Consider the following 47,963-nt stretch of genomic DNA (forward strand, 5'->3'; position numbering starts at 1 on the left):
CACATCGATACCCTGGCCCACACCGTGGCCGAGGGGGCAAAGGGAGTCGATGGCGTCGAGGTCACCGTCAAGCGGGTGCCCGAGACCATGGACGCCGAGGCCTTCGCCAAGGCCGGCGGCCAGTCCTTCGATACCCCCGAGGCGAGCCCCGCGGAACTGGCCGACTTCGATGCCGTGATCTTCGGCAGTCCGACCCGCTTCGGCAACATGTCCGCCCAGATGCGCACCTTCCTCGACCAGACCGGCGGCCTCTGGGCAGGCGGCAAGCTGCGCGGCAAGGTAGCGAGCGTCTTTACCTCCACCGGCACCGGCGGCGGCCAGGAGACTACCATCACCTCCTTCTGGCACACCCTGGCGCACCACGGCATGGTGATCGTGCCGCTGGGCTACGGCATCGGCGAGCAGTACGTCTTCGACCAGGCCGGTGGTGGCAACCCCTACGGCGCCTCAACCATCGCCGGTGGCGACGGCTCTCGCCAGCCCGACGAGCGTGAGCTCAAGATCGCCCGCTTCCAGGGCGAGCACGTCGCGCGCATCGCCGCGAAGCTGGCCGGCTGACGCCGACCCGCAGTGCAGCCAAGACGCCAGGCCCCGACCCGCCTTCTCTGGCAGAGAAGGCGGGTCGGGGCTTTTTCATGAGTTGCTTTCTGGGTGAGTCGCCGACCTGAGGATGTCACGCTCTCCGGGACCTTCTGAGTCTTTTGCCTGCCTGACCCTGGAAACACGGGATCGACTCGTCTAGCCTGAAGTCTCGTTTGTTGCACTGCAGTAATGGTCGCGAAAGCTGCGCGTTGCTCTTTCCGGTTGATTCCACGTCAGGAGTGCCTTCGCTCCCTCTGCGGATATCGATGAAATACGACGCTAATATGAGGCGTGTGTCGAGCGGCTCACCGGGTTATGGAGTTGATTGATGCAACAGGACATTCTCCATATATCCGACACTGTTCCCCTCACCCTGATTCTTGGGGCGATGCTTCTGGTCGGCTGGTTCTCCCATATCGCGGGAGAAAAGACGGGAATCCCGCGTGTCACGGTGCTGCTGGTCATCGGCGTGCTGGCCGGGCCCGACCTCCTTGACCTGGTCCCCGAGAAAGTCTCCAGCTGGTTTGATCAGGTGACGCACCTCGCTCTGGCGATGGTCGGTTTTCTGCTGGGCGAGCGTTTCATCGGCCGTGAGCTGAAGCGTTCAGGACGCAAGGTATTGATCATATCGCTGGGCGAGGTGGTGGCCGCTGCTGCGGCCGTTTTTCTGGCCACTCAGCTCATCGGGCTCGACCCTGCCACGGGCCTGTTGCTGGCGGCCATGGCCCCTGCCTCGGCACCGGCCTCCACCCTCGACGTGATACAGGAAAAGGGGGCCAGTGGCCCGCTGAGCCGCACCGTGCTCGGCGTGGTCGCCATCGATGATGCCTGGGGCGTGATTCTTTTCAGCCTTCTGCTGGTGCTGGCTCAGGCTCTCGACAGTGACATGGCACCAGTCAGCTGGATGCTCTCCTCCCTCTGGGAGGTGCTCGGTGGTATCGCACTGGGGGTCATCCTCGGCGTGCCGATGTCCTGGATGACCGGGCGTCTGAGGGAAGGCGAACCTACCCTGCTGGAGGCATCGGGCTTTGTGCTGCTTTGCGGGGGAATCGCCCTGTGGCTGAATCTTTCCTACCTGCTGGCCTGCATGGCCCTTGGCGCGACCGTGGCAAACCGGGCCAAGCACTACAAGCGCCCCTTCAGCGACATAAAGGGTGCCGTCGAGCCGTTCATGGTGATGTTCTTTCTGCTGGCGGGCTTCAAGATGGATATCGACATGCTGCCATCACTGGGCGTCATCGGACTCGTGTACATTGCGTCGCGGACCGTTGGACTCGTCGGCGGCGGGGCATTGGCATCCTCGATGGCGGGCGCCGACCCCGTCGTGCGTCGCAATGTCGGCTGGTGTCTTCTCTCCCAGGCCGGCGTAGCCCTGGGGCTGGCCCTGTTGGTGGAAGAGAGGTTTCCGGAAATTGGCAGCAAGATCCTGCCCCTGGTCATCGGCTCCACGATCATCTTTGAACTGCTGGGGCCGGTATTCGTGCGCTGGCGCCTGAAAAAGGCGGGAGAGCTTCCTTCGTGACAGGCAGCAGCGGTTTTCGCTGCTCTCTCGCCGATGTACAGGCTTCCCGCCATGCCGGCTATCCCATGGCAGAGCGCCCTTTGAAACCTCGCTGCGCTGCCCTCAAGGCCGGCGCGGTCCGCGGACCAGGTAGCTCAGTGGGTGCAGCACCAGCCAGGTGAGCAGGGCGACACCGAGCGCCGCCGCCACCAGCGCCGCCCAGTCGGTGGCCGTGGCCACGAAGGCAAGCTGCGAACCGGTCAACCGCGGCAGCCACCACAGGGTCGAGACCCCTGCCAGCAGGGCGATGATGGCCGCCGGGCGGCAGTGATAGTCGGTGAATCGATAGCCGCGCAGACGGCCGACCAGCTGGGCAACCACCAGCAGCGCCAGGATCGCCAGAATTAGCGGCAGGAAGGGCGGAACGGCGTGAGACAGCACCGCCAGGATGCCGGCAAGCGAGAATTGCATGACGTGTCTCCTTAGACGCGACCTTCGAGCATGGCGTAGTAGGCGGGCTGCAGCAGGTAGTCTTTCAGCACCCAGGCCGCCCAGGACTCCTCCTTGGGATCGATGAAGGAGAAGGAGGGCAGGAAGGCCATGTCGTTGTCGTAACCGAACTCCACCAGCATGGCCTTGCCGATATCGGTGATCAGCGGGCAGGAGGTGTAGCCGTTGTGGCGGGCGGGTAGCGCCTGGCCTTGGAGCTGGGCCACCAGATTGGCCTCTACCACGGGTGCCTGAGCCTTGACGCTGGCGGCGGTCTTGTTGATCGGCGCCCCGATCACGTCGCCGATCCCGAACACCTCGGGGTAGTGGTTGTGCTGAAGGGTGTGAATGTCGGTATCCAGCCACTCGCCACGGAACGGCCCCAGCCGTGCGATGAGATCACTCTCGCGGATGAAGTCCGGCGCGCTCATGGGGGGCACCACATGGATGAAGTCGTAGTCCATCACTTCGGTCATTTCGCCCTCGCGACCGAACTCTTCCTGGCGAAGTTCGTGGTGGGACGTGAACTCGCTGGCCGGTCCAATGAAGGTGAACTCTGCCTGCTTTGCGCCGGGGTCAATGGCCGACAGCCGGTAATAGTGTCGACGCCGGATCCCCTCATCGTCGAAGCGTTGCTTGAGGAAGTCGTTGATCCAGGGCTGGCTGAACAAGGCCGTCCCGGGCGTCAGGTAGTCGAGATTGAAGGCGTCGCGTCGACCCGTGTCCTTGATGCGTGAGAGGGTGGTGAAGGCCATCTTGAGCGGCGCACCGGCGCACTTCACCGGGGTGGGCGCCGCGGTGAACAAGCCTTGACCGCCGCCTTGGCCGAGCCATGTATCGATGGCATCGCGGGTCCGGGTGGCGGCCTCGAGGCTGGTGTAGACGCTGCCGATGCCATGACGGCCGATCAGCTCGGGTGACATGCCGTCGATCAGGTGATAGTTGAGTTGCAGGCCGGTGGCGACCACCAGGAAGTCGTACTCGGCAACACTGCCGTCCGCCAGCGAGACTCGGCGCAGCTCGGCGTCGACGCCCACGGCGGGCTGGCGTATCCAGTCGATGCCGCGGGGCATGAAGTCGGCGTTGGCGCGCAGGGTTCTGTCGGGTTGCCACACCCCGGCGGCGACCAGGGTCCAACCGGGTTGGTAGTGGTGAAGCTCGCGGGGTTCCACCACCGTGATGCGGGCGCCGGAGAGGCGCATGGCCAGGCGATTCGCCATGGCCATGCCAGCCGCGCCGCCGCCGAGGATGACGATGCGTGCCTGCGTCGTGACGGTGTTGGCCGCGAGGCCGGTCAGTGGCACAAGACCGGCGGCGCCGGCACCGATGCCCAGCTTGAGTAGCTGGCGACGGCCTAACCGGGGGGATTCGAGGTGGCGTGTCATGGCAGGACTCCTGCGCAATGTCGGGGCAGTTAATGCGTTATATGCTTATAATCCTAATTTTTATCTTAGCCTCGCCCTGCCGGTACTTCCTCCTTTGACATGCGTCCTCTTGACGCAGATCACGACGCGGGATGAAACGACGACGGCCACCGCCGAAGCGGTGGCCGTCGTGTATCGGGACGTTGACGTCGCTCAGCCGGCGAGGCGCTCGGCGATAGCGCGGCCCAGCGTCTCGGTGGTGCCATTGCCGCCGATATCCGGCGTCAGTGTCGCCTTGTCGCCCTCGCCAAGCACTGCCTCGAAGGCGTCAACGATAGCCTGGCTGGCTGCTGGGTGACCCAGGTGCTCGAGCATCATGGCGGCGGACCAGATCTGACCGATGGGGTTGGCGATGCCCTTGCCGGCGATGTCCGGGGCGCTGCCGTGCACCGGTTCGAAGAGGCTCGGGAAGGTGCCGTCCGGGTTGATGTTGGCCGAGGGCGCCACGCCGATGGTACCGGTGCAGGCCGGCCCGAGGTCGGAGAGGATGTCGCCGAACAGGTTGCTGGCCACCACCACGTCGAACCAGTCGGGGTGCATGACGAAGTTGGCGGCCAGGATATCGATATGGAACTGGTCCACCGACACTTGGGGGTAGTTCACGCCCACCGCCTTCACGCGCTCGTCCCACCAGGGCATGGTGATGGCAATGCCGTTGGACTTGGTGGCCGAGGTAAGCTTCTTGCGCGGGCGTGACTGGGCCAGTTCATAGGCGTACTTCAGCACCCGGTCGACCCCGGTGCGGGTCATCACGGTCTCCTGGATCACCACCTCGCGCTCGGTGCCCTCGAACATCCTGCCGCCGACGCTGGAATACTCGCCCTCGGTGTTCTCGCGCACCACGTAGAAGTCGATATCGCCGGGTTTACGGTCCGCCAGTGGGCTCTTCACGCCGGGCAGCAGCTTGCAGGGGCGCAGGTTGACGTACTGGTCGAAGCGGCGACGGAACTGCAGCAGCGAGCCCCACAGCGAGACGTGGTCGGGCACCGTCTCCGGCCAGCCCACGGCGCCATAGAAGATGGCGTCGACGTCCTTGAGCTGCTCGAACCAGTCATCGGGCAGCATCTGGCCATGCGCGGCGTAGTAGTCGCAGCTGGCGAAGTCGAAGTGCTCGAGCGTCACGTCGATGCCGAAGCGCGTGGCGGCGGCCTCGAGGGCGCGCAGCCCCTCGGGCATCACCTCCTTGCCGATGCCGTCGCCGGGAATGACGGCGATGCGATGGGTCATGGAACTCCTCCTAGGGTGCATGGGTTTTCCGCCAGTCTAGTCCTGCACGAAAGAAAGATAATCGGGGTATCATTCAACTTATTGTTGAGTAAAAGTAGAGAATGGTATGGCGCCTCTCGATGACCTGGCCTTCTTCCGCCGCCTGGCCCATGCCGGCAGCCTCACCGCCACCGCCCGCGAGCTGGGCCTGTCGCTGTCGGCGGTGAGCAAGCGCCTCAAGCAGCTCGAGGCCCGGCTGGGCGTCGAGCTGGCCAGCCGCACCACCCGGCGCCTGACGCTGACAGCTGAGGGCGAGCGCTACCTGGCACGGGGCGGGATGATCCTCGAGGAGCTCAGCGAGCTCGAGGAATCCCTCGGTGAGCGTCGTGCCGAGCTCTCCGGCCCGCTCAGGGTCAACGCCACCTTCGGCTTCGGCCGCCGCCACGTGGCCCCGCTGCTCTCGACTTTCTGCCGCGACCATCCCGGCATCGAGGCGAGCCTGGAGCTCTCCGGTTTCCCGCTGAGCCTGGGCGACCAGGCCTTCGACATCGGCATCCGCGTCGGCGAGCCCCCGGACTCCCGGCTGGTGGCCCGCCGGATCCTGGCCAACCGTCGCGTGCTCTGCGCCGCCCCCGCCCGGGTGGCGACCCTGCCGCCGCTGCGCTCGCCGGCCGACCTCTCGGGGCAGGCGTGCCTGCTGCTGCGCGAGAACGACAGCGACTTCGCCGTGTGGCGCTTCCAGCGCCGCGATGACCCCGGGGTGGAGCAGGCGGTGAAGGTGGCCGGGCCGCTTACCAGTAACGACGGCGAGGTGATCATGCGGCTGGCGCTGGAGGGGCACGGCATCGCGCTGCGCTCCTGGTGGGACGTGCACGACCACCTGGCCCGCGGTCGCCTGGTCGAGCTGCTGCCCGACTGGCAGGGAGTGCGCGCCGACTTCCATGCCGTTTATCGCCAGCACCGGCACGTGCCGGCACGTATCCGCGCCTACGTCACCTATCTTGAAGAGGAGATGGTCAGCCGCGTGCCACCCCGGCAGAATGACGCCACTGCGATCCGTGGAGAGACGTCCCCGTGAATGTGCTGATGTTCACCAACACCTACCTGCCCATCGTCGGCGGGGTCAGCGAGTCAGTCCAGCGGCTCAAGCGCCAGCTGCAGGCCGCCGGCCACCGGGTGCTGGTGGTGGCGCCCCGTATGTCGGGGCAGCCCGAACACGAGACGGACGTGGTCAGGGTCGTCGCCATGCAGTACTTCAACGGCAGCGACTTCTCGCTGCCGGTGCCGATTCCCGGGCAGCTGCACGAGGCGATCGAGGCCTTCGATCCCGACATCGTCCATGCCCACCACCCCTTCCTGCTCGGCGATACCGCGGCCCGGGCAGCCGAGACCTACGGCCTGCCCCTGATCTTTACCCATCACACCCTCTACGAGCACTACACCCATTACGTGCCCGGCGACTCGCCGCGCATGCAGCGCTTCGCGGTGGCGCTCGCCACCCAGTACACCTGGCTGTGCGACGAGGTGATCGCGCCCAGCGAGAGCATTCGTGACCTGCTATTGGGGCGCGAGGCCAATCCCCGCATCAGCGTGGTGCCGAGCGGTGTGGATACTGCACGCTTTGCCAGCGGTGAGGGACAGCGCTGGCGCGACCGTCTCGGCATTCCGGCGTCCGCTTATGTGATTGGCCATCTGGGGCGCCTGGCGCTGGAGAAGAACCTGGCGTTCCTGGCCGAGGCGGTGGCCGAGACGCTGGTGTCCAAGCCCGATGCCCACTTCCTGGTGGTGGGCGAGGGCGAGGCCCGCGATGATATCCAGGCGTTGGCCAAGGCCCGGGGCGTGGCGGAGCGTTTGCACATCACCGGCCGCCTGCAGGGCCAGGCGCTGATCGATGCCTACCATGCCATGGACGTCTTCGCCTTCGCCTCCCATAGCGAGACCCAGGGCATGGTGGTGGCCGAGGCCATGGCCACGGGCCTGCCGGTGGTGGCGGTCGATGCCCCCGGCGTGCGTGAGGTGGTGGTCGATGGCCGCAACGGGCGGCTGCTCGCCGAGGACGACGTGGCCGCCATGGCTGAAGCGCTTGGGGCCCTGGCGGACCCCGAGATTCGCCGGCCGCTGGCCGAGGCTGCCCTCGAGACCGCGGCTGGTTATGACGAGGCGCGCTGTGCCGAGCGTTGCCTGGCGGTCTACCGCCGTGCCATCGCCCGCGGTGGTCCCTTTACCCATGCCGACGAGGGGGGCTGGGAGCGGATGCGCTACCGGCTGGGGGCCGAGTGGCAGATGCTCTGCTATCGTGGCCGGCTGCTGCGCCACCTGGTGCAGGAGGAGTGGGAGCAGGAGCGTCCGGCCTGGTGGCCGGGCCATCGGGCGGAGGGCAAGCGCAAGAGTGAAGTCCCCCGGGAGTGACGCCCGCTCAGCGGCGGCGGCGCCGGTCCGACCAGCGCTTGAGCCCGGCCAGCAGGGCGACCCCTGCCAGCAGGCCAGCGACGGCCCAGAGCAGTTCGCCGCGGCTCTCGGCAGTCGCCAGCTCGCCGAGTTGGCTGCCCAGCAGGGTGACCCCGGCAAGCCCCGGGACGATGCCCAGCAGCGAGCCGATCATGTAGTCGCGAAAGCGCAGGCGGAAGGCGCCGGCCATCATGTTGGTCAGGGTGAAGGGGGCCAGCGGCAGCAGGTTGATCAGGGTCATGGTGCGGATGCCACGTCCTGACAGGTAGCGCGAGAGACCGCGCAGGTGCCGGCCGCCATGGCGCATCAGCGCCTCGCGACCCAGCCGGCGGCCAACCCACCAGGTCAGCATCGAGGCCGCTAGGGTACCGGCCAGCGCGTAGGCAAAGCCCCACCAGGGCCCGAACAGCAGCCCGGTCAGGGCCACTAGCAGGCTGAGCGGGAACATCACCAGCGACGCCCCGGCATAGACCGCCATCACCACCAGCACGGCCCAGGGCGCATCGCGCCAGGCCAGGGATCCCTGCACCAGGCGCTGCAGGGTGGCGACGGTGAGCAGGTCCTCGCTGGCCAGCCACTGCCAACCCACAGCCAGGCCGGCGAGCACGATGAGGGCGAGCAGCGGAAGCAGGAGCGGACGGGGCATGCTGGCGGGCGCCTTGGCGACTGATAAAGCGACAGCATAAGGGCTCGTCACCGTGTCGCCAATGGCGGCATGTTGGCGGGTTCCTTGGTCCGAGCTCCTCCATGAGATGTCCTGGTCACCCCGCAGCAGAGCTTCCCTTGGGGCAGATTCCATATAATGGCTAGCGGCCGCCAGCGGCCAGAGGATCCTGGCGAAAGTAGCGGCAGAGCAGTGCGTAGAGCTCGGAATAGGCGTCGTGGAGCACCCTGGGGGCGGTAAAGAAATATTCGCAGCAGACGGCGAAGCACTCGCCGGGGTGGGTGGCCGCGTAGTCGTCGATGGGCGTCGGCTGGCCAAGTGCCAGGCGCGACTGCAGGTCCTCCCAGACGCCCATGAAGACCCGGTACCACTCCCGGGGGTCGATCTCCCGGGGTAGCGGCGGAAAGCCGTCGACGTCCAGGGAGTTGCCCAGGTCGAGCTTGTGGGCCAGCTCGTGGATCAGCACGTTGAAGCCGGTGAAGTCGCCGCTCGCCATCAGGTCGGGAAAGGAGACCACCACCGGCCCCTGGGAGGACGTCTCGCCGGCGCGCTCGTCGACATACTCATGGACCACGCCAGCCTCGTCCATCTCCTCCACCTGGCGCTGGAAGGCCGATGGCAGGATCAGGATTTCGTGGACATTGGCGAAGGCCTCGCGATGTTCGTCCTCCTCCCAGCCCAGGGTCAGCAGGCAGGCCTGGGCCGCCATGGCCAGCTGGGCGGGCGGGTCAAAGTCGGTGGCCTCGGCGAGTTCAGGGTGCAGGCTCAGGCGCTTGGCATGCACGAACTGCCAGGCGCGATGACCGAGGCGCTCGGCCTGGTCGTCGGGCAGGGTGGCGAGCAGCGGCACGCGCTGCCGGGCCTCATGCCAGAGCGCCTCGGGGAAGGGGTGGCGCTCCTCGAAGCGCCGGCCCCCCAGGCGCAGCAGCCGCCCGAGCATGGCGTCAGCTCTCCTCCGGGTTGGCCCCGGATGGCCGGCCCCCGGACTTCCAGGACCAGTCTCGCCAGCGCAGGTCGAAGAGGTCCTTGCGGCGGTCCTTGAGGTTGGTCACCGAGCCCTCGGCGCGCACCACGGTCAGGCGGGTCAGGTCGAGGTCCGAGAACATGATCATCTCGGTGTTGGGCGTGGTCTCGGAGAGCACGGCATCGTGAGGGAAGGCGAAGTCCGAGGGCGAGAAGACCGACGACTGGGCGTACTGGATCTCCATGTTCTCGATGGAGGGCACGTTGCCGACGCTGCCGCACAGCACCACATAGCATTCGTTCTCGATGGCCCGGGCCTGGGCGCAGTGGCGTACCCGCAGATAGCCGTTCTTGGTGTCGGTCCAGAACGGCACGAAGAGGATGTCCATGTCCTGGTCGGCGAGCAGCCGCGAGAGCTCGGGAAATTCCACGTCGTAGCAGATCTGGATACCCACTCGGCCGGCATCGGTCTGGAACACCAGCAGTTCGTCGCCGCCCTCGATCACCCAGTCGCGGCGCTCCTGGGGCGTGATATGCAGCTTGGCCTGGCGTTCGATGCTGCCATCGCGATGACAGAGGTAGGCGATGTTGTAGAGGCGATCGTCCTCGCCGGCCTCGATCATCGAGCCGGCAATGATGTTGATGTTGTAGGAGACCGCCATGCGTGACAGCTCGGTCTTGAACTGGTCGGTAAAGCCCGCCAGGAAGCGGATGGCGGCCATCTGGTCCTGCTGGGCGGCGCGGTCCTGCAGTCCCATCAGCGGGGCGTTGAACAGCTCCGGGAAGATCGCGAAATCGCTCTGGTAGTCGGCCAGGGCGTCGACGAAGTACTCCACCTGCTGCAGCACCGACTCCACCGAGTCGAACTCGCGCATCTGCCATTGCACCGCGCCGACGCGAACCTGCGTAGGGCGGTTCTCCAGCACCCGTTCCGCCGGCTCGAAAAGGATGTTGTTCCACTCCAGCAGGGTGGCATAGCCCTGGGACTTCTCGTCCTCCGGCAGGTACTTGTGCAGCAGGCGCTTGACCTGGAAGTCGTTGGCCAGCTGGAAGGAGAGGATCGGGTCGTGGATCTCCTTGCGCGCCACCTTGTCGAGGTATTCGGCCGGAGAGAGCTCATGGGCATGCTCGTGGTACTGGGGGATACGCCCGCCGGCCAGTATGGCCCTCAGGTTCATGGAGCGGCACAGCTCCTTGCGCGCCTCGTAGAGGCGCCGGCCCAGCCGGTAGCCGCGATAGTCCGGATGGATCAGCACGTCGAGGCCGTACATGGCGTCGCCTTCCGGCTCGTTGAGGATCATCTCGCGCTTGCCGATCAGGTCGTCATATTGATGGGGGTTGGAGAAGGTGTCGTAGTCCACCAGCGCAGTCAGCGCGACGCCGACGATGGTCTCGTCATCCTCGATGACGATCTGCCCATCGGGAAACTCCTTGATCAGCTTGTCGATGGTGGGCTTGGGCCAGGCGCCGCCGATGTCGTGATAGACCCGATCCATCAGCGACTGGAGCTGGGGGTAATCGCCCGGTTCCAGATTGCGCAGGTTGAGGTGAAGGTCGTCAGGGGCCATGGCGCGTCCTTTCTTCGGGTCAGGGGAATGCGTCGAGTCTACCATGCTCAGCGCGGGCCACGGTCGAGGCGCGTCGCCCTCGCCGGGCGCGCTCCCAGCGGGCGAGTGAGGGTCTGCGCCATGATGACCCCCGCCAGCACCAGGGCACCGCCGGTGAGGTGGTAGAACGCGACCTGCTCACCGAGCCAGGCCATGGCGATCAGCGCGCTGAACACCGGCATCAGGTTGATGAAGATGCTTGCCTGGCTGGCGCCGATCTGGCGGATGGCGCGCATCCACAGAAAGGTGGTGATGATCGAGGCCGGAATGCCGGCGTAGAGGATCAGGCCGATATTGCTGCCGTCGACCGGGGTCATGGGGCCCATCAGCCAGGGAGGCAGCAGGAAGAGCACGGCGAAGATCACCTGGGCGTAGAGGAGTATCCAGGGCGGCAATTCCAGCGGCCAGCGCTTGAGCATCACCCCGTAGAGGGCGTAACAGGTGGCGGCCACCACCATCAGCACATCGCCCCGGGCCACGCTCAGCTCGAGCAGCGAGAGGGGGTCGCCGTGCCCCAGCAGCACCGCGACACCGATCAGGGCCAGCACCCCGCCCAGGGTGCCGCCCAGGCTCGGCGCCTCTCGCAGGATCAGTGCGCTGAGCAGCACGGTCAGCAGCGGCACCATGGCGGCAAGAATGCCCATGTTGGTGGCCGAGGTGGTCTCGGCGGCGACGTAGGCGAGCCCCTGCCACAGGCCCATGCCCAGCAGGCCCAGCACAGCGAGTTTCGGCCACTCCCGACGAATCGTGGCGCGATGCTTCCACGCCGCCGGGGCCAGAAAGGGCGTCAGCACGGCGAGCGCCAGCAGCCAGCGCAGGAAGGCGATGCTGCTCGGGGCGATGCTGCCCACGGTGAGCTGGTTGATGGTCATGTTGCCCGACCAGATCAGCACGGCGCCTAGCGGGGGCAGGAAGGTGAGCAGCGGCATGGTGTCCTCGGTACCTTGAGTCGGGGCCTCATGCGGTCATGGGCCGAAAAGAACCGCATGGTAAGCGGACGACCCTCGATATCCCACCCTGGCTGACGGTTGCGAAATGGCCTCGAGCCGTTAAGGTCAATAGAAGGCGCTGGTCTGCGCTGCTCACCATCAACCAGGAGAGGCAACATGGTCACCTTGACGATCAACGGCAGGGAACATGAGCTCGATGTTCCGGACAACATGCCGCTCCTCTGGGCCCTGCGTGACATTGTGGGCCTGAGAGGCACCAAGTTCGGCTGCGGTATCGCCGAGTGCGGAGCATGTACCGTTCATCTGGATGGCGCAGCGACGCGCGCTTGCATCACGCCGGTCTCCGCTGTCCAGGGCAGGGAGGTGACCACCATCGAGGCCATGGCCGACGATGCCGTGGGCCAGCGCGTACAGGCGGCCTGGCTGGACCTCGGCGTCGCCCAGTGCGGTTACTGTCAGGGTGGACAGATCATGAACGCTACCGCCTTGCTCAAGACAACCCCCGAGCCTGACACCCAGGACATCGTTGACGCCATGGCCGGCAACCTGTGTCGGTGCGGTACCTACAATCGCATTCTGGCCGCCATCGAGCGGGCTTCGGGCAAGGAGGCCAGCTCATGAGTTACGCAAACGACAGGCTGCTGCTTGCCAACGTCAGTCGCCGTGGTCTTCTGAAAGGGCTGGTCGGCGGCTCGGCCCTGCTGCTGGCCGCGCGATGGGATCTGGGGCTGGCCAGTGAAACGGCCCAGTTCGGTGCCGGCGCCATGCCCGGTGGCTGGGTGGATGACCCGAATGTGTTTATCCACATCGACAGCGATGGTGGGGTGACCATCATCAACAATCGTGCCGAGATGGGGCAGGGCATCCGCACGAGTCTGGTCATGGTCGCCGCCGATGAACTCGGCGCCGACTGGGACCGCGTTCGGGCGCAGCAGGCGAATGCCGATCAGGACAAGTACGGCAACCAGAACACCGACGGCTCGCGCAGCATGCGCCACTGGTATGACCCCATGCGTCGTGCCGCGGCCGCCGCCCGCATCATGCTCGAGCAGGCCGCGGCCCAGCAATGGGAGGTGCCGGTACACGAGGTGCGCGCCGAGATCCATAAAGTGGTTCACTCGCCCACCGGCCGTGAGCTTGGCTTCGGCGCCCTGGCGCAAGCGGCGCGAGACCTGGATGTGCCGGGTCGAGATGCCCTGGTGCTGAAGTCCGACAGCGAGCTGCGCTTCATCGGCAAGGAGTCCGGCCTGATCAACGGGGAACTGGTATCCGCCCATCCCAAGGCCATCGACGGTGAGGATATCGTCTCCGGCCAGGCGGTGTTTGGCGCCGATGTCGACCTGGAGGATACCCTATACGCGGTGGTGGCCCGCCCGCCCGTGTATGGCGCCAGAGTGAAGCGCGTCGATGACGGCGAGGCGCTGAAGGTGCCAGGGGTCAGGAAAACGCTCCGTATTGAGGGCACCGGCCAGCCAGCGGCGTTCAATCCGCTCGGCGGGGTCGCGGTGGTGGCCTCCAATACCTGGGCCGCCATGGAGGGCCGCAGGGCGCTGGAGATCGAGTGGGACATGGCGCCGGCGGGTGATAATGCCGACTACACCTCCGACCCTTACCGGGAATCCCTGGAAGCGGCGGCGCAGTCACCTGGCAAGGTCATCCGGCAGACCGGTGATGTCGAGGCCGCCCTGGAAGATGCCGACACGCGTGTGTCGGCGACCTACTACATGCCGCATATGGCACAGTCCCCCATGGAGCCGCCAGTGGCGATCGTGAGGATCAGGGATGGCAAGGCCGAGGCCTGGGCGCCGGTCCAGAATCCGCGGGCGACGCGTGAGGGCATCGCGCAGCGGCTGGGGATCGACAAGGAGAGCGTGACCGTTCATCAGACCCTGCTGGGCGGCGGTTTCGGGCGCAAGTCCAAGCCGGATTTCGTGACCGAGGCGGCGGCAGTGGCGAGAGAGTTCGAGGGGCAGCCCGTCAAGCTGCAGTGGTCTCGGGAAGACGATATCCAGCACGCCTACTTCCACGCCGTCTCCGTCGATCACCTGGAAGCCGGCCTCGACGCGGACGGCAAGGCGATCGCTTGGCGCCACCGGACCCTCTCGCCCAGTATCGCCTCGTTGTTCGCGCCAGACCCCAAGCACAAGGGCGAATTCGAGCTGGGCATGGGCTTCAATACCATGCCGTTCAGCATTCCGGCCATCCGACTGGAAAATCCGCCGGCACCGGCCCACGTTCGCATCGGCTGGTTCCGTTCGGTCTACAACCTGCCCCATGCCTGGGCGATTCAGAGCTTTGCCCATGAAATGGCCATGGCCGCCGGCAGGGATCACCGCGACTATGTCCTGGAGCTGCTGGGGCCGGACCGTGAGGTGCACAACCTGACGGTGGGAGACGGCTGGAATTATGGCGAGGATCCGGACCTCTATCCGATCGATACGGCGCGCATGCGCCGGGTGATCGAGCGCGCCACCGAAGAAGCCGGCTGGGGTCGCGAAACGGGCAAAGGGCGCGGTCTGGGGCTGGCATTCCACCACAGCTTCGTGTCCTACACCGCCATCGTTTTTGAGGTGGAAGTGAGTGACGAGGGCGAACTGACCATCCATCGGGCGGATATCGCCTTCGACTGCGGGCCCCAGGCCAACCCGGAACGCATCCGTTCGCAGCTGGAAGGGGCCTGCGTCATGGGCATCGGGATTGCCCTGCAGAGCGAAGTGACCTTCAAGGACGGGGTGGCCCAGCAGGACAATTTCGACAGCTATCTGATTCCCCGAATGCCGGACGCACCCCGGGTCGTTCGTGTCCACCTGATCGACAACCCGGATGATGCCATGGGCGGGGTGGGGGAACCCGGCCTGCCGCCGGTCGCGCCAGCCCTGTGCAATGCCATCTTCGCGGCTACCGGCAAGCGCATTCGACGCCTGCCGGTCGGCGACCAGCTGACCGGCTGAGCATGCGCCGGGTTGACCGGCAGGGCTCGGGATGCTCAGCCGATGGCAGCGACACCGGCCTTGGCGATCTGGACGTCCTGGTCGGGCTTGACGCCGGAGATGCCGACGCTGCCGGCCACCTGGCCGTCGACGAGCACCGGCACGCCACCGGCCAGCAGGGCCTGCATCGGGGCCGTCACGAAGGCGGTGCGGCCGTTGTTGATCATGTCCTCGAAGACCTGGGTTTCCTTGCGCCCGATGGCGGCGTTGCGCGCCTTCTCGGTGGCAACATCGGCGCTGAAGGGCGGGGCGCCGTCGAGGCGGCGCAGGCCGAGCAGATGGCCGCCGTCGTCGGCCACGGCCACGGTCACGGCCCACTCGTTGGCCTGGGCTTCCCGCTGGGCGGCATCGAGGATGGCGTTGACGTCATCCAGGGTCAGTACGGGCTTGGTCTGCATGGTGTTCTCCTTAGGGGGTTAATGCCTCGTCGACGATCTCGATCCAGTGCCTCACCGGGGTACGGTTGGCCCCGGCCAGGTGGGTCTGGCAGCTGAATGATTGAGCGCCGTGACGATCGTTCATGCCAGTGCCTCGTCGACGATCTCGATCCAGTGCCGGACCGGGGTGCGGTTGGCCCCGGCCAGGTGGATCTGGCAGCTGAATGATTGAGCGCCGTGACGATCGTTCATGCCAGTGCCTCGTCGACGATCTCGATCCAGTGCCTCACCGGGGTACGGTTGGCTCCGGCCAGGTGGGTCCGGCAGCTGAATGATTGAGCGCCGTGACGATCGTTCATGCCAGTGCCTCGTCGACGATCTCGATCCAGTGGCGAACTGGCGTTCTGTTGGCCCCGGCCAGGTGGGTCTGGCAGCCGATATTGGCCGTGACGATCACTTCCGGGTTGCCGGCTTCGAGGTTGTCGAGCTTGTTGTTGCGCAGTTCGGTGGCGAGCTCCGGCTGGGTGACGGAGTAGGTGCCTGCCGAGCCGCAGCAGAGGTGGGCGTCCTGCACCGGGGTAAGGGCGAAGCCCAGCCGGCCAAGCACCTGCTCGACGGCGCCGCCGAGCTTCTGGGCGTGTTGCAGGGTGCAGGGGCAATGAAAGGCGAGCCGGCGGCGCTCTTGTATGTCGAGGGCATCGAGGTCCTCGTCGCGCAGCACCTCCACCAGGTCCTTGGCGAGGTCGCTGATGCGTTCGGCCTTGTGGGCATAGTCGGGGTCGTCGGCGAGCATCTCGCCATATTCCTTGACGAAGGCACCGCAGCCGCTGGCGGTTTGTACGATGGTCTCGCAGCCGGCCTCCACGTGGGGCCACCAGGCGTCGATGTTGGCGCGCATGCGCTCGCGGCCGGCTTGCTGGGCATTGAGGTGGAAGTCGATGGCCCCGCAGCATCCGGCTTCGGGGGCCGGGGTCAGGCCGATGCCCAGACGATCCAGGACCCGGGCGGTGGCGGCATTGGTGTTGGGCGAGAGCCCCGGCTGCACGCAGCCCTCGAGAATCAGCATCTGGCGCGCATGGCGCTTGCCCTCGGGACGGGTGCCCGCGTCCACCGGCGCCGGGGGCATCTTGTCCCTGAGGGTGCCCGGCACCAGCGGCTTGAAGGTCTGCCCCAGCTTGAGCAGCGCCTTGAAGCGACGCGGTTCCACCAGCGCCTTGCGCAGTCCGAAGCGCAGCGAACGCTCGGGCAGCGAGCGAGGCACGCGTCGCTCGATCTCGGCACGCCCGATATTGACCAGCTTGTGGTACTCCACCCCCGACGGGCAGGTGGTCTCGCAGTTGAGACAGGTGAGGCAGCGGTCGAGGTGCAGCCGCGTCTCCTCGGTGACCTGGGTGTCGTCATCGGGGCTCTCGAGCATCTCCTTCATCAGGTAGATGCGTCCGCGCGGGCCATCGCGCTCGTCGCCCAGCAGCTGGTAGGTGGGACAGGTGGCATTGCAGAAGCCGCAGTGTACGCAGGTGCGCAGCACGCGGTCTGCCTCCCGGATATGGGGCTTCTTGAGGTCTTCCTCGGTAAAGTGCGTCTGCATCTCAGAGCTCCGCGTAGAGTCGGCCCGGGTTGAAGATGCCCTTCGGGTCCAGCTGGGCCTTGAGGTTTCGATGGTACTTCGCGACCACCGGTTCCAGCGGCATGAAGGGGTCGGCCTGGCCCGGCCCCTGACGGGTCCCCAGGCAGGTGGCATGGCCACCGGCGCGGGCGCAGGCCTCGCGGATGGTGTCGGCGTCCAGGTCGCTGCGCAACCAGCGCTGGGTGCCGGCCCAGTCATGGAGCACATCGGCTTCCTCGACGCCGGCAAGCGCCACCGAGGGCGTGTTGTGGGGCAGCGACAGGCGCCACAGGGGGCGGGCGTCCTCCCGGGAAAAGAAGGCCAGGGTCTGCTCGCGAAGCGCCGTCCAGAAGTCGTCGTCAAGGCTGTCGCCGCCGAGTCGCTCGCGGGTGGCGGCGACCGAGCTGGGCCCGCCTTCCAGCCGCAGATGCAGGGCTCCGGCATGCCAGGCGGCGGCGGTGATGGGAAGCGGTTGGCGGCCCCACTCGGCCAGCTTTGCCTGGGCGTCGGGCAGCGGCATCTCGAGGCGCAGGCTTTGGCTGGCGCCGGGCTTGGGCAGTACCTTGAGCGAGACCTCGGTGATCATCCCCAGGGTCCCCTGGGCACCCACCATCAGCCGCGACAGGTCGTACCCGGCGACGTTCTTCATTACCTCGCCACCGAAGCGCTGTTCATGCCCCTCATGGGTAATCACCCGGGTGCCCAGCACGAAGTCGCGCACGCTGCCGGCCCAGGGGCGACGCGGGCCGGAGAGGCCGGTGGCGACCATGCCGCCGACGCTGGCGTCCGCGCCCAAGTGAGGCGGCTCGCAGCCGAGCATTTGGCCGTTGTCGGCCAGGGTGGCCTCGAGCTCGGCCAGCGGCGTGCCGCTGCGCACCGAGACAATCAGCTCCACCGGGTCGTAGTAGGTAATCCCGCGATGCTCGCGAGTGGAGAGTGCCTCGCCCTCGACAGGACGGCCATAGAAGGCCTTGGTATCCCCGCCGACGATACGCAGCGGGCGGCCCTCAGCCGTTGCCCGGCGAACCCGTTCGCCGAGCGCGTCGCTGATGTCCTGGTCGGTCGCTTGGTGTGGTGTCTGGGCCATGGGGAAATCCTCAGAATCGGGGCAGCTCGGGGTGCGGGAGTTCATTGTTGTGCACGTGCATGGCACCGAACTCGGCGCAGCGGGCGAGCGTGGGGATGTTCTTGCCCGGGTTGAGCAGGCGCTGTGGGTCGAACGCCGCCTTCACGGCATGAAAGGTATCCAGTTCGCCCGGCTTGAACTGGGCACACATCTGGTTGATCTTCTCGCGCCCCACGCCATGTTCGCCGGTGATCGAGCCGCCGACCTCGACGCACAGTTCGAGGATCTTGCCACCGAGCTCCTCGGCCTGTTCCAGCTCGCCGGGACGGTTGGCATCGAAGAGGATCAGCGGGTGCATGTTGCCGTCGCCGGCGTGGAAGACGTTGGCGACCTGCAGGCCATACGCCTCTGAGAAGTCGGCGATGCCCTTGAGCACTCGTGGCAGTTCGCGGCGCGGGATGGTGCCGTCCATGCAGTAGTAGTCCGGCGACATGCGGCCCACCGCCGGGAAGGCGTTCTTGCGACCGGCCCAGAAGGTGGCACGCTCGGCATCGTCGCGGGCCTGCTGGATGCCGGTGGCCCCGGCCTGCTCGAGTACAGCGCGGACGGTGGCGCAGTCGTCGTCGACGTCGGCTTCCACCCCGTCCAGCTCGCAGAGCAGGATGGCCTCGGCCTCGACCGGATAGCCGGCCTTGACGAAGTCCTCGGCGGCACGGATGGCGAGTTTGTCCATCATCTCGAGCCCGCCGGGGACGATGCCGGCAGCGATGATGTCGCCCACGGCGCGGCCTGCTTTCTCGACGTCGTCGAAGCTGGCCATCAGCACCTTGGCGGTCTCGGGCTTGGGCAGCAGCTTGACGGTGATCTCGGTGACCACACCGAGCATGCCCTCGGAGCCGGTGAACAGCGCCAGCAGGTCAAGGCCCGGGGCATCCAGCGCCTCGCTGCCGAGCGTCATGCGCTCGCCCTCGATGGTGATCACTTCCACCTTCATGACGTTGTGCACGGTCAGCCCGTACTTCAGGCAATGTACGCCGCCAGCGTTCTCGGCGACGTTGCCGCCGATGGAGCAGGCGATCTGCGAGGAGGGGTCCGGCGCGTAGTAGAGGCCGTAGGGGGCTGCCGCTTCGGAGATGGCCAGGTTGCGCACCCCGGGCTGCAGCCGCGCGATGCGCGCGTCCGGGTCGACGTCGAGGATGCGGTTGAAGCGCGACATCACCAGCAGTACGCCCTTTTCCAGGGGCAGGGCGCCGCCGGAGAGGCCGGTGCCGGCCCCCCGTGTCACCACCGGCACGCCCAGGGCGCGGCAGCGCTTCATCAGCGTCTCGACCTGCTCGAGCGTCTCGGGCAGGGCGACCAGCATGGGTAGCACGCGGTAGGCGGAGAGGCCGTCGCACTCGAAGGGACGCAGGTCCTCCTCGCGGTGCAGCAGGGTGAGCCCGGGCGCGGCCTGTTGCAGGTCGGCCAGGACGTCGCTCTTGTCGATGTCCGGCAGCTCGCCGTCGAGCCGCTCGTCATAGAGGATGTTCATGGGGCTTCCTCGCTGATGGTCCATGACCCGCTCGGGCCGGGCAGGTGACCGGTGATGGCCTCCAATCTGTGCTTTCTTGACGGGTGTGTCCAGCCTTTGGTTCCCTGGTCAGACCAGTTGTGAGTATAATTATGGAAAGAATTTCCAAGATACACTCTTGAGTCGCGGGTAACATCCCCGCAGGAATGGCCGATGCCCCGTTATCATGATGAGCTGGTCACCACCTCACGTACCCCTGACGCCATTGCGGCCAGGCTGGAGGAGCTGATCCTTGACGGCGTGTTCCGCCCGGGACAGCTGCTGCCCTCCGAGCGGCGATTGAGCGAGCGGCTGCAGGTCTCGCGTGCCTCGCTGAGGGAGGCGCTCAGAACGCTGCGCAGCAAGGGCGTGATCGTCACCCGTCAGGGCCGTGGCTCGGCAGTCGCGGAGTTGGTCACGGCGTCGCACGACACGCCGCTGATGCATCTGTTTCGCGATCATCCGAGAACGCTGTTCGACCTTCTGGAGGTGCGGGCCCTGCTCGAGGGAGAGTCGGCCAGCCTGGCGGCGAGCCGGGGGACACCGTCGGACCGGGTGTTGATCACCCGTCGTTACCAGGAGATGGCCGACTATATCGCGCAGGCCGAAGCGATTGATGTGGAGCGCCTGGCACGGCTTGATCACGGTTTTCATCTGGCCATCTGCCAGGCGTCCCACAACCCGGTGCTGGTCCACACGCTGCAGAGCCTGACCGACCTGCTGCTGAGCTCAGTGTTCGCCTCGGTGAAGAATCTCTATCACCGCCCGGCGGCGCGCGAGAGGATCAATCGCCAGCATGCACGGCTCCATCGCGCCGTGGTCGAAGGCAAGCCGGTTCTCGCCCGACGCGTGGCCCTGGAGCATCTCTCCAGCGTGGGCGAGCAGCTGCGCGAGATCGAGGCCGAGGACCAGCGGCTGGAGCGCTCGGCCATGCGTCTCGAAGAGTGGCAGTAACAGCGTATTCATGCCCCGTCGCGCGTGGCGACCCCTGATTCGAAAGGAGAACCTTATGGCGATCTATCAGTATGGTGACGACCGTCCCGTTATCGGGGACGATGTCTACGTGGCCGAGACGGCCGATGTGATCGGACGGATTACCCTTAAGCGCAACGCCAGCGTCTGGTACCAGGCGGTACTGCGCGGCGACACCGATCACCTCGAGGTCGGCGAGGGCAGCAATATACAGGACGGGGCGGTGCTGCACGCCGATCCCGGCTACCCGTTGACGGTTGGCACGGGCGTGACCGTCGGCCACCAGGCCATGCTGCATGGCTGCACCATCGGCGACGGCAGTCTGGTGGGGATTCAGGCAGTGATCCTCAACGGTGCGGTGATCGGCCACAACTGCCTGGTGGCAGCCGGGGCAGTGGTCAAGGAAAACGCCCGCTTTCCGGACAATTCGCTGATCGTGGGAGCGCCGGCGAAGGTGGTCCGCGAGCTCTCCGACGAGGCCATCGAGGGCCTGAGGAAGAACGCCGAGGGGTACGTGGAACGCGGCCGGCGCCACGCGACAGAGCTCAAGCGGATCGGCTGATGCCTGCCGCCCGGCCGCGCCGAAGAGGGCCGGAGACGACACAACCCCCACGGGCAGACCGCGGGGGCTGTGTCGCACAGGCGGAGGGCAATCAGCCCAGCGTCAGCAGCGGGTCGCCGATGCCCAGCACATAGAAGGCGATCAGCCCGATGATCCCGGCGGCGACAAGATAATAGATCGTCGGCAGGATGGTCTTGCGGATGGTCTCGCCCTCTCGGCCGAGCAGGCCCACGGTGGCCGATGCCGCCACCACGTTGTGGATGGCGATCATGTTGCCCGCCGCGGCGCCAACGGCCTGCAGTGCCACCATGAAGGCGGTGGAGAGGCCGAGTTGCTGGGCGACGTTGAACTGGAAGTCGGAGAGCATCAGGTTGGAGACGGTATTGGAGCCGGCAATGAAGGCCCCCAGCGCACCCACTGCCGGCGCGAAGAACGGGTAGACGCCGCCCACTCCGTCGGCCACCAGCTGGGCCATGGCCACCGGCATCGAGACCAGGTCGGCGGCGTTGACGCCGGAGTTGATCAGGATCCGCACCATGGGGATGGTGAAGATCAGCACAAAACCGGCGCCGAAGATGGTGCGGGTGGACTCGCTGAAGGCGGCTTTCAGCTCGCCGACATGCATGCGGTGCAGCAGGGCGGTGAGCAGCACCACCATCAACAGGATGCCGCCCGGCAGGTAGAGCGGCTGGATGGCGCCGGAAATACCGGTTTCACCGAGGATATTGCTCCAGCTCAGGGCGAACGAGGTCAGGGCATTCTTGAACGGCTCGACGGTGCGCGAAGCGACCAGGATCACCGCCAGCAGCACATAGGGCACCCAGCCCATTAGGGTGGAGATCGGCGCCTTGCCAGTGACGTCATCCAGCTTGATCTCGAGCTTGCCGATCCAGGCGTCGGGCCAGGAAGTGCTCTCCGGGAAGTCCCAGGTGTCCTTGGGAATCAGGAATCCACGGCGAGCGGCCGGCACCACAATGGCCAGGCCGACCATGGCGCCGATCATCGACGGGAACTCCGGTCCCAGCAGCACACCGGCCAGCATGTAGGGCACCACGAAACAGACGCCGGCGAAGATGGCGAAGGGGGCAATGGAGAGGCCTTCCTTCCAGGAACGGTTGGCGCCGAAGAAGCGCACCATGATCACCACCATGATCAGCGGCATCAGGACGCCAACGATGCCATGAATCACCGCGACCTCGCCGGCGATCAGACGGAAGTACTCCATCCACCCGGCACCGCCGGCCTCCAGGGTCTCGGTGATGCCGATGCGATCCAGCCCGCCGGTGACCCCCACAACGATCGGGGTGCCCACGGCGCCGAAGGAGACCGGCGTGGACTGGATCATCATGCCCACCACCACGGCGGCCAGGGCCGGGAAGCCTAGCGCCACCATCAGCGGGGCGGCCACGGCGGCAGGAGTGCCGAAGCCCGAGGCGCCCTCGATGAAGCAACCGAACAGCCAGGCGACGATGATCGCCTGGACGCGGCGGTCGGGGCTGATCCCCGAGAAGCCGTTGCGAATGGCCTTGATGCCCCCCGAGTGCTTCAGGGTGTTGAGCAGCAGGATGGCGCCGAAGATGATCCACAGGATGGCAACCGTCAGGATCAGGCCCTGCAGGGTCGAGGCCAGTACCCGGGTGAAGGACATCTCCCAGGCGAACAGCCCGATCAGCGCGGTGACCGCAAAAACGGCCGGCATTGCAAGCCGGGCGGGCAGGCGCAGGCCGATCAGTAGCACGCCGGCCAGCACCAGGGGCACGAAGGCGAGCAGCGCGAGTAGCGTTTCGTTCATGAGAAGTTCCTTTCGCGTTGGAACAGTGGGTCGTGGAGCGTTCCCCCGCAAGACCGGGGCATGAAGAGAGCGCACGATAAGCGCAATGGTCCGGCTTGGCCATTCATGGGTAATTGGTATTACCAATAGTCGATCGGCTTGTGAATACCGGCCTGACGAGAAATGAATCGATGATTCAGTAAGTTCCGTTGTCTCTCGGGTGGTGGCATGCCCATGGGCGCAAGTGGCGCATTAGACCAATGGACAATTCGCTGTCGCCCGACTACCGGTTGGCAACGACGTTGGCGATGGTTTGTAAAGGCTGGCACTATCGAGGCGGATACAGGACCGGAAACGAGGAGGCGGCATGACACGGGTACTTTATGATCTCTGCGGCATTGACGAAGGGCTGCGTTTCTCGCCCTTCTGCTGGCGGGTGCGTTACGCCCTGGCCCACAAGGGGCTAGAGGCAGAAACACAGCCCTGGTACTTCACCGATAAGCAGGCACTGGCCTTCGCCGAGCACGACAAGGTGCCGGTGCTGGTCGACGGTGACGCAGTGGTTACTGACAGCTACGAGATCCTGCGCTACCTGGATCGTGCCTATCCCGAGGCACCGCTGCTCGGCGAGGGGCTGGCCGAGGCGCGCGGACGCTTCTTCAAGCACTACGCCGAGCGTTCGCTGGCCCCGGCGATGATGCGCACCATCATCATGGACCTGTTCAACGCCATTCATCCCGACGACCGGGCCTACTTCCGGGAGACCCGCGAGAAGCGCTTCGGCCGCACCCTCGAGGAGTTCCACTCCCCGGCCAAGGGCCTGGCGCAACTGGATGCGGCGCTGGAGCCGCTTCGTGGCCGGCTCACGGAGGCCGATTTCCTCGACGGCGACGCGCCGGCCGGCGTCGACTATCTGGTCTTCGGCAACTTCATGTGGGCCCGCTGTGTTTCCACCGCCGATCTGGTCTCCAATGCTGACCCGGTGCATGCCTGGCTCGAGCGCATGCTCGACCTGTACGGCGGCCTGGGCCGCAAGGCCTTGCGCATCACCGATATCGAGGGCGCCTATCGCTGAGGCCAAGGACGCCAGGGGGGCCGCCGCATGACGTGCCCCGTCTGTTTCTGCGACGCCCGGCTCCGGCCGGGCGTCGTGGTTCATGTCCTGGAACAGCGCGACGTTACTTATATGGCAAGGCATGTTGCGCTGCACAAAAAGGCCTGCTATGTTGCAATGCAGCACGGGGCGTCATGTCCCGGTGTCCCACTACAGATGGAGGTGTTTCATGAGCAAGACGACTCCCCAACAGGCCACCGAACAGTTCGAATCCATGTTCGTCTCGCCTGCACGTAATTTCGGCGCCCTCAACCTCGACTACACCGAGAAGCTGGTGGCCGCCCAGTTCGACGCACTGCGCGCTCTGAGCGGCATGGGTCTCGCCCAGGCTCGCGGTTGGCTCGACGTGCGTGATGCCGATAGCCTTAAGTCGGTCGTCGAGTCCCAGCAGAAGGCCAGCCAAGATATGGGCGAGCGCCTGCGTGGCGACGCCGAGAAGATCATGAGCCTGGGCCAGGAATACGCCCAGAAGAGTCAGAAACTCGCCGAGGACGGCATCAAGGCCGCCGGCGTGGCAGCCAAGTAAGGCATCTGACGACCAAGCATGGCAAGCGCCGGCTCCCGCCGGCATTCACGGGACGTCACCCTCGGGTGGCGCCCGTGTTCTTTTTTGGCCGCCTTGTCTTCTCAGCCGTGTTCGCTGCCCAGTAGTTCAATCACCTCGTCCTCTTCCACTTGCCCGAACTCGGCGAAGTACTGCCCCACGGCGCGAAAGTCCCGGTCGATCTCCAGACAGACCACCTCGTCGACCAGGGGCTCGAGCCGTGCCACCGTATCGGGCGGTGCCGCCCCCATGGCGGCGATCAGCGTCTGCGGCCCGCGTGATTGCAGGGTGCTCAGTGCCGCCGCCATGGTCGCCCCGGTGGCGCTGCCGTCGTCCACCACCACTACGGTTCGCCCCTTCGGGTCGATGGGCGCCCGCACCGGGGTGTAGCGTTGGCGGCGCTCCTCAAGCAACTCTCGCTGCTCCTGTATCTGCCGATTGACGGCTTCTTCGCGATAGTGCTTCGCCGTCTCCTCCAGCGCCACGCTGCCATCCTCGCTGACCGCGCCGATGGCAAATTCCGGGTTGCCCGGTGCCCCCACCTTGCGCACCAGTACCACGTCCAAGTCGCCCTCCAGGGCATCAGCAATCAGCCGCCCCATGGGGACTGCGCCTCGCGGGATGGCCAGGATCAGCGGGTCGTGCCCCTTGAGGTGAGAGAGTCGGCTGGCGAGTTGCTCGGCGGCGTCGAGGCGATCACGGAACATGAGGGTGCTCCTGAGTTGGGGAATTCCCTCCAAGTGTAGGCCGCCATGAGGAAGGTGCGAAACGGTGGCGGCGGCGAATGTCGCCGCTTTTCTGCCCGGGAAGGCTTTTTGGAAAATATTTCCTGTGTACAAAATAATTGGTTAGTGTATCGCTTAGGTGTCGTCAGCATGCTCTGCCAGCTGACCCGATGCCGTTCTCTACAAGTCCAATAACCGGAGAGTTTCGCGATGCTCGTCAACCCCTCTCGCTTCCTCATGGCCGGCACTGCGCTGGTTGCGGTGCTGTCGACCGGTGCCGGCCAGGCGGCCGACTGGAGTGATACCGCTATCGGCTATCGTTATGGCACCCAGTTCACCGAACCCAACAATCCTGACAAGGTGGAAAAGCACATCCTGCAGCTCTCCCACGTCAGCGGCTATTCGCTGGGGCAGAACTTCTTCAACTTGGATCTGTTGCAGTCCGACAGTACGGATCCGGTCCAAGGCAGCGACAGCGGCGCCACCGAGGCCTATCTCGTCTATCGCCATCAGCTGCATGCCGGCAAGCTTCTCGGCGCGCCGATCGCCTTCGGACCGATCCAGGACATGGCGCTCACTGCGGGCTTCGACCTGAATACCAAGAACTCGGCTTTCGCGCCCCGAAAGCGTCAGCTGCTGGTAGGGCCGACCCTCAAGTTCGACGTGCCGCGCGGCTTTCTCGACCTGAGCCTGCTCTACAGTCGCGAGTGGAACCACTGTGGCCTGGACGCCTGTGGCCTGCCGGGCAACCGCAACGATCTCTCCTTCGACCCCTACTATCAGGTCAATCTGGCCTGGGGACTCTCCTTCGAGGCGGGCGCACTGCCGATGAAGTTTCAGGGCTTCTACAACTACAACGGCGAGAAGGGCGACGACTATTTCGGCGTTCCTACCGAGGCCGAGCAGCTGATGCGTACCCGTCTGATGCTGGATGCGGGACAGCTGACCTGGGGTGGCGAGAACACCCTCTGGGTCGGCGTTGGTCATGAATACTGGCGCAACAAGTTCGGTAATCACAGCAAGCCGGGGGTCGATACCGATGCGCTGACCCTCAACCTGGAGTGGCATCTCTAGCACGCGCGGCGACCACGGTTCCGGCCTGCCGTGACCCGGCCGTAACCCCGTGGCGGGCCATGGCAGTATACGACTTTGTGATCAAGTGCATTTCAAAGCGCGCGACAGTATGCCAGGATATTTTGTATACAAAATATGACGACAACAATAGCAGCGGTCTTACCCATGCAGAAAAATCCCAGCAACACCTCGATCTTCGATTTCCACGGCAAGCCACCGCTGGCCAAGGCCTTGCCGATCTCCCTCCAGCATGTCCTCGCCATGGTGGCCGGCGTCATCACGCCGCCCATCATCATCGCCGGTGTGGTGGGTGCGACGCCCGCCGAGAAGCTGATGCTGATCCAGATCGCCGTGCTGGCCTCCGGGGTCTGCACGCTCTTCCACCTCTACGGGGTCTGGAAGTTTGGTGCGCGGCTTCCCGCCATCTTCGGAGTGGGCTTTGCCTATGTGCCGACGCTGATCGCGGTGGGGGGGCAGTTCGGCATCGAGGGCATCATCGGCGCCCAGCTGGTCGGCGGCATCACCATGATGGTGGTGGGCTACTTCATCCAGTACATCCGACACCTCTTCCCGCCGGTGGTGGCGGGGACCGTGGTACTGGTGATCGGTCTGTCGCTGTACGACATCGCCATCCGCTACATGGCAGGCAGCGGCAACGTCGAGGCACCGGGATTCGGGGCGCCCATCAACTGGGCCGTCGGCCTGGTCACGCTGCTCACGGTGCTGGTCGCCTCCCAGTTCGGCAGGGGCGTGGTCAAGCTGTCGGCGATCATGGTCGGTATCCTGGTGGGCTACCTGCTCTCGCTGGCCCTGGGCATGGTCAGCTTCGACTCCGTGGTCGAGGCGAAGTGGGTCGCGGTGCCGGCGGTGATGCCCTTCGAGATGGAGTTCCATACCGCCGCCATCGTCTCCATGGTGGTGATCTGCGTGATCAACTCCGTGCAGACCATCGGCGATCTCTCCGCTACCACCGTGGGCGGCATGAACCGGGAACTGAAGACGAAGGAGCTGACCGGCGGGCTGCTGGGCAACGGCCTGACCACCGCCGCGAGCGCCTTCTTCGGTGCCCTGCCGACCTCGACCTTCAGCCAGAACGTCGGCATCGTGGCGATGACCAAGGTGATCAGCCGCTACGTGCTGGCCATCGCCGGGCTGTTCATGATCCTGGCCGGCCTGAGCCCCAAGTTCGGCGCCATCATGACCACCATTCCCTACCCGGTGCTGGGCGGTGCCACCATCATCGTCTTCGGCATGATCACCATGACCGGCATCCAGCTGCTCATCAAGGATGAGCTGTCGGCCCGCAACATGACCATCGTGGGGCTGGCGCTGGCGCTGAGCCTTGGCATCGCCCAGGTACCGGCGGCGATCGAGCAGTTCCCGGCGATGCTCAAGAACCTGATCGGCGGGGCGCCCATCGTGGTGGCTGCCATCACCGCCTTCGTGCTCAACATCGTGCTGCCCCGCACCTCGTTGGCCGACGAGGCCCGGGAGCGCGAGGAGATCGCCAGGGCGGATGCCGAAGCCGCTGGCCAGGACGGGCATCGCCGCCATGGCGAAGAGGTCGGAGCTGACGCAGACGAGCCGACCGGCGTCGCCCGCGTCGCAGGCAGCCCGCGAGGCGGCTGAGGCCCGGACCGTCACGCCGGCTAGACGAAGCTCTTGCCCGGCACATCTGCAAGCGAGCAGCCGATATCTCGGCTGCTCGCTTTGCGCCTGGACGTCAGTGCGGCTGCTGTCTAGTGCACTGAAACAGTCCCGGTTTGCGCGTGCTGCCGGAGGCCTGTCTCAGCCGAGGCGGGCGTCCAGACGGAAGCGGGCGATGCGGTTGATCTGCTCGATGGCGGTGCGGCGCTCCTCGGCTGGGTCGTTGGGCAGGCGCTCATCAAAGGCAGCGAGGATGGCGTGGCGATCGCTGCCCTTGACGGCCATCACGAAGGGAAAGCCGAACTTCGCCTTGTAGTCGGCGTTGAGGCGCTCGAAGCGGGCCAGCTCTTCGGGCGTGCACTGGTCGAGGCCGGCGCCTGCCTGTTCACGAGTGGAGTCGTCGGTCAGTTCGCCGGCCACGGCCGCCTTGCCGGCCAGGTCCGGGTGGGCGCGTATCACCTCGAGCTGGCGTTCGGGGCTGGCCTCGCGCAGCACGGCGCCCATCACCTCGGCCAGCCCTTCCGGCGTGTCCTCGGCGGAGGAGAGGCCGCGCTGCCAGGCGAGTTCGGCCACCCAGGGGGAGTGCTCGTAGATCTCGCCGTAGTGAGCCACGAAGGCCTGCTGGTCCAGTTGGCTGGGGCGCGGGGTGAGAATCGTATCGGTCATCCTGGGGCTCCTCTGTTTGCTGACTGGGCCTGTTGGCGCGCGCAGCGGCGGGCAGGCCGTGGCGGGCGGTCGATGCCCTCTTCGTAAAGTGTATACAAAAAAACTTTGAAATGTACCCTTATAAAAGCTAAAACTGTCATCATCACGCTCTTCATGGCGTCTGCCCGCCAAGGGCTACGCCAGTCGCCGATCGAACCGATATACAAAGGAGAACCCCATGGGATATCTGACCACGCATGTGCTGGACACCGCCGAGGGCCGCCCCGGCCAGGGCATCCGCATCGAGGTCTTCCGCCTAGAGGGTGAGAGCCGCACGCGGCTCAAGGACGTCGTCACCAACGCTGACGGGCGCTGCGATGCCCCGCTCCTTGAGGGCGATGACTTCGCCACCGGCGAGTACGAGCTGCTCTTCCACGCCGGCGACTACCTGCGCGCGGGTGGCGTCGCGGCCCAGGAGCCGCGCTTCCTCGATGTCATCCCGCTGCGCTTCGGGGTGGCCGATGCCGGCCAGCACTATCATGTGCCGCTGCTGCTTTCGCCCTATGGCTACTCCACCTACCGCGGCAGCTGAGGGGGTAGTGCCGCTTTTCTCCACAACAAGACGCTAGACGAGGCCCCCTGATGCAAGCCTACCTGCTGGATTTCACCAACTTCATGCTGCGCTGGCTGCACGTCATCGCCGCCATCGCCTGGATCGGCGAGTCGATCTACTTCGTGATGCTGGACAACAGCCTGCGCCAACCCAAGGCCGCCGAAGACCGGGAGAAGGGTGTCTTCGGCGAGATGTGGGCGGTACACGGTGGCGGTTTCTATCATAACCAGAAATACGCCAGTGCCCCCGGCAAGTTGCCCGAGGACCTGCACTGGTCGTTCTGGAAGGCCTATACCACCTGGCTCACCGGCTTCGGTCTGTTCGTCATCCTGTACATGGTCAACCCGAGCTTCTACCTGGTGAACCCGGGCAGCGACTGGGCTTGGGCGGCGAACATGAGCGGCTGGCAGGCCAATGTCGTGGCGCTGGTCTTCCTGCTGGCCGGCTGGGTGGTCTACAACGAGCTGTGCAAGCGCATCAGCCCCGACATGCAGCGCGACGGCCTGCTGAGCATCGCCGTCGCGGTGATGATGGTGGTGGTGGCCTACCTGAGCAGCCAGATCTTCTCGGGGCGTGCCGCCTTCCTGCTCACCGGCGCGGTGATGGCCACCGCCATGTCGGCCAACGTCTTCTTCTGGATCATTCCCGGCCAGCGCCGCATGGTGACGGCGATGAAGGCCGGCGAGACCCCTAACCCGCTGGACGGCAAGCGCGGCAAGCAGCGCTCGGTACACAACACCTACTTCACCCTGCCGGTGGTCCTGCTGATGATCAGCAACCACTACTCTTTCGCCTACTCCCATGAACTGGCCTGGGTGATCATGTCGCTTTTCATCTTCGCCGGCGCCCTGATCCGCCAGTACTTCGTGCTGATGCATGCCGGTCACAGGCGCCCGGCCTACCCGGCGGCCGGGGTGGCGCTGATTCTGGTGGCATTCTGGATAGCGGCCCCCGTCGGCGGCGGTCAGGCCACTGACACGGCCTCTGTGGCGCCGGATATCGAGGAAGTTCACGCGATCGTCGAGACGCGCTGCGTGACCTGCCATTCCCGCGAGCCGACCCAGCCGGGCTTCAATGCGCCGCCGGCCGGCATGGCCTATGACACCCGCGAACAGCTCCAGACCCAGCAGGCGAAGATCAAGGAGGTCGTGGCGAGCGGCTACATGCCGCTGGGCAACATGACCGGGATGACCGACGAGGAGCGCGCGATCATCGCTGCCTGGGAGGAGTGAGTCGAGCGGTCGCCGGCAGGCTGCCGATATGTATACAATGATCGTGCATGCCGGTGACGACCAGGGGAGGAGATGACGCGATGAACCAGCGCCAGACGGTTGCCGAACGAGGCGGCGCGGACCGCTCAGGCAAGAACGGAGACGGTGCCGAGCGCCACGAGGAGATTCACCGCTCGATCAGCGACGCCATCATCGAGCACCGTCTGCGGCCCGGGGCACGCCTGCGCGAGGATGCCCTGGCTGATGTCTTCGGCATCAGTCGCACCGGCATCCGCAAGATCCTCCAGCGGCTCGCTCTGGAGCAGCTGGTCACGCTGACGCCGCGCCGCGGGGCCAGCGTGACCCGGCCCACCGCCGAGGAGGCCAAGGACGTCTTCGATGCCCGCCAGATGGTCGAGTGCGGCCTGATGCCGGAGGTCGCCCGGCGTATCGGCGATGACGATCTGCGCGAGCTTCGTGACATGGCCCGGCGCGAGCGCCAGGCGCTGAAGTCCGGCGAGCAGAGCACGGCGATCCGGCTCTCGGCGGACTTTCACACCCGCCTGGCGCGCATCTCCGGCAATGCCACCCTGGCCGACTTCGTCGAACGGCTCTGCTCGCGCTCCTCGCTGATCCTCGCCGTCTATGGCAACCCCGGCCACCTGGGCTGCGAGTCCCACGACCACGATGACCTGATCGGCTACCTGGAGACCGGCAACGGTGAGCGCGCCCGGGCCTTCATGAGTCGCCACCTCAAGGCCATCGAGGCCTCGCTCTCCATCGTCGAAGAGGAGGCGGAGGCCCCGGACCTGCACCGGATCTTCTCCGACTGAGGCTCAGGCCTGCCCTCCCACGTTGCCCACCGCGCCGCTCAGGAGGCGTTGTCATCGGCGGCGCACCAGGCCGCGGCCAGCGACCTGGCCCGTTCGCCCACCTCGCTGGCGGTGAGACCTGGCGTGTAGAGGGCGCTTCCCAGGCCGGCACCGTCGATGCCGCCGGCCCGCCACGCGGCGAAGTTGCTGGCGCCGATGCCCCCCACCGCGTAGAGCCGGGTGCCTCCGGGCAGCACGGCACGCATGGCCTTCATGCCCTCGATGCCGACCTGTACCGCCGGAAACAGCTTCAGCCCGGTGGCACCGGCGTCGATGGCATCGAAGGCCTCAGACGGAGTGGCCACGCCGGGCCAGCTCTCCATGCCCAGTCGCCGGCTCTCCGTAATCACGGCGGGCCGGCAGTTGGGAGAGACGACCAGGCGTCCGCCGGCGGCAAAGACGTCGCGCACCTGGGCGGGGGTCAACACCGTACCGGCGCCGATCAGGGCCCGGTCGTCCAGCGCCGTGGCGAGGCGGCGAATGCTTTCCAGCGGCTCGGGAGAGTTGAGCGGCACCTCGATTCGGCTGATGCCGGCGGCGAGCAGCGCCTCGCCGACCGCGATGGCGTCGTCGGGTGAAATGCCGCGCAGGATGCCGATCAGGGGCAAGGACATGGGCAGGGCTCCGGTTGTGTCAGGGGGTGTGCGCGTCGTGAATCATGGCGGCGTGGGCCAGCCCGAGGCCGTCCAGCACCGCGGCCTCGCCGTCGAGGCGGCGACTTTCGATGCCCAGACTCTCGAGGGCCAGGGCATAGCGGGCGCAGAGCGTCTCGGCACCGACCAGGGTGACACGCTCGCCCTCGGCCAGCCCCACCCGGGCGCCGGCCAGCTCCAGGCCGATCACCAGGCCCGAGAGGCGTGCCGCCAGTCGCGCGCCGCGTGCCTGTCCTGTCGGCAGGCCGCCATCGAGCAGGCCATCGTCCAGTAGGTCGGCGGCGCGCAGGCCGAACAGCCGGCTCGCAAACTGCTCCGGGGCGGCCGCCACCTCCTGAACTGCCGCCATGAAGGCTTCGCGGCAGCCGGGCTCGCTCAGGTCGTTCCCGCCTTGCCCGTCCTTCAGTGAGTGCCGGAGGACTGACTGCCCGGCCAGCAGGCTATACAGCTCGCCGGTGAGGAAGGTGGCGAAGCGCGTGATCGTGCCGGCCTCGAGGCGGGCCCACTTGGCATGGGTGCCGGGCAGGCAGACGGGCCCCGAGATGTCGCCTTCGCGGGCGGTGAGGCCGGCGAGCTGGGTCTCCTCGCCGCGCATCACATCAAAGCGCCTGCCGACCTCATCGGGATGCTGACAGAGGCCCGGCAGCAGCGCGACCTCCAGCCGTGGATCCTCGACGGCGGGCCTGACGGCACCTCGAGCCAGGTCGTCCAGTCGTGTCGGCACCGGCAGGTAGGCGGCCTCCTGCCAGCCCTGGCGGGCGCCGGCCATGCCGCAGATCCGCACCGGTACATGGCCCTCGGCGGGCAGCCAGGCGCCGATCGTCGTCAGCAGGGTGGCCTCGTAGTCGCTCGCGGAAAGCGACAACATGCCACGTTCGGAACCGGCCTTCGCCAGCACCTTGCCGTTCGCGTCCAGGGCCCAGGCGCGCAGGTTACTGGAGCCCCAGTCTACGGCGACCCATGCCAGGTGCCACTGAATGGATATGGTCATCGTGGCCTCTCCTACCATTCGGCGATGGAGCCGTCTTCATGTGTCCACACCGGGTTGCGCCAGCGATGGCCGACCCGCGCGCGCTCCTCGACGAAGGCCTCGTCGATCTCCACGCCCAGTCCCGGTCCCTGAGGGATGGCACAGAAGCCCTCCTCGATGGCCAGCGCCGACTTGTCGACCAGGTAGTCGAGCACGTCGTTATCGCGGTTGTAGTGGATGCCCATGCTCTGCTCCTGGATGAAGGCGTTGTGGCACACCGCATCCAGCTGCAGCGAGGCGGCCAGCGTCAGCGGGCCGAGCGGGCAGTGCGGGGCCAGCGCCACATCGTGGGCCGAGGCCAGGGCGGCGATCTTCAGCCCCTCGCTGATGCCGCCGCAGTGGGAGAGGTCGGGCTGGACGATGTCGATCATGCCGTCGGCGAGCAGGTCGCGGAACTCGAAGCGGCTGTGCAGCCGCTCGCCGGTGGCCAGCGGATAGCCCAGGCCGCCGGCGATCTGCTTGAGACAGGGCAGGTGCTCGGGGGCCACCGGCTCCTCGACGAACATCGGGTGGAAGGGCTCCAGCTCGCGCAGCAGCGCCTTGGCCATGGGACGATGCACCCGGCCATGGAAGTCGATGCCGATGCCGACGTCCGGCCCCACGGCGTTGCGGGCCTCGGCCACCCGGGCCACCGCCTCGTCGACCTTGCGGTGGCTGTCGACGATCTGCATCTCCGGGGTGCCATTCATCTTGAAGGCGGTGAAGCCCTGATCCACCAGCGCCCTGGCGCCGGCACCTACGTCATCGGGGCGGTCGCCGCCGGTCCAGGCGTACATGCGCATCCGGTCGCGCACCGCGCCGCCCAGCAGCTGGTGCACCGGCACGCCGAGGTCGCGTCCCTTGAGGTCCCACAGCGCCTGGTCGATGCCGGCGATCGCGCTCATCAGGATGGGTCCGCCGCGGTAGAAGCCGGCGCGGTAGAGGGTGTTCCACAGGTGCTCGATGCGGTGCGGGTCCTGGCCGACCAGATAGTCGGCGAGCTCGTGTACGGCCGCCTCAACGGTGGCGGCACGTCCCTCTATGACCGGCTCGCCCCAGCCATAGCAGCCCTCGTCGGTCTCGATCTTGAGGAACAGCCAGCGCGGCGGCACCTGCCAGGTCTTGAGTCGGGTGATCTTCATGCGGGATATCCTTCAGTCGGGGAGGTGGACTCGGGCATCAGTCCCAGGTCCGTTGCCGTGCGCTCGAGCACTGCCCGGGCCGCCTGGCGGGCGGTTTCCGGCTGGCGCAGGCGGATGGCCTCCATCACCCGGCGGTGGCGCTCGAGGCTATCTTCCAGGGAGTCGGCATGGTGCTGCGAGTGCTGGATCAGGGCGATGATGGAGGGGCGCAGCAGGTGGCCCATCTGGCGCCATACCAGGTTGTGGGTGGCCTGGTAGATGCCCTGATGGAAGGCCACGTCATGTTCGGCGTGCTGCTGGTGCAGGCCGCTGGCGGCGGTGCCGCGCATGCCCGCGAAGGCATTCTCCAGGCGCGCCAGGTCATGGCCGTCCGACGCCATGGCCGCCAGCTCGGCCACCTGGGGCTCCGCGGAGAGACGGAAGGCATAGATCTCGCGAACCAGGCGCGGGTCGGGATGCGCCAGCCCGGCCAGCCAGTCGCTCATCATAGGATCGAGCAGGTGCCAGTCGGTGACGTCGCGCACCCGGCTGCCGCGTCCCGCGGTGCGCTCGACAAGACCGGTGGTGACCAGGCTGGCCAGCGCGTTGCGAAGCCGGTTGCGGCTCACGGCGAAGCGTTCACAGAGATCCTTCTCCCGCGGGAAGTCGCTCCCGGCCGGCATCTGCCCGGAGAGGATCGCGCGGGCCAGGACCGCGGCCAGCGCGGGGGCGCTGCCATCGGCAGGAGGGGCAAGGGTGTCTAGCATCAGCGTGTCCTAAAAATCTGACTTTATGATAGTTAATGTCAGACATTTTGCAAGAGCCGCGATGGCTGACGTCCCGGTTGAAGGGGTGGGGGCGCGCCGTCGAGCCACGGCGCGAGCAATAAGGAACGCGCCCCGGGTGATCACCCGGGGCGCGTCGTCAGGAGTGGCGTATGTCAGGCGCCGCTGGTGGCCACAACCGGACGCTGGCCGAGCATCAGGCCATAGTAGAAGAGTCCGCCGAGGGCCGCCCCCATCATCCAGCCGTAGCCGGTGAGACCGGAGAGTGCCGGTACCAGCACGGTGGAGATCGAGAACAGGGCGGCACCGCCAAAGGCCATCAGGGCGCGCCGGTTCCAGCCCTTGACGTAGTAGTAGGCGCTGTCCGGTGCCGAGGAGAACAGTTCCTGCATGTCGAGGTGCTGGCGCTTCACCAGATAGTAGTCCACCACGATGATGCCGAAGAAGGGGGCAACGATAGCGCCCAGCGCATTGACGAACCCAGGCACGCCGATCTGGCTGATCAGCGAGACCCAGAGGGCACCGACGAAGAAGGCCAGTACGGCGGTAATCAGGCCGCCGACCTTGAAGCTGATCTTGCTGGGAAAGAGGTTGGCCAGGTCATAGGCCGGGGGAATGAAGTTGGCCACCAGGTTGATGCCCACGGTAGCGGCAAAGAACGTCAGTGCAGCGACGATGGTCAGCGGCAGGGAGTCGACTCGCTCGACGATGTCTGCTGGGTTGGTCAGGGCATCACCGAACAGCACCAGCGTGCCGGCCGTGATGATCAGGGCGATGAACGAGAAGAAGGCGACATTGAGCGGCAGCCCCAGCAGGTTGCCCAGCTTCATCTGGCGTTCGGTCTTCACGAAGCGCGTGAAGTCGCCGAAATTGATCACCACCGCGGCGAAGTAGGCGACCATGGTACCGACGATGGCGAGGAAGGCCCCGATGGCGCTGCCTTCTCGTTCGCTGTCGGCGCTGAAGATGGTGCTTACCGCGGGCAGCAGGTCGCTGCCGGCCTGGAACCACACCACGATCATCAGCACCACCATCACCACATAGACCAGCGGACCGGCCCAGTTGAGGAAGTGCTTGATGCGCTCGATGCCCTGCCAGAAGATCGCGATCTGGAACAGCCAGACGATCACGAAAGAGAGCCAGCCCACGGCGGAGAGGCCCAGGAAGGTGCTGCCCTCGCCGACACCGAAGAGGGCGGTGATCAGCAGGGCGACGGCAGTGGAAGCGAAGTAGGTCTGCACGCCATACCAGAAGATGCCGACGATGGCTCGCAGCAGTGCCGGCAGGTTGGCACCGCGCACGCCCATGCTGGCCCGCACCATTACCGGGAAGGGGATGCCGTACTTCACGCTGGGCTTGCCGGTCAGGTTGACCAGATACATCACGATCACGCCGGCCAGGATGATGGCGGCCATCACCGCCCAGCCATTGAGCCCGTAGGTCAGAAACAGCGAGGCGGCCAGGGTGTAACCGAACAGGCTCTGGATGTCGTTGGACCAGACGTTGAAGATCTCGAAGGCGCCCCAGTTTCGCTCGCTGGGCTTGAGCGGGGCGAGATCCTGATTGTAAAGCGTGGGGTCGATGCGCTGGATGTCCAGCTCACTCTCTTTCATCGAAGTCACCGTTAGCGTTGTTGGAGTGCTGTGTGTTCTGGAAAAGGCTGCCCGGATTTCCGGGCAGCCTCCCTGATTTACTGGCGGAAGCGCTGGCAGGGTGCCCAGTGCTGCATCAGCAGGTAGTAGGTGGCACCGGCCGGAATCAGGCTGGCGTACCAGGAGATGGCCGAGAAGGAGAGGGCGGCGGCGATACCCACCCCGGTGGCAATGACGGCGGCGAGATTGACGCCCCGGTAGGGCCCGGTCTCGTCGTAGAGCTTGCCCAGGTCCAGGGTGCGGCGCCGGATCACGTAGTAATCCACCACCAGGACGGCGAAGATCGGGCCGAGGAAGGCGGAGTAGGTCTGCACGAAGAGCTGCAGCCCATCGGCGGATTCCGGCTGGACCAGTTTCCAGGGGAAGGTGGCGAAGGCCAGCAGGCCGACGATCACGGTGGCGACCTGGAACTTCATCTTGAAGACGTCCATCAGCACGTAGGTCGGCGGTACCACGTTGTTGAGCACGTTGGTGGTGACCTGGGCGAAGGCGATGAACAGCAGGGTGGTCATCAGCAGGGGCGTGTTATCCACGGCGTTGGCGAATACCTGAATAGGATCGGCAGTCCCGGTGGCCTCGGACACCATGTAACCGATCAGGCCCATGAACAGCGTGCAGGGCAGAATCGACATGGCATAGATGGTGGTCAGCAGTCCCGGACCGGTGCCGTGCTTGTGCTCGCGCGAGTAGTCACTGACGTTGAGCATCATGGTGCTGTAGATGCCCAGGAACAGCATGGTGGCGCCCCAGAACGGCATGCCCCAGGAGCCTTCCATGGTCAGCAGGCTCGCCGAGAGTTCATCGCCATAGCGCTGCACCGTGGCGTAGAACATGTACATCAGCGAGGCGAGGATGAAGGCGCTGCCGATGTTCTCCAGCCACTTGATGCCCTGGAAGCCCATCACCGACAGGCCGATCTGCAGGAACTGGAAGGTAATGAAGTAGAACACCAGGTTGTCGAAGCCGAACAGCGTGGCCGACACCATGTTCAGGGCGCCGGCACCGATCCAGCTCTGAAAGCCATACCAGACAATGGCCGGGACGGCGCGCACCAGGCCCGGAATGCGGGTGCCGGCGAAGCCGAAGGCGCTGCGGGCCTGGACCATGAAGGGGATGCCGTACTTGTAGCCGGGGGCGCCGTTGACGGCGAGCGCGATGCCGATCACGAAACAGCCGATGGCGATGGCCAGGGTCGCCTGGAGCAGGTTCAGGGTACCGACCACGCTGGACCCCATGGCGAAGGTGCCGATCGATACGCAGCCGCCAAACCACGCCAGAAAGTAGGAGGGCCGGCCCATGATGCGGGTCTGCTGGGGAGCCAGGCTCTCCTGGCCCGGGGCCTTGGTGGCATGAGCGGCCGCGTCAGCTGGAATGTCCGGTGCTGCCGTACCGGCCTGTGGTGTAGGTTGCGTCATGGTGATGTCCTCGCAAGTCGCTTGTGTGCTTGTGGTTGTCTTCCGGCAGGGGGCTGCCGTGGAAGGCTTGCGGCGTGGCGTGCGCCTGTGGCGCGATGCGTTGTGGTTGTTCGTTACGGTTATGGATGCACGAAGCGTGCCGTTCAGCGTGCCGGCGTCAACTGGGAGAAGCCTTCGAAGCGTCCCGTAAAGGGCTTGGGCCGGGGAAAGGCCAGGTCGCCATGCTTGCTGGTGCCCAGTCCCAGGCCGACCAGGGCCTCTGTCAGCTTGATGGCGGCGGTCACCCCCTCGACGACCGGCAGCCCGACCTCGTGGCTGATGGTGTCGGTGAGGTCGGCCATGCCGCCGCAGCCCAGTACGATGGCGCCGATATTGTCTTCGTCGCGGGCGCGCCGGCACTCGTCGATGATGCGCACCAGGGCGGCATCGCCGTTCTCCTCCAGGTCGAGTACCGGGATCTCCGCGGCTCGCACCCGCCGGCAGTGATGAGAGAAGCCGTACTGGTCGAGCAGGTGCTCGGCGATGATGCCGGTGCGCCCCAGGGTGGTGACGATGGAGAAGCGGGTGCTGATCAGGGTGGCCAGGTGGAAGGCGGCCTCGGCGATACCGATCACCGGCGCCCGGGTCAGCTCGCGCGCGGCCAGCAGCCCGGGGTCACCGAAACAGGCGATCACGTAGGCATCGGCGCCCTCGCGCTCCCCGGCCATCACCTCCTCGAGCACGCCGACGGCACTGATGGCCTCGTCGAAGTGGCTCTCGATGGAGACCGGCCCATGGTCGGGGTGGCGTGCCGAGACGCGGGTACCGGGGGAGGCGATGCGGCTCGCCGCCTCGCCGATCGTCGCCGTCATCTCGGCGCTGGTATTGGGGTTGATGATGCGGATGTGCATGGCGCGGGCCCTTCTCGATTTTTTCGTGGACAATATATTTTTGCTTTGTACACAAAATAGCGCCCGTTGGCGCAGCCCGCAAGTCCGAATCGACAGTGCCGTGGCAGGGAAAATTTCTTATTAATATCAAAAAGATGGGGAATGTGTGTTGCCGTCTTTGCAAGTGTCGCCACGCTATCGTTTCGATGTGTAGTCGCGTCTTGCGTTATTTGTAAGACATTTTTTCCTAAAAAGTGTATACAGTTAATGAGGCCAGGGTCCCTGCTCGCGTGGATCTTGCCTCGGCCTTCGACAAGGGGTTGCGGATAGCATGGGCACACTCTATCTTTATATTGTATACACGATGCGCGCCGTATTCCGGTTCTCCTGCCGGAGATAAGGTGCCAGAACAACCAGGACACCTCGCCATGACGCACCCTCGCTCACCCGACTATCCCCGTGACCTGATCGGCTACGGTCGTACCCCACCCCATGCCAACTGGCCGGGCGGGGCGAGGATTGCCGTGCAGTTCGTGCTCAACTACGAGGAGGGCGGCGAGAACTGCGTGCTGCACGGCGACGAAGGCTCCGAGCAGTTCCTCTCCGAGATCATCGGTGCTCCCGCCTTCCCCGACCGCCACCTGAGCATGGAGTCGATCTACGAGTACGGCTCGCGGGCCGGCGTGTGGCGCATCCTGCGCGAATTCGAGCGCCGCGGCCTGCCGCTCACCGTGTTCGGCGTGGCCATGGCCCTGGAGCGCCATCCCGAGGTGGCCCAGGCCTTCCGGGAGCTGGGCCACGAGGTTGCCTGCCACGGCTACCGCTGGATCCACTACCAGGAGGTGCCGGAAGAGGTCGAGCGTGAGCACCTCAAGAAGGCCATGGCGATCTTCCAGCGCCTCTATGGCGAGAAACCGCTGGGCTGGTACACCGGCCGCGACAGCCCCAACACCCGCCGGCTGGTGCTCGATGAGGGCGGCTTCCTCTACGACAGCGACTACTACGGCGATGACCTGCCGTTCTGGACCCGCGAGAAGGACAGCCAGGGACGCGAGCATGACCACCTGATCGTCCCCTATACCCTCGACAGCAACGACATGCGCTTTGCCGCGCCCCAGGGCTTCAACACCGCCGACCACTTCTTCAGCTACCTGCGCGACGCCTTCGACGTGCTCTACGCGGAGGGGGAGGAGTCGCCAAAGATGCTCTCGGTGGGCATGCACTGCCGGCTGCTGGGCCGCCCCGGGCGCTTCCGCGCCCTGCAGCGCTTCCTCGACCATATCGAGGCCCACGACCGAGTTTGGGTGGCGCGCCGCGTGGATATCGCCCGCCACTGGGCGGAGCAACACCCGGCGCCAGGTAACTGACCCCTTGAACAGCCGTAACGCTCGAGGCTGATCCGGCGACAGGCTCCGGGGTGCCGGACCATCGAGGGGGCGCTGTGAACCCCTCCCTGGGCGCTACCGATGCCATCCATGGCATAGGACCCCCTCTTCAGCCTGTCCCCGGCGCCTATCGCCCTGACCTTTGCGGGTCACTCGTACAAACCCGGGCTTCGGCCCCGAGTCTTTCAGGACAGCCCATGAAACAACGTACCTACTATGCCCCGCACGGCGGCCATCCGCCCCAGACCCAGCTGCTCTCCGATCGGGCGGTATTCACCGAGGCCTATGCGGTCATTCCCAAGGGCGTCTTCGGCGATATCGTCACCAGCAACCTGCCGTTCTGGGAGGGCACCCGGCTGTGGGTGCTGGCCCGCCCGCTCTCCGGCTTCGCCGAGACCTTCTCCCAGTACATCATGGAGGTCTCCCCCGGCGGCGGCAGCGAGCGCCCCGAACTCGACCCCGAGGCCGAGGGCGTGCTCTTCGTGGTGGAGGGCGAGATGGTGCTGACCTTGGCCGGCGAGCGCCACCGCCTGGTCCCCGGTGGCTACGCTTTCCTACCGCCGGGCAGTGACTGGCAGATCAGGAACGAGGCCGAGGCGCCGGTGCGCTTCCACTGGGTGCGCAAGGCCTACGAGCGGGTCGAGGGTATTGAGGTGCCCGAGGCCTTCGTGGTCAACGAGAACGATATCGCGCCCAACGAGATGCCGGACACCGAGGGGCGCTGGGCCACCACGCGCTTCGTCGACCCGGCCGACGTGCGCCATGACATGCACGTCAACATTGTCACCTTCCAGCCCGGGGCGGTGATTCCCTTCGATGAGACCCACGTCATGGAACACGGTCTCTATGTGTTGGAGGGCAAGGCGGTCTACCACCTCAACCAGGACTGGGTGGAGGTCGAGGCCGGCGACTTCATGTGGCTGCGCGCCTTCTGCCCCCAGGCCTGCTATGCCGGCGGCCCGGGCCCGTTCCGCTACCTGCTTTATAAGGACGTCAATCGCCACCCCAAGCTGCGCCTGGGTGGCCGCTAGGAGGTCGATATGCTGGAACTCAAAGCCGAACCGCTGACCGCCGAGGCCTTCGCCCCCTTCGGCGATGTCATCGACGCCCGGGCGTCGGAGTGGTTTCCCATCAACGCCGGGAGGACCCGGCGCTATCACGATCTGGCGAGGGTCGAGACCCTGGGGGAGGAGGCGCGGACGCTTATCAGCATCTTCGTCAGCCAGCCCGTGGCGATACCGCTGGATCTCGACTTCCTGGAGCGCCATCGGCTGGGCAGCCAGGCCTTTATGCCGCTCCATGAAGAAAGGTTTGTGGTGGTCGTCGCACCGCCGGGCGACGAGATCGACCCCGCCGAGGTGCGCGCCTTCGTCACCGATGGCCGCCAGGGGGTCAACTACCGTGCCGGCACCTGGCACGCCATCCAGTCGGTGCTCGAGCGGGAAGGGGAGTTCCTGGTGGTCGACCGCGGAGGAGAAGGGAGCAACTGCGACGAGCATCCGCTGGCGCTTCGCGTGACCCTCTGAGCCCTCCCGCAATGTGACGGTGAGCTGTTTTTTGATACCCAAGTCCCTGATGGGGCTTGGGTGTTTTTTTGCCATCAAAATTTATGAAAATATTTTCCATAAAATATTGACGGCCTGCGGCGGGGTGCCTAATCTCTGTATACAGAAATATTTTCCAAAAACAAAAACCCCTCACAGGAGGAAATGTCATGAGCCGCATGACTGCCGCGGAAGCTGCCGTTCACGTGCTGCGCAAGGAGGGCGTCGATGTCGCCTTCGGCTTGCCCGGCGCCGCCATCAACCCCTTCTACGCTGCGATGCGCAAGGTCGGGGGCGTCGACCACGTGCTGGCGCGCCACGTCGAGGGGGCCTCGCACATGGCCGAGGGCTACACCCGCACCCGGGCCGGCAACATCGGCGTGTGCATCGGCACCTCCGGGCCGGCCGGCACCGACATGATCACCGGCCTCTACTCCGCCTCGGCGGACTCCATTCCGATCCTCTGCATCACCGGCCAGGCACCGACCGGCAAGCTGCACAAGGAGGACTTCCAGGCGGTGGACATCCAGACGATCGCCGGGCCGGTCACCAAGTGGGCCGTCACGGTGCTGGAGGCGGCCCAGGTGCCGCGCGCCTTCCAGCACGCCTTCCAGCTGATGCGCTCCTCGCGCCCCGGACCGGTGCTGCTCGACCTGCCCATCGATGTGCAGATGACCGAGATCGAGTTCGACCCGGACACCTACGAACCGCTCCCTGCCTACAAGCCGGCCGCCAGCCGCGCCCAGGTGGAGAAGGCGCTGGGCATGCTCAACGAGGCCGACAAGCCACTGCTGGTAGCCGGGGGCGGCATCATCAACGCGGATGCCGGTGACCTGCTCACCGAGTTCGCCGAGCTGACCGGCGTGCCGGTGATCCCGACCCTGATGGGCTGGGGCACCATTCCCGACGATCACCGCCTGATGGCGGGCATGGTTGGCCTGCAGACCTCGCACCGCTACGGCAACGCGACCCTGCTCGAGTCCGACTTCGTGATGGGCATCGGCAACCGCTGGGCCAACCGCCACACCGGCACGCTCGAGACCTACACCAAGGACCGCACGTTCGTGCACGTGGACATCGAGCCGACCCAGATCGGGCGCATCTTCGGCCCCGACTACGGCATCGTCTCCGACGCCAAGGCGGCGCTCGAGCTGTTCATCGAGGTGGCCCGCGAGTGGCAGGCCGAAGGCAAGCTCAAGGATCGCCGCGCCTGGGCCGAGGCATGCCAGGAGCGCAAGCGCACCCTGCTGCGCAAGACCCACTTCGACGACGTGCCGGTCAAGCCGCAGCGCGTCTATGAGGAGATGAACAAGGCGTTCGGCAAGAACACCCGCTACGTCAGCACCATCGGCCTCTCGCAGATCGCCGGCGCCCAGTTCCTGCATGTCTACAAGCCGCGCCACTGGATCAACTGTGGCCAGGCGGGCCCGCTGGGCTGGACCATTCCGGCCGCGCTGGGCGTGCGTCGCGCCGATCCGGACACCGATATCGTCGCGCTCTCCGGCGACTATGATTTCCAGTTCATGATCGAGGAGCTGGCGGTCGGGGCACAGTTCAACCTGCCCTACCTCCACGTGGTGGTGAACAACTCCTACCTGGGGCTGATCCGCCAGGCCCAGCGGGGCTTCGAGATGGATTACCAGGTGCAGCTCGCCTTCGAGAACATCAACTGCCCGGAGATCAACGGCTACGGGGTGGATCACGTCTCCGTGGTCGAGGGCCTGGGCTGCAAGGCGATCCGCGTCACCGAGCCCGACCAGATCGCGCCGGCCTTCGCCGAGGCCCGCGAGCTGATGAAGGAGCATCGCGTGCCGGTGGTGGTCGAGGTCATCCTCGAGAAGGTGACCAACATCGCCATGGGCACCGACCTGGGCGGCATCAACGAGTTCGAGGCGCTGGCCGAGAACCTTGCCGATGCGCCGAGCTCGATCGCCGCCCTGCGGTGAGCCGCCCTTCACTGAGGGGCAGGAGGCGCGCCGCCGGTGGGGACCGGCGGCAAGCCCCCGAGACGACGCTGAAACACACGAAAAGAGACAGGGAGACGCACATGGCCAAGTTTGCCGCCAATCTCAGCATGCTGTTCACCGAGGTCGATTTCCTCGACCGCTTCGAGGCCGCCGCCAAGGCCGGCTTCAAGGGCGTCGAGTACCTCTTCCCGTACGCTTTCGAGGCCGCCGAGATCCGTAAGCGTCTCGACGACAACGGCCTGACCCAGGTGCTGTTCAACCTGCCGGCCGGTGACTGGGGCGCGGGTGAGCGCGGCATCGCCTGCCATCCGGACCGCGTCGAGGAGTTCCGCTCGGGCGTCGATCGCGCGATCGCCTATGCCAAGGTGCTGGGCAATACCCAGGTCAACTGCCTGGCCGGCATCAAGCCCGAGGGCGTCAGCGATGACCAGGCGCGCCAGACGCTGGTCGAGAACCTGCGCTTCGCCGCCGAGAAGCTCGCGGCCGAGGGCATCCTGCTGATCGCCGAGCCGATCAACACGCGCGACATCCCCGGCTTCTTCCTCAATCGCACCGCCCAGGCGCTGGCGCTCTTCGACGAGGTGGGCTCGACCAATCTGAAGCTGCAGTACGACATCTATCACATGCAGATCATGGAAGGGGATCTGGCACCCACCATCGAGAAGCACCTCGATCGTATCGCCCATGTCCAGATCGCCGACAACCCGGGCCGCCACGAGCCGGGCACCGGCGAGATCCACTATCCCTTCCTGTTCGCGCACCTCGATCGTCTCGGCTATGACGGCTGGATCGGCTGCGAGTACAAGCCTGCCGCTTCCACCCTTGAGGGGCTGGGCTGGCTAGATGACGTCCGGTAAACACCCTATCGACACCCCAATGACAACAGGAGAGAGACCATGAGCAAGATCGGATTTATTGGACTGGGCATCATGGGCCGGCCCATGGCGGGACACCTGCTGGACGCCGGCCACACGCTTGCCACCGTCAAGCGCGGCACCCTGGACGAGACGCTGGCCACCAAGGGCATGCAAGAGCTGGCCGATCCCAAGGCGGTCGCCGAGGCCTCCGAGGTGATCATCACCATGGTTCCGGACACCCCGGACGTCGAGACCGTGCTGTTCGGCGAGGGCGGCGTGATCGAGGGTCTCAAGCCCGGCACCCTGGTGATCGACATGAGCTCCATCGCGCCGATCCCCACCCAGGCGTTTGCCAAGCGCGTTCATGAGGCGGGCGGCGAGTACGTCGATGCCCCGGTCTCCGGCGGCGAGGGCGGCGCTATCAACGCCGCCCTGACCATCATGGTCGGCGCCACCGAGGAGGGCTTTAAGCGCGCCATGCCGATCCTCGAGGTGATGGGCAAGACCATCACCCACATCGGCGGGCACGGCGCCGGCCAGACCTGCAAGGTGGCCAACCAGATCGTCGTCGCCCTGACCATCGAGGCGGTCTCCGAGGGCCTGCTGTTCGCTTCCAAGGCCGGCGCCGACGTGGCCAAGGTGCGCGAGTCGCTGCTCGGTGGCCTCGCCCAGTCGAAGATTCTCGACGTGCACGGCGAGCGCATGATCCAGCGCACCTTCGATCCGGGCTTCAAGGTCAAGCTGCACCAGAAGGATCTCAATCTGGCACTCGAAGGCGCGCGCACCCTCAACCTCTCGCTGCCCGGCACCGCCAACGCCCAGCAGCTGTTTCAGGCCTGTGCCGCGCACGATGGCGCCGACTGGGATCACGCTGGAATGGTCCGGGCCCTGGAGTCTCTGGCCAACCACGAGATCGGCCAGGACTGAGTCATGACACGGCCATCGACCGGTCGTGAGCTCTGTTCGCCGGCTCTCCCGAGCCGGCGGACGACAGGGAGGTGACTGCTCCCTGACGGCAGGCGTCGGGTCGTCGCCTGTCGGATCGCCCCTGGCGATCCTTGCCCGGTGGTGGGTTCCCCCTGAAGTACCCTCCCGTCACCGGGCTTTTTTCCGTGAAGGAGAATGTCATGAACATACTCAGCCCCCAGGTCGCGCGTGGCCCGGTCGAGACGCCGCGGGCCTGGCTCCGGCAGCTGGCCGATACCGCGATCTCCGCCGTGCATCCTGATACCCTGCTGCCCGACCGGCTCCCTGAGCCGCCTCTCGGGCGCACCGTGGTGGTCGGCGCGGGCAAGGCCGCCGCCGCCATGGCCGCGGCCTTGGAGCGTGCCTGGAAGATCCAACAGCCCAATGCGCCACTCGAAGGCCTGGTGGTGACGCGTTACGGCCATGGTGTACAAGGGCAGGGTCTCCAGGGCCAGAATAGCGAGTGCCGGCGCATCGAGGTCCTCGAGGCCTCGCATCCGATGCCCGATGACCTGAGCGAGCAGGCGGCGAGGCGGATGCTCGCGGCCGTGACGGACCTGGGAGAGGATGACCTGGTGATTGCACTGGTCTCCGGCGGCGGCTCGGCGCTGATGACGCTGCCGGCGCCGGGGGTCTCGCTCGCCGAGAAGCAGGCCATCAATCAGGCGCTGTTGCGCAGCGGCGCGCCGATACGTGAGATCAACACCGTGCGTCGCCATCTCTCCGCCATCAAGGGTGGGCGTCTGGGGGCCGCCGCGCATCCGGCGCGGGTGCTGACCTGGCTGATCTCCGACGTGCCCGGCGACGAAGCCTCGCTGGTGGCCTCGGGCCCGACCCTGCCGGACGCCACGACTCCCGACGATGCCCTGGCGATTCTCGAGCGTCACGCCATCGAGGTGTCGGAGGACGTTCGTCACTGCCTGGAAGGTCGGAATATCGCGCCCCAGCGCGGCGATGCCGGCTTTGCGCGGGACGCGAGCGAGATCCTTGCCCGCGCCCGGGACGCCCTGTCGGCCGGGCAGGCCGCCGCCGAACACGACGGCATTGAGGTGCGCCTGCTCGGCGACGACCTGGAGGGCGAAGCGCGCGAGCTGGGCCGCGCCCAGGGGCGAATGGCGCTCTCCGCCCAGGACGGACTCGAGCAGCCGCTGCTGATTCTTTCCGGCGGCGAGACCAGCGTCACCGTGCGGGGCGACGGCCGCGGCGGGCGCAATGTCGAATACCTGCTGGGGCTTTTCGATGCCCTGCAGGGTGCCGAGGGCATCCATGCGCTGGCCATCGATACCGACGGCATCGACGGCTCCGAGGACAATGCCGGGGCGCTGTTCGCCCCCGAGGATTGGGCGCGTGCCCGGACCCGTGGGCTAGACCCCGTCGAGTATCTGTCATGCAATGATGCCTATACTTTCTTCCAGGCCCTGGATGACCTGATCATCACCGGGCCGACGCGCACCAACGTCAACGATTTCCGTGCCATCCTGGTACTACCGAGGACCCCATGACGCTACCCCCGCACGCTCCCATTCACACCCCCATCCGTCGCACCAAGATCGTCGCCACCCTGGGCCCCGCCAGCGACCGGGAGGGCGCCCTGGAGGCAATGCTCGAGGCCGGCGTCGATGTGGTGCGCCTCAACTTCTCCCACGGCAACCCCGACGATCACCGCCAGCGTCTCACGCGGGTGCGCGAGATCGCCGAGCGCCTGGGCAAGAGCGTCGCCGCGCTGGGCGACCTGCAGGGCCCCAAGATCCGCATCGCCCGCTTCAAGGCGGGGGCCGTGGAACTCGAGGAGGGCCAGTCCTTCATCCTCGACATGGGCCTGGGCAACGACGAGGGTGACGCCAGCCGGGTCGGCTGCGACTACAAGACTCTCGCCGACGATGTCGCCCCCGGCGACCGCCTGCTGCTCGACGACGGTCGGGTGGTGGTAGACGTCAACCGCGTCGCCGACCACCTGATCCACACCAGCGTGGTGGTGGGCGGCAGGCTCTCCAACAACAAGGGCATCAACAAGCAGGGCGGCGGCCTCTCGGCGCCGGCGCTCACCGAGAAGGACAAGGCCGACCTGGAGACCGCCGTGGCGATCGGCGTCGACTACCTGGCGATCTCCTTCCCGCGCAGCGCCGCCGACATGCACGAAGCCCGCGAGCTGCTCGGCGAGGCTGGCGCCGAGATCGGCCTGGTGGCCAAGCTCGAGCGCGCCGAGGCGGTGGCCGATGACGCGACCCTGGACGCCATCATCCGCGCCAGCGAGGCGGTGATGGTGGCGCGCGGCGATCTCGGCGTGGAGATCGGCGATGCGGCGCTGATCGGCACCCAGAAGCGCATCATCAAGCACGCCCGCACGCTCAATCGCGCGGTGATCACCGCCACCCAGATGATGGAGTCGATGATCGACGCCCCGCTGCCGACGCGCGCCGAGGTGTTCGACGTCGCCAACGCCGTGCTCGACGGCACCGACGCGGTGATGCTCTCCGCCGAGACCGCCAGCGGCGACTTCCCGGTGGAGACGGTGGAAGCCATGGACCGGGTCTGCCTGGGCGCCGAGCGCGAGCGGCGCATCCAGGA

44 protein-coding genes (1 of these 44 cut by a window edge) are annotated in these 47,963 nt (G+C 66.2%); 23 read left to right on the forward strand and 21 right to left on the reverse strand.

Annotated features, from left to right (window positions below):
* Both wrbA and FHR95_RS13265 read left to right on the forward strand, forming a co-directional pair.
* Positions 1–558: the 3' portion of an NAD(P)H:quinone oxidoreductase gene (gene wrbA, locus FHR95_RS13260; RefSeq protein ID WP_183314729.1), read on the forward strand. It extends 39 nt beyond the left edge of the window; only the last 558 of its 597 coding nucleotides appear in the window; its start codon lies off the left edge, out of view; its stop codon occupies positions 556–558.
* A gap of 352 nt (positions 559–910) precedes the next feature.
* The gene (locus FHR95_RS13265) at positions 911–2,104 is read left to right on the forward strand and encodes a cation:proton antiporter (RefSeq protein WP_183314730.1); all 1,194 of its coding nucleotides are present in this window, start codon (positions 911–913) and stop codon (positions 2,102–2,104) included.
* Positions 2,105–2,206: 102 nt separating this feature from the next.
* On the opposite strand, the gene FHR95_RS13270 is transcribed toward FHR95_RS13265, so the two are convergent.
* The 3 genes from FHR95_RS13270 to FHR95_RS13280 all read right to left on the reverse strand — a co-directional run bounded on the left by FHR95_RS13270 (position 2,207) and on the right by FHR95_RS13280 (position 5,223).
* A complete protein-coding gene (locus tag FHR95_RS13270) occupies positions 2,207–2,554 on the reverse strand; it encodes a hypothetical protein (protein WP_183314731.1) in 348 nt (115 codons plus the stop codon).
* 11 nt (positions 2,555–2,565) lie between these two features.
* Positions 2,566–3,957, reverse strand: a complete 1,392-nt coding sequence (locus tag FHR95_RS13275; RefSeq protein ID WP_183314732.1) for an NAD(P)/FAD-dependent oxidoreductase — start codon at positions 3,955–3,957, stop codon at positions 2,566–2,568.
* Between the two features lie 192 nt (positions 3,958–4,149).
* On the reverse strand, positions 4,150–5,223 hold the full coding sequence (locus FHR95_RS13280) for a tartrate dehydrogenase (protein ID WP_183314733.1): 1,074 nt from the start codon (positions 5,221–5,223) through the stop codon (positions 4,150–4,152).
* A gap of 106 nt (positions 5,224–5,329) precedes the next feature.
* Here FHR95_RS13280 and FHR95_RS13285 point away from each other — a divergent pair, with 106 nt between their 5' ends.
* Both FHR95_RS13285 and FHR95_RS13290 read left to right on the forward strand, forming a co-directional pair.
* Positions 5,330–6,280: a LysR family transcriptional regulator gene (locus tag FHR95_RS13285; RefSeq protein WP_183314734.1), complete on the forward strand. Its 951-nt coding sequence runs from the start codon at positions 5,330–5,332 to the stop codon at positions 6,278–6,280.
* Positions 6,277–7,611, forward strand: coding sequence for a glycosyltransferase (locus FHR95_RS13290; RefSeq protein WP_183314735.1), 1,335 nt, complete (start codon positions 6,277–6,279; stop codon positions 7,609–7,611). Before FHR95_RS13285 ends, FHR95_RS13290 begins: the two co-directional genes overlap by 4 nt.
* Positions 7,612–7,618: 7 nt before the next feature.
* Here the strand turns inward: FHR95_RS13290 and FHR95_RS13295 are convergent, their stop codons facing one another.
* The 4 genes from FHR95_RS13295 to FHR95_RS13310 all read right to left on the reverse strand — a co-directional run bounded on the left by FHR95_RS13295 (position 7,619) and on the right by FHR95_RS13310 (position 11,813).
* A complete protein-coding gene (locus FHR95_RS13295) occupies positions 7,619–8,296 on the reverse strand; it encodes a TVP38/TMEM64 family protein (protein WP_183314736.1) in 678 nt (225 codons plus the stop codon).
* A 160-nt stretch (positions 8,297–8,456) separates the two neighbouring features.
* On the reverse strand, positions 8,457–9,254 hold the full coding sequence (locus FHR95_RS13300; protein WP_183314737.1) for a M90 family metallopeptidase: 798 nt from the start codon (positions 9,252–9,254) through the stop codon (positions 8,457–8,459).
* Between the two features lie 4 nt (positions 9,255–9,258).
* Complete coding sequence (locus tag FHR95_RS13305) at positions 9,259–10,845, reverse strand: bifunctional GNAT family N-acetyltransferase/carbon-nitrogen hydrolase family protein (protein WP_183314738.1); 1,587 nt, start codon at positions 10,843–10,845, stop codon at positions 9,259–9,261.
* A gap of 47 nt (positions 10,846–10,892) precedes the next feature.
* The gene (locus tag FHR95_RS13310) at positions 10,893–11,813 is read right to left on the reverse strand and encodes a DMT family transporter (protein WP_183314739.1); all 921 of its coding nucleotides are present in this window, start codon (positions 11,811–11,813) and stop codon (positions 10,893–10,895) included.
* A gap of 177 nt (positions 11,814–11,990) precedes the next feature.
* Between FHR95_RS13310 and FHR95_RS13315 the strand changes: the two genes are divergently transcribed.
* Complete coding sequence (locus FHR95_RS13315) at positions 11,991–12,455, forward strand: (2Fe-2S)-binding protein (RefSeq protein ID WP_183314740.1); 465 nt, start codon at positions 11,991–11,993, stop codon at positions 12,453–12,455.
* Positions 12,452–14,785 (forward strand): xanthine dehydrogenase family protein molybdopterin-binding subunit, encoded by a 2,334-nt coding sequence (locus FHR95_RS13320; protein ID WP_183314741.1) that lies wholly within the window; start codon positions 12,452–12,454, stop codon positions 14,783–14,785. The genes FHR95_RS13315 and FHR95_RS13320 overlap by 4 nt, the downstream gene beginning before the upstream one ends.
* A 35-nt stretch (positions 14,786–14,820) precedes the next feature.
* On the opposite strand, the gene FHR95_RS13325 is transcribed toward FHR95_RS13320, so the two are convergent.
* The 4 genes from FHR95_RS13325 to glcD form a co-directional block, all read right to left on the reverse strand.
* Positions 14,821–15,222, reverse strand: coding sequence for a GlcG/HbpS family heme-binding protein (locus FHR95_RS13325; protein ID WP_040184449.1), 402 nt, complete (start codon positions 15,220–15,222; stop codon positions 14,821–14,823).
* 334 nt (positions 15,223–15,556) lie between these two features.
* The gene (glcF, locus tag FHR95_RS13330) at positions 15,557–16,789 is read right to left on the reverse strand and encodes a glycolate oxidase subunit GlcF (RefSeq protein ID WP_183314742.1); all 1,233 of its coding nucleotides are present in this window, start codon (positions 16,787–16,789) and stop codon (positions 15,557–15,559) included.
* A 1-nt stretch (position 16,790) separates the two neighbouring features.
* A complete protein-coding gene (gene glcE, locus FHR95_RS13335; RefSeq protein ID WP_183314743.1) occupies positions 16,791–17,894 on the reverse strand; it encodes a glycolate oxidase subunit GlcE in 1,104 nt (367 codons plus the stop codon).
* Between the two features lie 10 nt (positions 17,895–17,904).
* A complete protein-coding gene (gene glcD, locus FHR95_RS13340; protein ID WP_183314744.1) occupies positions 17,905–19,404 on the reverse strand; it encodes a glycolate oxidase subunit GlcD in 1,500 nt (499 codons plus the stop codon).
* A 192-nt stretch (positions 19,405–19,596) separates the two neighbouring features.
* On the opposite strand from glcD, the gene glcC reads away from it, so the two are divergent.
* A complete protein-coding gene (gene glcC, locus FHR95_RS13345; RefSeq protein WP_183314745.1) occupies positions 19,597–20,376 on the forward strand; it encodes a transcriptional regulator GlcC in 780 nt (259 codons plus the stop codon).
* Between the two features lie 55 nt (positions 20,377–20,431).
* Positions 20,432–20,956 carry a gamma carbonic anhydrase family protein gene (locus FHR95_RS13350; protein ID WP_183314746.1) on the forward strand — a complete coding sequence of 175 codons (525 nt, stop codon included), beginning with the start codon at positions 20,432–20,434 and terminating at the stop codon, positions 20,954–20,956.
* Between the two features lie 91 nt (positions 20,957–21,047).
* On the opposite strand, the gene FHR95_RS13355 is transcribed toward FHR95_RS13350, so the two are convergent.
* Positions 21,048–22,748, reverse strand: a complete 1,701-nt coding sequence (locus FHR95_RS13355; RefSeq protein ID WP_183314747.1) for an L-lactate permease — start codon at positions 22,746–22,748, stop codon at positions 21,048–21,050.
* Positions 22,749–23,094: 346 nt separating this feature from the next.
* Here FHR95_RS13355 and FHR95_RS13360 point away from each other — a divergent pair, with 346 nt between their 5' ends.
* On the forward strand, positions 23,095–23,802 hold the full coding sequence (locus FHR95_RS13360) for a glutathione S-transferase N-terminal domain-containing protein (protein ID WP_040184473.1): 708 nt from the start codon (positions 23,095–23,097) through the stop codon (positions 23,800–23,802).
* A 208-nt stretch (positions 23,803–24,010) separates the two neighbouring features.
* Positions 24,011–24,367, forward strand: coding sequence for a phasin family protein (locus FHR95_RS13365; RefSeq protein ID WP_183314748.1), 357 nt, complete (start codon positions 24,011–24,013; stop codon positions 24,365–24,367).
* A 101-nt stretch (positions 24,368–24,468) separates the two neighbouring features.
* On the opposite strand, the gene FHR95_RS13370 is transcribed toward FHR95_RS13365, so the two are convergent.
* Positions 24,469–25,092, reverse strand: a complete 624-nt coding sequence (locus tag FHR95_RS13370; RefSeq protein ID WP_183314749.1) for a phosphoribosyltransferase — start codon at positions 25,090–25,092, stop codon at positions 24,469–24,471.
* A 228-nt stretch (positions 25,093–25,320) separates the two neighbouring features.
* Between FHR95_RS13370 and FHR95_RS13375 the strand changes: the two genes are divergently transcribed.
* Positions 25,321–26,184: a hypothetical protein gene (locus FHR95_RS13375; RefSeq protein WP_221199330.1), complete on the forward strand. Its 864-nt coding sequence runs from the start codon at positions 25,321–25,323 to the stop codon at positions 26,182–26,184.
* Positions 26,185–26,349: 165 nt separating this feature from the next.
* Entirely contained in the window at positions 26,350–27,813 is a 1,464-nt protein-coding gene (locus tag FHR95_RS13380) for a uracil-xanthine permease family protein (protein ID WP_183314750.1), read from the forward strand.
* A 159-nt stretch (positions 27,814–27,972) separates the two neighbouring features.
* Here the strand turns inward: FHR95_RS13380 and uraD are convergent, their stop codons facing one another.
* Positions 27,973–28,497 (reverse strand): 2-oxo-4-hydroxy-4-carboxy-5-ureidoimidazoline decarboxylase, encoded by a 525-nt coding sequence (gene uraD, locus FHR95_RS13385; protein ID WP_183314751.1) that lies wholly within the window; start codon positions 28,495–28,497, stop codon positions 27,973–27,975.
* Between the two features lie 217 nt (positions 28,498–28,714).
* Here uraD and uraH point away from each other — a divergent pair, with 217 nt between their 5' ends.
* From uraH to FHR95_RS13400, 3 genes are all read left to right on the forward strand, one after another.
* A complete protein-coding gene (gene uraH, locus FHR95_RS13390) occupies positions 28,715–29,068 on the forward strand; it encodes a hydroxyisourate hydrolase (RefSeq protein WP_183314752.1) in 354 nt (117 codons plus the stop codon).
* A 50-nt stretch (positions 29,069–29,118) separates the two neighbouring features.
* On the forward strand, positions 29,119–30,321 hold the full coding sequence (locus FHR95_RS13395) for a urate hydroxylase PuuD (RefSeq protein ID WP_183314753.1): 1,203 nt from the start codon (positions 29,119–29,121) through the stop codon (positions 30,319–30,321).
* A gap of 80 nt (positions 30,322–30,401) precedes the next feature.
* Complete coding sequence (locus FHR95_RS13400; protein WP_183314754.1) at positions 30,402–31,133, forward strand: GntR family transcriptional regulator; 732 nt, start codon at positions 30,402–30,404, stop codon at positions 31,131–31,133.
* 38 nt (positions 31,134–31,171) lie between these two features.
* On the opposite strand, the gene FHR95_RS13405 is transcribed toward FHR95_RS13400, so the two are convergent.
* From FHR95_RS13405 to FHR95_RS13435, 7 genes are all read right to left on the reverse strand, one after another.
* Positions 31,172–31,786: a 2-dehydro-3-deoxy-6-phosphogalactonate aldolase gene (locus FHR95_RS13405; protein ID WP_183314755.1), complete on the reverse strand. Its 615-nt coding sequence runs from the start codon at positions 31,784–31,786 to the stop codon at positions 31,172–31,174.
* A gap of 19 nt (positions 31,787–31,805) precedes the next feature.
* Positions 31,806–32,816 carry a 2-dehydro-3-deoxygalactonokinase gene (locus FHR95_RS13410; protein WP_183314756.1) on the reverse strand — a complete coding sequence of 337 codons (1,011 nt, stop codon included), beginning with the start codon at positions 32,814–32,816 and terminating at the stop codon, positions 31,806–31,808.
* 11 nt (positions 32,817–32,827) lie between these two features.
* Complete coding sequence (dgoD, locus tag FHR95_RS13415; protein WP_183314757.1) at positions 32,828–33,976, reverse strand: galactonate dehydratase; 1,149 nt, start codon at positions 33,974–33,976, stop codon at positions 32,828–32,830.
* Positions 33,973–34,722, reverse strand: coding sequence for a FadR/GntR family transcriptional regulator (locus FHR95_RS13420; protein ID WP_183314758.1), 750 nt, complete (start codon positions 34,720–34,722; stop codon positions 33,973–33,975). The genes dgoD and FHR95_RS13420 overlap by 4 nt, the downstream gene beginning before the upstream one ends.
* A gap of 173 nt (positions 34,723–34,895) precedes the next feature.
* Positions 34,896–36,353, reverse strand: a complete 1,458-nt coding sequence (locus FHR95_RS13425; protein WP_040184495.1) for an NCS1 family nucleobase:cation symporter-1 — start codon at positions 36,351–36,353, stop codon at positions 34,896–34,898.
* A 77-nt stretch (positions 36,354–36,430) separates the two neighbouring features.
* The gene (locus FHR95_RS13430) at positions 36,431–37,807 is read right to left on the reverse strand and encodes an NCS1 family transporter (RefSeq protein ID WP_221199331.1); all 1,377 of its coding nucleotides are present in this window, start codon (positions 37,805–37,807) and stop codon (positions 36,431–36,433) included.
* 143 nt (positions 37,808–37,950) lie between these two features.
* The gene (locus FHR95_RS13435) at positions 37,951–38,697 is read right to left on the reverse strand and encodes an aspartate/glutamate racemase family protein (protein WP_183314759.1); all 747 of its coding nucleotides are present in this window, start codon (positions 38,695–38,697) and stop codon (positions 37,951–37,953) included.
* A 407-nt stretch (positions 38,698–39,104) separates the two neighbouring features.
* On the opposite strand from FHR95_RS13435, the gene puuE reads away from it, so the two are divergent.
* The 8 genes from puuE to pyk form a co-directional block, all read left to right on the forward strand.
* Positions 39,105–40,043, forward strand: a complete 939-nt coding sequence (gene puuE / locus FHR95_RS13440) for an allantoinase PuuE (RefSeq protein ID WP_040184499.1) — start codon at positions 39,105–39,107, stop codon at positions 40,041–40,043.
* A gap of 215 nt (positions 40,044–40,258) precedes the next feature.
* Entirely contained in the window at positions 40,259–41,092 is an 834-nt protein-coding gene (locus FHR95_RS13445; RefSeq protein WP_183314761.1) for a bifunctional allantoicase/(S)-ureidoglycine aminohydrolase, read from the forward strand.
* A gap of 9 nt (positions 41,093–41,101) precedes the next feature.
* Positions 41,102–41,587 (forward strand): ureidoglycolate lyase, encoded by a 486-nt coding sequence (locus tag FHR95_RS13450; protein ID WP_183314762.1) that lies wholly within the window; start codon positions 41,102–41,104, stop codon positions 41,585–41,587.
* A 188-nt stretch (positions 41,588–41,775) separates the two neighbouring features.
* Positions 41,776–43,551, forward strand: a complete 1,776-nt coding sequence (gene gcl, locus FHR95_RS13455; RefSeq protein WP_183314764.1) for a glyoxylate carboligase — start codon at positions 41,776–41,778, stop codon at positions 43,549–43,551.
* Between the two features lie 101 nt (positions 43,552–43,652).
* Positions 43,653–44,429, forward strand: a complete 777-nt coding sequence (gene hyi / locus FHR95_RS13460; protein ID WP_183314765.1) for a hydroxypyruvate isomerase — start codon at positions 43,653–43,655, stop codon at positions 44,427–44,429.
* Positions 44,430–44,468: 39 nt separating this feature from the next.
* Positions 44,469–45,356 carry a 2-hydroxy-3-oxopropionate reductase gene (locus tag FHR95_RS13465; RefSeq protein ID WP_183314767.1) on the forward strand — a complete coding sequence of 296 codons (888 nt, stop codon included), beginning with the start codon at positions 44,469–44,471 and terminating at the stop codon, positions 45,354–45,356.
* A 200-nt stretch (positions 45,357–45,556) separates the two neighbouring features.
* The gene (locus FHR95_RS13470; protein ID WP_183314769.1) at positions 45,557–46,897 is read left to right on the forward strand and encodes a glycerate kinase type-2 family protein; all 1,341 of its coding nucleotides are present in this window, start codon (positions 45,557–45,559) and stop codon (positions 46,895–46,897) included.
* A partial coding sequence (gene pyk, locus FHR95_RS13475) for a pyruvate kinase (protein WP_183314771.1) occupies positions 46,894–47,963 on the forward strand: 1,070 nt, incomplete at its 3' end. The genes FHR95_RS13470 and pyk, both read left to right, overlap by 4 nt.

This window comes from Halomonas fontilapidosi (assembly GCF_014192285.1).
GTDB classification, from domain to species: domain Bacteria; phylum Pseudomonadota; class Gammaproteobacteria; order Pseudomonadales; family Halomonadaceae; genus Halomonas; species Halomonas fontilapidosi.

What these genes read in the sequence shown, in the direction of transcription:
- FHR95_RS13270 (WP_183314731.1), bottom strand. Translation starts at nt 2,554, where the DNA reads ATGCAATTCTCGCTTGCCGGCATCCTGGCGGTGCTGTCTCACGCCGTT.
- FHR95_RS13410 (WP_183314756.1), bottom strand. Translation starts at nt 32,816, where the DNA reads ATGACCATATCCATTCAGTGGCACCTGGCATGGGTCGCCGTAGACTGG.
- FHR95_RS13395 (WP_183314753.1), top strand. Translation starts at nt 29,119, where the DNA reads ATGCAAGCCTACCTGCTGGATTTCACCAACTTCATGCTGCGCTGGCTG.
- FHR95_RS13315 (WP_183314740.1), top strand. Translation starts at nt 11,991, where the DNA reads ATGGTCACCTTGACGATCAACGGCAGGGAACATGAGCTCGATGTTCCG.
- FHR95_RS13425 (WP_040184495.1), bottom strand. Translation starts at nt 36,353, where the DNA reads ATGAAAGAGAGTGAGCTGGACATCCAGCGCATCGACCCCACGCTTTAC.
- FHR95_RS13325 (WP_040184449.1), bottom strand. Translation starts at nt 15,222, where the DNA reads ATGCAGACCAAGCCCGTACTGACCCTGGATGACGTCAACGCCATCCTC.
- glcE (WP_183314743.1), bottom strand. Translation starts at nt 17,894, where the DNA reads ATGGCCCAGACACCACACCAAGCGACCGACCAGGACATCAGCGACGCG.
- FHR95_RS13400 (WP_183314754.1), top strand. Translation starts at nt 30,402, where the DNA reads ATGAACCAGCGCCAGACGGTTGCCGAACGAGGCGGCGCGGACCGCTCA.
- puuE (WP_040184499.1), top strand. Translation starts at nt 39,105, where the DNA reads ATGACGCACCCTCGCTCACCCGACTATCCCCGTGACCTGATCGGCTAC.
- FHR95_RS13310 (WP_183314739.1), bottom strand. Translation starts at nt 11,813, where the DNA reads ATGCCGCTGCTCACCTTCCTGCCCCCGCTAGGCGCCGTGCTGATCTGG.
- FHR95_RS13295 (WP_183314736.1), bottom strand. Translation starts at nt 8,296, where the DNA reads ATGCCCCGTCCGCTCCTGCTTCCGCTGCTCGCCCTCATCGTGCTCGCC.
- FHR95_RS13265 (WP_183314730.1), top strand. Translation starts at nt 911, where the DNA reads ATGCAACAGGACATTCTCCATATATCCGACACTGTTCCCCTCACCCTG.
- gcl (WP_183314764.1), top strand. Translation starts at nt 41,776, where the DNA reads ATGAGCCGCATGACTGCCGCGGAAGCTGCCGTTCACGTGCTGCGCAAG.
- FHR95_RS13380 (WP_183314750.1), top strand. Translation starts at nt 26,350, where the DNA reads ATGCAGAAAAATCCCAGCAACACCTCGATCTTCGATTTCCACGGCAAG.
- FHR95_RS13405 (WP_183314755.1), bottom strand. Translation starts at nt 31,786, where the DNA reads ATGTCCTTGCCCCTGATCGGCATCCTGCGCGGCATTTCACCCGACGAC.
- FHR95_RS13430 (WP_221199331.1), bottom strand. Translation starts at nt 37,807, where the DNA reads ATGACGCAACCTACACCACAGGCCGGTACGGCAGCACCGGACATTCCA.
- FHR95_RS13300 (WP_183314737.1), bottom strand. Translation starts at nt 9,254, where the DNA reads ATGCTCGGGCGGCTGCTGCGCCTGGGGGGCCGGCGCTTCGAGGAGCGC.
- dgoD (WP_183314757.1), bottom strand. Translation starts at nt 33,976, where the DNA reads ATGAAGATCACCCGACTCAAGACCTGGCAGGTGCCGCCGCGCTGGCTG.
- FHR95_RS13275 (WP_183314732.1), bottom strand. Translation starts at nt 3,957, where the DNA reads ATGACACGCCACCTCGAATCCCCCCGGTTAGGCCGTCGCCAGCTACTC.
- FHR95_RS13420 (WP_183314758.1), bottom strand. Translation starts at nt 34,722, where the DNA reads ATGCTAGACACCCTTGCCCCTCCTGCCGATGGCAGCGCCCCCGCGCTG.
- FHR95_RS13370 (WP_183314749.1), bottom strand. Translation starts at nt 25,092, where the DNA reads ATGTTCCGTGATCGCCTCGACGCCGCCGAGCAACTCGCCAGCCGACTC.
- FHR95_RS13285 (WP_183314734.1), top strand. Translation starts at nt 5,330, where the DNA reads ATGGCGCCTCTCGATGACCTGGCCTTCTTCCGCCGCCTGGCCCATGCC.
- uraH (WP_183314752.1), top strand. Translation starts at nt 28,715, where the DNA reads ATGGGATATCTGACCACGCATGTGCTGGACACCGCCGAGGGCCGCCCC.
- FHR95_RS13375 (WP_221199330.1), top strand. Translation starts at nt 25,321, where the DNA reads ATGCTCGTCAACCCCTCTCGCTTCCTCATGGCCGGCACTGCGCTGGTT.
- hyi (WP_183314765.1), top strand. Translation starts at nt 43,653, where the DNA reads ATGGCCAAGTTTGCCGCCAATCTCAGCATGCTGTTCACCGAGGTCGAT.
- FHR95_RS13465 (WP_183314767.1), top strand. Translation starts at nt 44,469, where the DNA reads ATGAGCAAGATCGGATTTATTGGACTGGGCATCATGGGCCGGCCCATG.
- FHR95_RS13320 (WP_183314741.1), top strand. Translation starts at nt 12,452, where the DNA reads ATGAGTTACGCAAACGACAGGCTGCTGCTTGCCAACGTCAGTCGCCGT.
- glcD (WP_183314744.1), bottom strand. Translation starts at nt 19,404, where the DNA reads ATGAACATCCTCTATGACGAGCGGCTCGACGGCGAGCTGCCGGACATC.
- FHR95_RS13445 (WP_183314761.1), top strand. Translation starts at nt 40,259, where the DNA reads ATGAAACAACGTACCTACTATGCCCCGCACGGCGGCCATCCGCCCCAG.
- uraD (WP_183314751.1), bottom strand. Translation starts at nt 28,497, where the DNA reads ATGACCGATACGATTCTCACCCCGCGCCCCAGCCAACTGGACCAGCAG.
- FHR95_RS13355 (WP_183314747.1), bottom strand. Translation starts at nt 22,748, where the DNA reads ATGAACGAAACGCTACTCGCGCTGCTCGCCTTCGTGCCCCTGGTGCTG.
- FHR95_RS13470 (WP_183314769.1), top strand. Translation starts at nt 45,557, where the DNA reads ATGAACATACTCAGCCCCCAGGTCGCGCGTGGCCCGGTCGAGACGCCG.
- FHR95_RS13280 (WP_183314733.1), bottom strand. Translation starts at nt 5,223, where the DNA reads ATGACCCATCGCATCGCCGTCATTCCCGGCGACGGCATCGGCAAGGAG.
- FHR95_RS13450 (WP_183314762.1), top strand. Translation starts at nt 41,102, where the DNA reads ATGCTGGAACTCAAAGCCGAACCGCTGACCGCCGAGGCCTTCGCCCCC.
- FHR95_RS13360 (WP_040184473.1), top strand. Translation starts at nt 23,095, where the DNA reads ATGACACGGGTACTTTATGATCTCTGCGGCATTGACGAAGGGCTGCGT.
- glcF (WP_183314742.1), bottom strand. Translation starts at nt 16,789, where the DNA reads ATGCAGACGCACTTTACCGAGGAAGACCTCAAGAAGCCCCATATCCGG.
- glcC (WP_183314745.1), top strand. Translation starts at nt 19,597, where the DNA reads ATGCCCCGTTATCATGATGAGCTGGTCACCACCTCACGTACCCCTGAC.
- FHR95_RS13365 (WP_183314748.1), top strand. Translation starts at nt 24,011, where the DNA reads ATGAGCAAGACGACTCCCCAACAGGCCACCGAACAGTTCGAATCCATG.
- FHR95_RS13350 (WP_183314746.1), top strand. Translation starts at nt 20,432, where the DNA reads ATGGCGATCTATCAGTATGGTGACGACCGTCCCGTTATCGGGGACGAT.
- FHR95_RS13305 (WP_183314738.1), bottom strand. Translation starts at nt 10,845, where the DNA reads ATGGCCCCTGACGACCTTCACCTCAACCTGCGCAATCTGGAACCGGGC.
- FHR95_RS13435 (WP_183314759.1), bottom strand. Translation starts at nt 38,697, where the DNA reads ATGCACATCCGCATCATCAACCCCAATACCAGCGCCGAGATGACGGCG.